The sequence below is a fragment of the Alphaproteobacteria bacterium genome (genome assembly GCA_035625915.1).
In the GTDB taxonomy this organism is placed as follows: Bacteria; Pseudomonadota; Alphaproteobacteria; order JACZXZ01; family JACZXZ01; genus DATDHA01.
The window spans coordinates 1-50,616 of record DASPOR010000203.1; the positions used below are offsets into that span (position 1 = coordinate 1).

At 59.9% G+C, this 50,616-nt stretch carries 49 protein-coding genes and 1 tRNA gene; 32 read left to right on the forward strand and 18 right to left on the reverse strand.

The window, feature by feature from the left end:
• Positions 1-603: 603 nt before the first annotated feature.
• The gene (locus tag VEJ16_15830; protein HYB11132.1) at positions 604-1,779 is read left to right on the forward strand and encodes an SRPBCC family protein; all 1,176 of its coding nucleotides are present in this window, start codon (positions 604-606) and stop codon (positions 1,777-1,779) included.
• A 301-nt stretch (positions 1,780-2,080) separates the two neighbouring features.
• Here the strand turns inward: VEJ16_15830 and VEJ16_15835 are convergent, their stop codons facing one another.
• From VEJ16_15835 to VEJ16_15850, 4 genes are read right to left on the reverse strand one after another with little or no spacing between them, the layout of a single operon-like run.
• Positions 2,081-2,644: an alpha/beta hydrolase gene (locus VEJ16_15835; GenBank protein ID HYB11133.1), complete on the reverse strand. Its 564-nt coding sequence runs from the start codon at positions 2,642-2,644 to the stop codon at positions 2,081-2,083.
• Position 2,645: 1 nt separating this feature from the next.
• Positions 2,646-2,846: a tautomerase family protein gene (locus VEJ16_15840; protein ID HYB11134.1), complete on the reverse strand. Its 201-nt coding sequence runs from the start codon at positions 2,844-2,846 to the stop codon at positions 2,646-2,648.
• Between the two features lie 17 nt (positions 2,847-2,863).
• On the reverse strand, positions 2,864-3,367 hold the full coding sequence (locus VEJ16_15845) for a flavin reductase family protein (protein ID HYB11135.1): 504 nt from the start codon (positions 3,365-3,367) through the stop codon (positions 2,864-2,866).
• The gene (locus tag VEJ16_15850; GenBank protein ID HYB11136.1) at positions 3,364-4,401 is read right to left on the reverse strand and encodes an LLM class flavin-dependent oxidoreductase; all 1,038 of its coding nucleotides are present in this window, start codon (positions 4,399-4,401) and stop codon (positions 3,364-3,366) included. Before VEJ16_15850 ends, VEJ16_15845 begins: the two co-directional genes overlap by 4 nt.
• Positions 4,402-4,962: 561 nt before the next feature.
• Between VEJ16_15850 and VEJ16_15855 the strand changes: the two genes are divergently transcribed.
• The 4 genes from VEJ16_15855 (at position 4,963) to VEJ16_15870 (ending at position 9,850) form a co-directional block, all read left to right on the forward strand.
• On the forward strand, positions 4,963-6,153 hold the full coding sequence (locus tag VEJ16_15855; protein ID HYB11137.1) for a Xaa-Pro peptidase family protein: 1,191 nt from the start codon (positions 4,963-4,965) through the stop codon (positions 6,151-6,153).
• 345 nt (positions 6,154-6,498) lie between these two features.
• Positions 6,499-7,659, forward strand: coding sequence for a mandelate racemase/muconate lactonizing enzyme family protein (locus VEJ16_15860; protein ID HYB11138.1), 1,161 nt, complete (start codon positions 6,499-6,501; stop codon positions 7,657-7,659).
• A gap of 39 nt (positions 7,660-7,698) precedes the next feature.
• Entirely contained in the window at positions 7,699-8,826 is a 1,128-nt protein-coding gene (locus VEJ16_15865; GenBank protein ID HYB11139.1) for a mandelate racemase/muconate lactonizing enzyme family protein, read from the forward strand.
• A gap of 532 nt (positions 8,827-9,358) precedes the next feature.
• Complete coding sequence (locus tag VEJ16_15870; GenBank protein ID HYB11140.1) at positions 9,359-9,850, forward strand: hypothetical protein; 492 nt, start codon at positions 9,359-9,361, stop codon at positions 9,848-9,850.
• On the opposite strand, the gene VEJ16_15875 is transcribed toward VEJ16_15870, so the two are convergent.
• Together VEJ16_15875 and VEJ16_15880 are read right to left on the reverse strand one after the other, a co-directional pair.
• Positions 9,840-10,352 (reverse strand): VOC family protein, encoded by a 513-nt coding sequence (locus VEJ16_15875; GenBank protein ID HYB11141.1) that lies wholly within the window; start codon positions 10,350-10,352, stop codon positions 9,840-9,842. The genes VEJ16_15870 and VEJ16_15875 overlap by 11 nt on opposite strands.
• A 29-nt stretch (positions 10,353-10,381) precedes the next feature.
• Positions 10,382-10,885 (reverse strand): PadR family transcriptional regulator, encoded by a 504-nt coding sequence (locus VEJ16_15880; GenBank protein HYB11142.1) that lies wholly within the window; start codon positions 10,883-10,885, stop codon positions 10,382-10,384.
• A gap of 371 nt (positions 10,886-11,256) precedes the next feature.
• Between VEJ16_15880 and VEJ16_15885 the strand changes: the two genes are divergently transcribed.
• Genes VEJ16_15885 through VEJ16_15905 form a run of 5 tightly spaced genes read left to right on the forward strand, consistent with a single transcriptional unit; the run spans position 11,257 to position 16,602 of the window.
• Positions 11,257-12,810 carry an ABC transporter substrate-binding protein gene (locus tag VEJ16_15885; GenBank protein HYB11143.1) on the forward strand — a complete coding sequence of 518 codons (1,554 nt, stop codon included), beginning with the start codon at positions 11,257-11,259 and terminating at the stop codon, positions 12,808-12,810.
• A gap of 10 nt (positions 12,811-12,820) precedes the next feature.
• A complete protein-coding gene (locus VEJ16_15890; protein ID HYB11144.1) occupies positions 12,821-13,762 on the forward strand; it encodes an ABC transporter permease in 942 nt (313 codons plus the stop codon).
• Positions 13,759-14,637 (forward strand): ABC transporter permease, encoded by an 879-nt coding sequence (locus tag VEJ16_15895; GenBank protein ID HYB11145.1) that lies wholly within the window; start codon positions 13,759-13,761, stop codon positions 14,635-14,637. The genes VEJ16_15890 and VEJ16_15895 overlap by 4 nt, the downstream gene beginning before the upstream one ends.
• A gap of 1 nt (position 14,638) precedes the next feature.
• Complete coding sequence (locus tag VEJ16_15900) at positions 14,639-15,646, forward strand: ABC transporter ATP-binding protein (GenBank protein HYB11146.1); 1,008 nt, start codon at positions 14,639-14,641, stop codon at positions 15,644-15,646.
• Positions 15,643-16,602 (forward strand): ABC transporter ATP-binding protein, encoded by a 960-nt coding sequence (locus tag VEJ16_15905; GenBank protein HYB11147.1) that lies wholly within the window; start codon positions 15,643-15,645, stop codon positions 16,600-16,602. Before VEJ16_15900 ends, VEJ16_15905 begins: the two co-directional genes overlap by 4 nt.
• Positions 16,603-16,636: 34 nt before the next feature.
• Here the strand turns inward: VEJ16_15905 and VEJ16_15910 are convergent, their stop codons facing one another.
• Entirely contained in the window at positions 16,637-16,957 is a 321-nt protein-coding gene (locus tag VEJ16_15910; GenBank protein ID HYB11148.1) for a hypothetical protein, read from the reverse strand.
• Here VEJ16_15910 and VEJ16_15915 point away from each other — a divergent pair.
• The 6 genes from VEJ16_15915 (at position 16,931) to VEJ16_15940 (ending at position 24,545) form a co-directional block, all read left to right on the forward strand.
• A complete protein-coding gene (locus VEJ16_15915) occupies positions 16,931-17,701 on the forward strand; it encodes a prolyl oligopeptidase family serine peptidase (protein HYB11149.1) in 771 nt (256 codons plus the stop codon). The genes VEJ16_15910 and VEJ16_15915 overlap by 27 nt on opposite strands.
• Entirely contained in the window at positions 17,698-19,197 is a 1,500-nt protein-coding gene (locus tag VEJ16_15920; GenBank protein ID HYB11150.1) for an FAD-binding protein, read from the forward strand. Before VEJ16_15915 ends, VEJ16_15920 begins: the two co-directional genes overlap by 4 nt.
• Before the next feature lie 253 nt (positions 19,198-19,450).
• Positions 19,451-19,651 (forward strand): hypothetical protein, encoded by a 201-nt coding sequence (locus VEJ16_15925; GenBank protein ID HYB11151.1) that lies wholly within the window; start codon positions 19,451-19,453, stop codon positions 19,649-19,651.
• A gap of 172 nt (positions 19,652-19,823) precedes the next feature.
• Positions 19,824-21,002 (forward strand): efflux RND transporter periplasmic adaptor subunit, encoded by a 1,179-nt coding sequence (locus VEJ16_15930; GenBank protein ID HYB11152.1) that lies wholly within the window; start codon positions 19,824-19,826, stop codon positions 21,000-21,002.
• Positions 21,003-21,018: 16 nt separating this feature from the next.
• Positions 21,019-24,156, forward strand: a complete 3,138-nt coding sequence (locus VEJ16_15935; protein ID HYB11153.1) for an efflux RND transporter permease subunit — start codon at positions 21,019-21,021, stop codon at positions 24,154-24,156.
• Positions 24,157-24,167: 11 nt separating this feature from the next.
• On the forward strand, positions 24,168-24,545 hold the full coding sequence (locus VEJ16_15940) for a hypothetical protein (GenBank protein ID HYB11154.1): 378 nt from the start codon (positions 24,168-24,170) through the stop codon (positions 24,543-24,545).
• Between the two features lie 314 nt (positions 24,546-24,859).
• On the opposite strand, the gene VEJ16_15945 is transcribed toward VEJ16_15940, so the two are convergent.
• The 4 genes from VEJ16_15945 to VEJ16_15960 form a co-directional block, all read right to left on the reverse strand.
• Positions 24,860-25,477, reverse strand: a complete 618-nt coding sequence (locus VEJ16_15945) for a glycoside hydrolase domain-containing protein (GenBank protein HYB11155.1) — start codon at positions 25,475-25,477, stop codon at positions 24,860-24,862.
• 33 nt (positions 25,478-25,510) lie between these two features.
• Positions 25,511-26,539, reverse strand: a complete 1,029-nt coding sequence (locus tag VEJ16_15950) for an alpha/beta hydrolase (GenBank protein ID HYB11156.1) — start codon at positions 26,537-26,539, stop codon at positions 25,511-25,513.
• 270 nt (positions 26,540-26,809) lie between these two features.
• A complete protein-coding gene (locus VEJ16_15955) occupies positions 26,810-27,529 on the reverse strand; it encodes a hypothetical protein (protein HYB11157.1) in 720 nt (239 codons plus the stop codon).
• A gap of 337 nt (positions 27,530-27,866) precedes the next feature.
• Positions 27,867-28,427, reverse strand: coding sequence for a hypothetical protein (locus tag VEJ16_15960; protein HYB11158.1), 561 nt, complete (start codon positions 28,425-28,427; stop codon positions 27,867-27,869).
• Positions 28,428-28,525: 98 nt separating this feature from the next.
• Between VEJ16_15960 and VEJ16_15965 the strand changes: the two genes are divergently transcribed.
• Entirely contained in the window at positions 28,526-28,729 is a 204-nt protein-coding gene (locus VEJ16_15965; GenBank protein HYB11159.1) for an ABC transporter substrate binding protein, read from the forward strand.
• Positions 28,730-29,167: 438 nt separating this feature from the next.
• Here VEJ16_15965 and VEJ16_15970 read toward each other — a convergent pair.
• Positions 29,168-29,257: transfer RNA gene (locus tag VEJ16_15970), tRNA-Ser, on the reverse strand.
• Positions 29,258-29,564: 307 nt separating this feature from the next.
• On the opposite strand from VEJ16_15970, the gene rplU reads away from it, so the two are divergent.
• The 15 genes from rplU (at position 29,565) to VEJ16_16045 (ending at position 44,949) form a co-directional block, all read left to right on the forward strand.
• Positions 29,565-30,170, forward strand: coding sequence for a 50S ribosomal protein L21 (rplU, locus tag VEJ16_15975; GenBank protein ID HYB11160.1), 606 nt, complete (start codon positions 29,565-29,567; stop codon positions 30,168-30,170).
• A 6-nt stretch (positions 30,171-30,176) separates the two neighbouring features.
• Positions 30,177-30,434: a 50S ribosomal protein L27 gene (gene rpmA, locus VEJ16_15980; protein ID HYB11161.1), complete on the forward strand. Its 258-nt coding sequence runs from the start codon at positions 30,177-30,179 to the stop codon at positions 30,432-30,434.
• A gap of 109 nt (positions 30,435-30,543) precedes the next feature.
• Entirely contained in the window at positions 30,544-31,602 is a 1,059-nt protein-coding gene (obgE, locus tag VEJ16_15985) for a GTPase ObgE (GenBank protein HYB11162.1), read from the forward strand.
• On the forward strand, positions 31,599-32,732 hold the full coding sequence (gene proB / locus VEJ16_15990) for a glutamate 5-kinase (protein HYB11163.1): 1,134 nt from the start codon (positions 31,599-31,601) through the stop codon (positions 32,730-32,732). The genes obgE and proB overlap by 4 nt, the downstream gene beginning before the upstream one ends.
• A 120-nt stretch (positions 32,733-32,852) precedes the next feature.
• Complete coding sequence (locus VEJ16_15995; GenBank protein HYB11164.1) at positions 32,853-34,133, forward strand: glutamate-5-semialdehyde dehydrogenase; 1,281 nt, start codon at positions 32,853-32,855, stop codon at positions 34,131-34,133.
• On the forward strand, positions 34,130-34,834 hold the full coding sequence (locus tag VEJ16_16000) for a nicotinate-nucleotide adenylyltransferase (protein HYB11165.1): 705 nt from the start codon (positions 34,130-34,132) through the stop codon (positions 34,832-34,834). The genes VEJ16_15995 and VEJ16_16000 overlap by 4 nt, the downstream gene beginning before the upstream one ends.
• Positions 34,812-35,183 (forward strand): ribosome silencing factor, encoded by a 372-nt coding sequence (rsfS, locus tag VEJ16_16005; protein ID HYB11166.1) that lies wholly within the window; start codon positions 34,812-34,814, stop codon positions 35,181-35,183. Before VEJ16_16000 ends, rsfS begins: the two co-directional genes overlap by 23 nt.
• Before the next feature lie 65 nt (positions 35,184-35,248).
• A complete protein-coding gene (gene rlmH, locus VEJ16_16010; GenBank protein HYB11167.1) occupies positions 35,249-35,707 on the forward strand; it encodes a 23S rRNA (pseudouridine(1915)-N(3))-methyltransferase RlmH in 459 nt (152 codons plus the stop codon).
• A gap of 70 nt (positions 35,708-35,777) precedes the next feature.
• A complete protein-coding gene (gpmI, locus tag VEJ16_16015) occupies positions 35,778-37,373 on the forward strand; it encodes a 2,3-bisphosphoglycerate-independent phosphoglycerate mutase (protein HYB11168.1) in 1,596 nt (531 codons plus the stop codon).
• The gene (locus VEJ16_16020; GenBank protein ID HYB11169.1) at positions 37,360-38,676 is read left to right on the forward strand and encodes a peptidoglycan DD-metalloendopeptidase family protein; all 1,317 of its coding nucleotides are present in this window, start codon (positions 37,360-37,362) and stop codon (positions 38,674-38,676) included. The genes gpmI and VEJ16_16020 overlap by 14 nt, the downstream gene beginning before the upstream one ends.
• A gap of 26 nt (positions 38,677-38,702) precedes the next feature.
• Positions 38,703-40,061: a S41 family peptidase gene (locus VEJ16_16025; protein HYB11170.1), complete on the forward strand. Its 1,359-nt coding sequence runs from the start codon at positions 38,703-38,705 to the stop codon at positions 40,059-40,061.
• Between the two features lie 38 nt (positions 40,062-40,099).
• Entirely contained in the window at positions 40,100-41,434 is a 1,335-nt protein-coding gene (locus VEJ16_16030; GenBank protein ID HYB11171.1) for a divergent polysaccharide deacetylase family protein, read from the forward strand.
• The gene (locus tag VEJ16_16035) at positions 41,415-41,918 is read left to right on the forward strand and encodes an RNA pyrophosphohydrolase (GenBank protein ID HYB11172.1); all 504 of its coding nucleotides are present in this window, start codon (positions 41,415-41,417) and stop codon (positions 41,916-41,918) included. Before VEJ16_16030 ends, VEJ16_16035 begins: the two co-directional genes overlap by 20 nt.
• A 128-nt stretch (positions 41,919-42,046) precedes the next feature.
• A complete protein-coding gene (locus VEJ16_16040; GenBank protein ID HYB11173.1) occupies positions 42,047-44,101 on the forward strand; it encodes a bifunctional aldolase/short-chain dehydrogenase in 2,055 nt (684 codons plus the stop codon).
• A 5-nt stretch (positions 44,102-44,106) separates the two neighbouring features.
• The gene (locus tag VEJ16_16045) at positions 44,107-44,949 is read left to right on the forward strand and encodes an N-formylglutamate amidohydrolase (protein ID HYB11174.1); all 843 of its coding nucleotides are present in this window, start codon (positions 44,107-44,109) and stop codon (positions 44,947-44,949) included.
• 113 nt (positions 44,950-45,062) lie between these two features.
• Here VEJ16_16045 and VEJ16_16050 read toward each other — a convergent pair whose 3' ends face one another.
• From VEJ16_16050 to VEJ16_16075, 6 genes are all read right to left on the reverse strand, one after another.
• Positions 45,063-45,884 carry a ferritin-like domain-containing protein gene (locus tag VEJ16_16050; GenBank protein ID HYB11175.1) on the reverse strand — a complete coding sequence of 274 codons (822 nt, stop codon included), beginning with the start codon at positions 45,882-45,884 and terminating at the stop codon, positions 45,063-45,065.
• A 127-nt stretch (positions 45,885-46,011) separates the two neighbouring features.
• Entirely contained in the window at positions 46,012-46,416 is a 405-nt protein-coding gene (locus tag VEJ16_16055) for a F0F1 ATP synthase subunit epsilon (GenBank protein ID HYB11176.1), read from the reverse strand.
• Between the two features lie 47 nt (positions 46,417-46,463).
• Entirely contained in the window at positions 46,464-47,888 is a 1,425-nt protein-coding gene (gene atpD / locus VEJ16_16060) for a F0F1 ATP synthase subunit beta (GenBank protein HYB11177.1), read from the reverse strand.
• A 148-nt stretch (positions 47,889-48,036) separates the two neighbouring features.
• Positions 48,037-48,927 (reverse strand): F0F1 ATP synthase subunit gamma, encoded by an 891-nt coding sequence (locus VEJ16_16065; protein ID HYB11178.1) that lies wholly within the window; start codon positions 48,925-48,927, stop codon positions 48,037-48,039.
• A 36-nt stretch (positions 48,928-48,963) separates the two neighbouring features.
• The gene (gene atpA, locus VEJ16_16070; protein HYB11179.1) at positions 48,964-50,493 is read right to left on the reverse strand and encodes a F0F1 ATP synthase subunit alpha; all 1,530 of its coding nucleotides are present in this window, start codon (positions 50,491-50,493) and stop codon (positions 48,964-48,966) included.
• The coding region (locus VEJ16_16075) for a F0F1 ATP synthase subunit delta (GenBank protein ID HYB11180.1) at positions 50,493-50,616 on the reverse strand (124 nt) is incomplete at its 5' end. The genes VEJ16_16075 and atpA, both read right to left, overlap by 1 nt.

Consider the following 50,616-nt stretch of genomic DNA (forward strand, 5'->3'; position numbering starts at 1 on the left):
GCTGCCACTCGATGCCCGTGGCGGAAAGGCGCATCGATCCCTCGACGGGCGCACGGATGCCGGAGATGATGCTGGCTGCTTCCTCGTTCATTCCCATGTTTTCTCTCCTATAGATCCTTCACGAGACGCAGCGCGTCGAAGGTTGCCGCGCGCGTATTGCGTCCGGCTCGCACGCCTTCTCTCGTCCGAATTGCATAATTTGAACGAGCTGGGCCGCCTACTCAGTCTTGGCGTTAGCAATCATCACTATACAAACGTTTGGCACGACCGAGGGCGGAATTAAAATGAGCAGTGCCTTTCTTCCGTATCGTTCAGGGTCGGCGATATGGTCGTGGGCCACGCCGTGAACGAACCCTTCGTCGTCGCTTGCACAAGGGAGCGGGCGCGCACAGGATCGGCGTGGTCAGATTGGCCGTGACCAAAGACCGCCAACAAATTAGCATTCAACGTGATTGCGTATCCGGGGACAGTTCGTGGAGCCAACCTCTCATTCGGATGCCGAGGAAAGAGGCGGATGTGGCAGAGATTGAATTTTCGCCTCTCTAACGATCCCATTATTGGCAACCTGAAACCGTCCTATCTGTATTTGAATGGAGATCATGAATGTCATTCAAGGACTACCTGGATCAACACGTTGTAAGCGGTTTGAATCGGCCGGCCGGCCAAGCCACTGGACTTCCACCCGAACTTTATACAAGCGATGTATTTTTTGCCTACGAGCAAAAATATCTCTTTGCCCGTAGCTGGATCTTTGTGGCGACCATCGATGAATTGTCGGAGCCCGGCACTGCCGTGCCAGTACTGGTGGCTGGTCGTCCGATTTTGATTGTGAGCGATCGTGATGGCAAGATTCGCGCCTTCCACAATACCTGCAGCCATCGAGGAACGCTGCTTGTTGACGAGCCGTGTCATGGGCAATCGTGGCTTCGTTGTCCATACCACTCTTGGGTCTATTGGCTAGACGGAACTGTCAAGGCAACACCGAATATCGGTGGCCATGGCGTTCACTCGCACGCGGACCTCGATGTTTCGAAACATGGCCTCAAGCCGATTCGCTGCGAAACCTGGCATCGACTTATCTTTGTGAACTTGTGCAGCGACGGGCCTAGCCTCGCGGAATACGTAGCACCTCTTGCGGCCCGCTGGCCCATTGACTATGGCTGCTTGCGACTTGGTGGCATCAGATCGTTTGAGTTTAAGGCGAATTGGAAGCTCGTGATCGAAAACTTTTTGGAGAGCTATCATCTGCCCGCAATACATCCGGGCCTAAACAGCTATTCGCCAATGAAGGATCATTACAATATCTTCATCAGTCCGAATGCATTCGGTCAGGCTACAAAAAAGTTCGCGCCGAATACGTCGATCGATGGCAAATCAGTACCGGAGATTCCAAACTATCCGCCTCACTTGCACGGACATGGCGAGTATCCCGTGCTGTTCCCGAGTCTAATGCTCGGTGCGCAAGCGACTGAACTCTTCGCAATAACTTGCGAGCCGATTGGCCCTGAACTGACCCGCGAACGCTATTACCTCTTTTTTACTGAAGCGGCCATGACCGACGAATTGTCGGAAGTTCGAAATGGAATCCTCGATCGATGGTTTGAGGTAAACGTCGAAGACGTTGACGTTGTCGAACGCATGCAACAAGGCAGACATGGCGCCGCATGGAGCGGTGATGTGTTCGCTCCCGAGCTGGAGGCTTGCGTACATCATTTCGAGAAGCGTGTGGTCGCTACGATTCTCGAAGGACGAAGGGCCGCGAATGCTGCGGGACCCTGAGCGAATTTCGGATTCAAAGCACAGTCATGCGTTGCGCCCGACGAATAATTCCGGACTTCTCCAATCGTCCGGCCATGACGTTAATGAGAACGAACGATCAGACTCAGCGCGCTCACATGAGGTTGTCTAGCGTGTGGTATTCTGATTTGAAGTTCCTAAACGCGGATGCCACCAAAATGACAGGAACTTCAAATCCACCATACTAGGCATCTCTGATCATTCGTCTTTCATCCACGGGGTGCTCGATTCACCGCTTCTGGCGCAAAGCGGACATTGAATCGCCCGTGTAAGTGGGGCCTATTTATGAGTGTGCGACCTGGCTACCTGCGAGCAGGTGCACTTGTTTTCGGCTCAAGCCAAATCCACGCGCCGAAATCCGTTTGCGCAGATTTTGGGCCCCGCGAATTGACGGACCATCCGGCTGGCATTGATGTTGTTGAGTAGCCATTCGCCCTGCGAGCCCAGCAATCGCCGCAACGACACCCTTGACCTTGGCGCTGTCGTCGTCCGTACGGAAGGCGGCAGTGGAATAGAGCCCGAGGCTTATCAGATGCTGGGTGTAGTTGCGCGCATAGGCCGGACCGACCATGCCGCCTAGCGAGTGACCCGCGAAATGCGCCTTCTCGATGCCAAGCTCGGCCCGCAGCGCCTCCAGGTCCTCGACCAGGTCTTGGAGCGTGTAGGGTGGCTGAGGTTTGGGCGACAGGCCATGGCCGCGCAGGTCGTAGCTGATGCAGCGGAATTCTTTCTTGAGGTGCGGCACAAGCCCGGCGAAGGATGCCCGAGAGGCGCCGATGCCATGGATGAGGAACAGCGCGGGGCCTTCACCCTCGACCGAGTAAGCGGAATGAACCGCCCTTGCCATCTCACTTGTCCGGATATTTTTCGCGCATCGTCTCGTAGCCGACGACCCAGTCGTCCTTGTCGACCTCGGTGAAGAGGACATGAAAGGCCTCCGGCCTGCCGCCGCCGGCGCCGCGGATGAAGCCGTCGACGAGCTCCTTTGCGATCTTTTTCTTCTGATCAGGCGTACGGCCCTTGAGCATTTCGACTCGAATAGTGGGCACGATGTTCCTCCCGGGTTTCAGTTTAAGAACTGCCTTGTGATCACCTCGGCATAGGCGCCGTTCACATACGCGAGCGGCATGGCCTCACGGCTGCAAACTGCCTCGACGCCGCCGACTACCACTAGATGCGATCCGAAAGCAGCGATGTTGGCAAGACGGCACGAAAAGGCGCAAACGGAGGTCGCGAGGACCGGTCCGTGTGGATGGCCTCCCGCAGCAAGCGGGATTCCTGCGAACCGATCGGCTTCGGCCACCACGGATCGCCCAGCGAAGATCTCTGCCACGGCGTGGTCATCTTGGTCGAGTACGTTGATGCAGAATTGGCCGTTGCCTGTCACGAGGCTCGCGATCCGGCTCGCCGCCCGAAGGCAGACCAGCACGGCCGGCGGGTCGGCGGAGACTGACGAGAAGGCGCTCACCGTGGCACCATGACGTCCGAGGGGGCCATCGGTGGTGACGACGGTGACACTGTTGGCGACGCGCCGCATCGCCGCGATGAACGATATGCGATCTGCGGTCATGCGGCGATGACCTTCGCCGCTGAAGCCTTGCGGAAGTATGGCATCACGTCTTCGGCGAATTGACTCATCATGTCGAGGGTCATGGCCTCGTCCTGCCCGAAGTTGGAAGTTGTAATCACGTCGTCGATGCCGAGTTCCGCGTAAACCGAGAGCCGGTCGATCATTTCGTCGCGCTCGCAGATGAGTAGATTGGACGCAAGCTCTTCGAGCGTCTGGTTGCGGGGTAGCGGACTGACGATGCCCTGGTCGACGATGCCGGGCCCGCCGAACACGTTGTCGAAGCTCTTGTAGTAGGTATAGGCGCACTCAGCGATATGCTGGCGCTCCTTGTCATTGTGCACAAGGAACACACCGCGCTGCAGGCTAAGTCGCGTGTCGAGTAGGCGGTCCGCCGCCGCCTTGCCGCGCTGGAAGGCGTTGACCTGGTCCATAAGCTGCTGGTGGCTACCGCCGAGCGGTGTTGTCTGCACGTGATAGCCGGCCATCGCTGCAGCCTCGATGCCGGCGGGGTTCATCACCGCCACCATCAGCGGGATCGGATCTTCCGGCCGCGGCATGATCGTAAGCGCCTCAAAGGAGTAACGTGGGCTGTTCCAGGTAACGTCCTCCCGAGTGAGCAACACCTCAAGCAACTTGAGGTCTTCTTCGAACTGCGGCTTGGTCTGGCCGAAGGGAACGCCCATTCGTTCTGTCTCGAAGGCGAAGGCGCCTTTGCCCACGCCCAGCATCAGGCGACCTTCGCACAGGACCTGCGCCAGAGCCACCTCGCCTGCGAAGACGCGCATGTCGTGGAGTGGTAGCTGGCACACGGAAGTCACGAGTTTTATGCGGCTCGTGTGCGCCGCAATTTTTACCGCCATTTGCAGGGGTGCGGGAATCAGCAACAGGTTAACGAGATGGTGTTCCGGAATGCCCACACCGCGAAAGCCCAGCTTCTCCGCATGCAGCGCCTGCTGGATGACATTCCTATACAGTCGCTTGCCGCCCGTCCTCGGATCCAACATGTGGCTGGAAAGAAAGTGGATGAAGTCCATGAACTGCGCTCCCGAAATGGGTGCCAGGACATTGCCAGAGGCCCGTACTTTTGGAAAACAAATTATTTTTGTCATAATCTTCGAAATTCTCGAATTTACCTCGTGGACGTCAACGAATTCCGCGCTCATTTGGATGTTGGCGAGACCGGAAGCCTTTGCGGTCCTTCGTTTTGAACTCGTCACGGCGCGTTTGGTCCATACGTCCGAAATGCGCCATAAGCGGAAGTCATGACCATATTTTGCGTCGTCCGCTGTTCCTCCAAAAACAGACGCCCAAAAGCGACTCGAGCATTCCCGAAAGACGCCACGAGACGAAGGTGCCGCAGGGATGACGTAACTGACAGACCGCTGAGTTATCGTGATCGAGGAGGCAACCCGCGGCACTGCATTTAGATACAAAACGAAGAAAACCTTCGTTCGGTGTTTCATCCGCGGTGGCGTTTACTCGACGCCTTGATTGGCCAGATGGACCGGCCTACGATCGTCGCAAGTGCCGTAATCTGAATTTGATTTCCATGCTTCGACGAGTCCTTTCGTCAATTAAATAGGCAAGGTTCACCGATGCAAAACTCAACGACGAGCAAGGAACAGGAGTACCGATCGAGAGTCGAGCGTATCCGCGCCCATTTCAAGGAGCGGAAACTTGACGCCATTTTCGTCACCGATCCTCTCAACGTTGCTTATGTTTCCGCATTCTGGGAGTACGTCCCAATTCGCATGGAAGCGGTGTTGATCCCGCTCGATGGCGAATGCACGTTCATCGTCTCCAAGAATGAATACGAGTATGCCTGTAAGGTAAGTTGGATCGAGGACATACGGTATTACACCGAGTTTCCAGAAAGGGGCCGGCATCAAAATCCGATCGAGCTACTGACAGAGGTGATCCACGAGAAAAGATTGGAAAAGGCGGCAGTTGGTGTGGAGCGCCATTCCCTCCCACTTGGCGAAATGGATCGCATTTCTGCAGCTCTGCCGGCCGTACGATTCGGTGATGCTTCTCCGACGCTGACCAAGTGCCGGATGGTCAAATCACCGTACGAAGTTGACATGCTAAAGAAGGCCGGCAAAGTGGCCGTAGCGGGTTGGCGTGCTGCGCTGGAGGTGGCAAAACCTGGCATGCGTGAGTTTGAGGTCGGGCAGGCCGCCCGACAGGCCGCGACGGAAACGGCGGCGGAGATGATGAACCTGGAGAGCGATCTTCATCACTCGCCGATCGTTGATGGCGTGCAGCTCATCCAGTCTGGACCCCGATCCTCGATCTCCCATGGCCGCGGCTCGTTGAACCGCATGAAGCGCGGCGACATGGTTGCCATGTGCTTCTGCCTGACCAATCAGTTCAAGGGATACCGTGTGGGCTTTGCGCGAAATTTCGCACTCGGCCATGCAACCGAGGAGATGGTCAAAGTTTACGATCTGCTTTTCCAAGCACAGCAAGCCGCATTTGCCGAATTGCGGCCCGGCGTCAAGGCGAGCCACTTGGATCGGCTCGTGCGCGAGAGAATCGAGAAAGCGGGATATGGACAATTCATAGAGCACCGTCTTGGGCGCGGCGTGGGAATGTTGTATGCCGAGGCCCCCGATCTGAAGGAAGGTGATGACACCGTGATCGAAGTGGGAATGTGTCTCAGCATTGAACCGGCGGTATACATAGGTGGCAAGTGGGGAATTGAGATCGAGGATTCGGTCCACGTCACGCACGACGGTTTTGAGTTCCTGACAGTCGCTCCCGAGCCCGAGCTGCCAGTGCTATAGAGAAGTGTGACCTGCTCCCCACAAATTGGTCCACCCTGAGTGTTAGTTTCAATAAGGATTGAGTCTGCCTTTTATGCGACGATTGATCCGGGCGAACGCCCGCAAGTCGGGCATGGTCCTGATCGCCGTACTCGACGCGCAGATCGGTGAATGATCCTTATGCAAGAGTGGCGAACATTTGTCCCGCTCGTTTGAGAAGCGGAGCTTGTTTTTCACGCCTGCCCTTCTCGTTTACTCACAGGACTCGTCCATGGCGTCAACCTCAAGGCTCCTTGTCTTGGCGAATACCCAATGCTACGAACAGAGCTTTAAGGGGGTGTAAAAAAACCAACCCGAATGACGCCCATGAAAATTATCAAACTGGAAACCTTCGTTTGCCGCATCCCCTACAAGCGCGTCGAGGCCAGCTCGGTGATTAATCGGGGCGGCATCACCGACGTGGTCGTAAAGATCACCGGCGACAACGGGATAGTCGGCTGGGGGGAGTGCACGCGGGCGGCCGATGTGGCTGGAATTGAGAGTGCAGTTAAGGCCATGGCGCCGCTCGTGATCGGGCGAGACCCATGGGACAAAGAAGCGATCCACCGAGACTTGGCACTCCACGCACTTTGGGCGCTTCAGCCGATGACTGGTAATTTCGCCTTCGCCGGGATCGATATGGCTCTCTGGGATCTCTGCGGCAAGCAGTGCGGCCAGCCGCTTTACCGGCTCTTCGGTGGCGCGTTGCGCGAGGAGATTGATTACTTCTATTACATGGAATGGGGATCGCCGGAAGAGATTGCGCGCCAAGCGGCTGATGGAGTCGAGCGGGGCTATCGCGTCTACTACATTAAAGTCGGGGTCGACGAGAAGCGCGAGGAGGCCATGTTGGAGGCTCTGCGCCATGTAATCGGTCCTGACGGTCTCATCCGGATTGACGCGAACCAGGCCTGGAGCTTGCCCCGGGCGGTACGGATACTCAAGCGCTGGCATTTGCGCTTTGACCTCGACTTCGCCGAGGCGCCAGTGCGCATTGACCCAGTCGAGAATATGCTGGACTTGCGCCGGCAGATCGACGTGCCGCTCTGCGTCAACGAGGGCTTGTGGCGTGGTGCTGACGCCTACCGCGTAATCAAAAGTCGTTGTGGCGACTATCTCTGCTTCAGCCCCTACTGGGTCGGATCTTTCGGCCATTTTCACACCCTTGCTCATGTTGGCCATCTGGAGGGATGGCAGATTTGCAAGCACACCCATGGTGAGTTCGGACTCGCAGCCGCCGCCTTCCATCATTTGATGATCGCCGCCCCTAATGCGTGCGTCGGACATCAACAGACTGCGCAGTTGATGGAAGACGATATATTGGCGCAGCGGTTGCCCATCTCAGATGGACCGCGTTGGGGTCGCATCGATGAGCCGGGACTCGGTGTCGAAGTCGATGAAGCGAAGCTCCGGAAATACGACGCCGCCTACCGAAAATATGGCGAATTTCCGACCTACATTGACAAGACGAAGGCCGCGAAAGAATAGCCCAATAGCACACTAACCTCGGATAGCTGGGCCAGTGTCATGATGATCACCGAAATCCACACGACACCCCTACTCTGCAAATTCAAGCAGCCCTATTACTGGGCTCAGGGGGTGACCCATGCAGCTCCCGTCATTCTAATCGAGATTAATACCGACGAGGGAATCACCGGAATAGCCGAATCAGTCGCGAGTCCGACGATCGAGCCGGTACACGCCATACTCCGAGATGCTGTCCCCTCGTTCATTGGCAAATCTGTCTACGACGGCAACCGTACAATAGCTGACTACTATCGCTTCGCGTTTAACGCGCGCGGGACCGGCAGCGCGCCACGATATTTCTCCCAGGCCATGGCCGGGATCGAGCTTGCCCTCTGGGATGCTATCGGCAAAGCTGCTGGCCAACCAATCCACAGGATTTTGGGAGGTGCAGTTCGAGATGAGATTCGCTATTTCGGCTTCGTGCAGGGTGACAAGGCACAAGAGATAGCCAGCCATGCCGAAGCCTTAGTGAGGCAAGGATTCCAGGTAATATACGTCAAGGTCGGTCGCGGCGAGGCCCTCGATCTAGAAATTGTCCAGGCGGTTCGAAATGCAATTGGCGGTGCGCGGTTACGCTTGGACGCGAATGAAGTGTGGGATGTCATGGAAGCTCGTCGAATGTTCAGGAAGTTAAAGCCGTACGACCCGGACTTTATTGAGCAACCTGTGCCGGGATCAGGCGGCGCTGAAGTCCTGGCTCGTCTCAGAGCTGTGACCGACATTCCCATCGCGGCAGATCAGAGCGTTTACACGCCGGAGGAGGTCTATGACATCTGCCGGAACCGTTCCGCCGACGTGATCGTGCTCGGATTGCACGAAGCGTGTGGGGTGGTCCGGTTCCGAAAGGCCGCTGCCATCGCTGAGGCCGCAGGTGTCAGAATCTGTGTGCACGGCGTATTTGAAACCGGCATTACGACTTGTGCGTCCAATCAGGTGGCCGCCACACTCAACAATCTTGACGACGGAAATCAGATCATGTGGCAGCTGTTGCAGGAGGACATTGTCGAAAGTCCCGGCTTAACGCCTCTCAAGGGTGCGCTGCCGATATCAACCATGCCCGGGCTTGGATTCGAACTGAATGGGGATGCAGTTAATCGCGCAGCAGAAGCATTCAGAAAGCAGCACTAGCCTTGCTATTATACAAAAGTCATACCTGCGGCAAATGAACAGTAAATGATTCATTTTTGTCGCGGGGGTGCATCATACGTCGAAATCGAATCACTCGGTGCGAGCCAGTCACGGTATCGAATCAGTCAGTGCCCCGCGCGTCGGGGTGCGTAGCGACGTAAGTCCATAGATATCAGAGACCTGCCGCACTGGAGCCGCCATCGACGTGAATAGCCGCCCCGGTTACAAATGTCGCGGGAGGCGACGCGGGAAAAGTCGCAATGCCAATCAGCGCGTCAAGTTCACCAAAGCGGCCGACGAGCGCGCGGCGCGGCGCGCATTTGCGTCCGCTTCGGGCGTATCTTATCGCGATTGAGTATGGTCATGAAGAAACCGGGGGCGATTCCGTTCACCTTCACGCCGCGCGTTGCTTATTTGGCGACGAGCGTAGAGGCGAGTTCGAGCTCACCGTGCTCGCATATCGTGTAAGCGGCTCGGGCATGCTCCAAAAAATCGGTAGTGATTGCACTTTGCTTATTCGTGAGGCATGGGGATGGAGATACTCGAATATTTTGAGCAGGAAGTCGGCACAACGACCGAAATCGGTGATTTGGACCGCACCCGAGATTTAAAGATTCGCACCTTGGCCGGATTGGTGCTGACACCGGTCTTTCGCGAGCTGCAGCCGCGACTTAATTACGCCGCGTTCAGCCAGTATGGCGTAACGCCGATGCAATACTATGACGATTTTGAGAATTGCCGCGCGCCATTTGGATATGGTGACCGCTTCAGCGGACGCTATGAAATCCGGCTTTGCCGCTCAGTTTCTAATGGTAGCCGGCAGTCTAATGGCCAGGAGAAGCACGTCGAGCGCCTCATCCAGGAGGCTCGTGCGACGATCGTCGACGACCAGGTCCAGACCAGCCGTATTGGTAGGCGTGCTTCGAATGCCGAGAGCCGGGCAGCAACTGCGGAAACGCTAAGGAGCCGTAATCGTCGATTGCTCAATTTACGACCTGGGTGCCCGTTTAGATTTATTCGCTGATTGGCTGTTCGACATAGCGGTTCAACCCCGCGTCGATATCGTTTTCCCAAAGCGCGCGCGGCAACTCACAGACGAGTTCGATTTCATTACCGTTGGGATCGGTAAGATGGATACTGTGGGTGACGCCGCGCTCCACCCGTCTATGAAGGGCGACGCCGCGCGCGATAAGGAAATCGATTTGCTTCTCCCACGTCTCTTTGTCCGGATATTCGATGGCGACATGATTGAGCGCCTGCGGTTGCGCTGAGGATCCGGCAGCCGGCACCGAAGCCTCGACCAATGCGATGTCATGGTGGTGCAGTTTGCCGTCGCGCTCACCACTGTAGAAGCGCGCCGGAGGCTTTCCGTCTGAGGCGAGGCGGTGGGACGCACCTGTCTGGCGGAATCCGAGCAACTCCGTCCAGAAGCGATGGGATTCTTCAATGTCGCGGACGTTGAGGACGAGATGATTGAGGCCGCACGGCGTTTGCGCCTCGATTCTGGGCTCTAATTTTGTTGTCATGCTGCGTTCCTTTTGTGGTGTTGCCGTCGTCAAGATCGCTCAACGTCGACTGCGGCGGAGTCGATTGCCTTGGCGACCGCGTTGATTTGCTCCTTGCTCAGTGGGCCGCGTGAAAGGCGCAGCCTCAGCGCGAGCTTGAGATTCGCCATGGCGCGAAGAATCTGCGGTGCAAGACCACCGCCGTGGGTGCGGTTGGCCTCCTCCATGCGTGCGAGAAGCGCGTCGACGACCGGACGGTAAACGTCAAGATAGGCCGTCCCCTCCGCCGTTATTGTGTGCAATCTTTTTACGCCGTCACCTGAGCTAATTGTCACATGGCCAAGCTCTTCAAGCATCGTTAGCGTAGGGTAGATCACGCCAGGGCTTGGGCTGTAAGCGCCGCCAACTTGCTCTTCGATAGCCTTGATGATTTCGTAGCCGTGTCGAGGCTTTTCAGCGATCAGGTGGAGAATGACTAGGCGAAGATCGCCATGAGCGAAGAGTCGGCCAAGGCCAGACCGTCCGCTACGGGCGCCGCGATCGTGGCCGAACATCCGGTCGTGGTGGGAATGCTCTCGGCGAGCGAAACGCCGATCGCGGTCGTGATGAGAGTGTCTGTGAGCCATAGAAATCCGATCAGGTTTCGATATAACGGAAATAAGATATATCGAAATACACTCGATTTCAAGAGCGTTGTCCTAATTTCTTTTGCTTGGGAACCTGGAGACCTGTTGAAGGGGCGGCACTCGCTAGTTCGTGTAATTGACCGGGTCCTAGCTCACTAAATATGCGTCGTCCTGTGAAACATTCAAATTTTGCGTTATCTTTGAATCGCTTACGCTGGTGCGTGTCTCAATGGTCGGCGAGATACGACGATCATAGAGGCGGCGGCCAAGCGTAAATCCTTGATTCAGCGGAAACTGAAATGGCACGGCGATTCTTCTGCAGACTTATTGTACTCACTGTCGTGATTGCGTTGGGCGCGCTGTCGCCAGCGGATGCGAAGACCCTGCGAGTCAACATTAATGCCGATCCGTCGCAAATCGATCCGATCACCTACTCCGAGTTGAATTCGTACCAAATTCTCGAGCAGGTTTATGAAGGCTTCACCGCAATTACGCCGGATGGACGAGCTGTTCCAGCACTGGCCGAGTCCTGGTCACCATTGGCATCCGGCGACGGCTTTCGCTTCAAGCTGCGAAAAGGCGTGAAATTCCACAGCGGGCGACCCTTCACGGCAAAAGACGTCAAATATACTTTTGAGCAGTTGCTGAGGCCCGGCGCGCAGGGCGGGCTCTCTGTGCAGTATCTTGCGAACATCATCGGCGCCGATGAGATGAGGGCCGGCAAGGCGACCGAGCTCACCGGCGTGATAATCGTCGACGACTATACGGTTGATGTCAGCTTCACTCGGCCCGACGTGTTGTTTCCGATTTACGAGTTCTTCTTCATGGACAGCGGCATTGTCGGGGAGCGTGGACCTGACTGGATGACCAAGGTTGATGCGGGCACCGGTCCATTCATCTTCAAGAAGTGGGAGAGAGGCACCGAGGTCGACCTCGTTGCCAATCCCGACTACTGGGGTGGTGCGCCAAAAATAAGCGGCGTTCAATTTCTGATCATTCCGACCGGCGATACGGCTCTCTCGCAATACGATGCGGGCGAGCTCGATCTCGTCAGCCTTCCTGAAAATGCTTATCGGCGCGCCTTGAGCAATCCCGACTACGCGAAGGAGATTATCAAAGTCCCGAAGGCGCAGGTCCGATACATGGGGATGAATCAGAAGCTTTATGCGCCCTTCAAGGATCAGCGCGTCCGCGAGGCAATTTCCTTGTCGATTGATCGGGACGCGATGGTCAAGGGACTCTACAACGGCGCGGCGGTTGTGTTGAACGGGCAAACCGTGCCCGGCATACCCGGTTATAATCCCGGCATGCCCCCCCTCAAATACGACCCCGCGCAAGCCAGGGCCCTGCTCGCCGAGGCCGGATTCCCTGACGGTAAGGGCCTGCCGCCGGTGGAAATTCAATGCACGGAGCCGTTCAAAGACGAGATTACTTATTACGCTAATCAGTTTGGCAAAGTGTTGGGGATGCAAGTCACGCCGAAGGTCGTCGAGCGCGCAACGTTCATAAAAGCGATGAATGCCGGCGAGGTTGCGTTCTTCCCGTGGGGTTGGACGGCCGACTACCCCGACGCCATGACCTTTCTCGGCGAGATGTGGTACAGCAAAAGTCCGTTCAACCGGGCCCGTTGGGGCAACGCCAGCTTCGACAAGGTAATCGAGGAGGCACAGACCGAGACCAACGATCAGAAGCGCTTTGCACTTTATCAGCGGGCGGAAAAGATTCTGATGGAAGATTGGGCAACCGCACCCTTACCGGCCACCGTCACCATCGCGTTGCGCAAACCAAACGTGATGAATGCGACGGTGACGCCTTTTGGCTATTCCGTCTTCCAAGATGCCGAGGTCAAGTAGCGCTCAAACGATGACGAGGTATCTCGCGCGGCGATTGCTCGGCCTGGTACCCGTTGTTGCAGTCGCGGTTCTGCTGACTTTCGCGGCGAATATGGCATTGCCGGGCGATCCCGTCACGGTGATGCTGAGCGACCATTCCGCGGACACTGATCTCGCCGCGCGGCTGCGGGCGGAATACGGCCTAGACCAACCGCTTTGGCGGCAATTCGCGACCTATGTGATTCACATCGCTACAGGCGATTTCGGATTATCCTTTCGGTTTGTTCATACACCAGTCATCGCCGTGCTATCGGACGGACTCAAGGTGAGCCCCATCCTCGCCCTGGCGGCATTGGCTATTGCGTTCCCGATTGGCGTTCTGGCGGGAACTGGGGCCGCCATCAACCGCAACCGGTGGCCCGATACGGCGGTCATCCTTTTCCTGGTTGTCGGCATTTCCATCCCCAATTTCGCGCTCGCCACGTTTCTCGTTTATTTTTTGAGCGTAAAACTCAGCGTGCTGCCCGTGGCCGGTTGGGGGACGCTCGACCGGGCGGTGCTGCCCGTGCTGATTCTCGCCATTCCCAGCGCCGCCTATATCGCGAGGCTCTCCCGTACCTTCATGCTCGAAGTATTGCAGCAGGATTATGTGAGGACCGCGCGCGCCAAGGGTCTGGCCGAGCGCGTGGTGATTTGGCGCCATGCCTTCCGCAACACCTTGGTCCCGGTGTTGACTCAGTCGGGGGTCATTTTCGGCGGCCTGCTGAGCACAACGTTTGTCGTTGAAACGATCTTCAACATTCCGGGACTCGGGCGGTTGGCGATTCAGTCTATCTTCGCTCGCGACTATCCGGTCGCGATGGCAATTGTCCTGCTGTTCACCGTGTTCTATGCGCTGATCAACCTGATTGTTGATCTACTCTGCATGACAATCGACCCGCGCCTTGATCCCGGACAAGTGGGTCGGTCATGACTGACTCTTCCATCTCGCCGGCGATCACTTCGACCACGGTCCACGGCGATTTTTGGGTGCGCTTTCGCCATAACGGGAAAGCTCTTGCTGGCGGTGGTATCGTTTTAGCGCTGGTGTTGATTGCGCTCTTTGCTCCTCTTCTCGCACCCCATTCCTTCGACAATACGGACCTCATAAGCGCTTGGGCGCCACCTTCCGCCGATCATTGGCTCGGTGCCGACAAGCTGGGGCGTGATATTGCGAGTCGACTGTTGTTCGGCGCGCGGACCTCGCTCTTGGTTTCCGCATCGGTGCTGACGATTACACTTGGTATCGGCATCACGCTTGGCATGCTGGCGGGATATCTCGGCGGCTGGGTCGATTCGGCAATCAGCCGGTTCGTTGAGATTGTGCTCGCGTTTCCCGACGTCGTCTTTGCCATTCTCGTCGCCGCAGTCCTGGGCCCAGGCACGCTCACGGTCATCGTTGCGCTCTCCCTGGTGTGGTGGCCCGGCGTTGCCCGGCTCACCCGCTCGCTCGTCAAAGTCCAGCGCAACGAGCTGTACATCGATGCTGCAATCGTCTGCGGCACGTCCTTGCGGCGCATTCTGATGCGCCACATATTACCAAATATCATCCCCCCACTCATCGTCCGGGCCTCTATCGGGATCGGCTTCATCATCATGAGCGAAGCGACGCTTAGCTTGTTGGGCCTTGGCGTGCAGGAACCGCAGCCGAGTTGGGGCAGTATGATCCGCGACGGCCTCGAAGCATTGCGCACGGATCCTTACCTCGCGCTTTCCGGCAGCACCGCCCTGGCCGTCACGATCATCGGCTTTAATCTGTTGGGCGATGGGTTGCGCGACCTCCTCGATCCAAAGCTCCAGGCGCGCTGAGATGGGCGAACCCCTCCTCGAGCTACGGGATCTGTGCGTCGCATACCGCAATGAACACCACCTTATCGAAGTGTTGAACAAGGCCAGCTTCGCAGTGAATCGAGGCGAGATCGTTGGCGTTGTCGGGGAAAGCGGTTCCGGCAAGTCAGTAATGGCCCTCGCGGTCATGCGCCTTCTTGGCGCGGAAGGCGTGATCACGAGTGGTCAGATCCGGTTCGATGGCCGCGATCTCGCGGTGCTCGCCGAGCGGGAGATGCGGGCTGTTCGCGGCCATCATATCGGCATGGTGTTTCAGGAACCGATGACCAGCCTCAACCCGCTACTGCGAGTCGGATATCAAATTGGCGAAGTCCTTGCCGCCCATCTGGGCTTATCACGCACCTCCGCGCACCGACGAGTTATTGAGCTTCTGCGCGCCGTCGGGGTTCCGTCGCCTGTGGAGCGCGCCGAAGCCTATCCACACCAGCTCTCGGGCGGGCTGCGCCAGCGGGTCATGATCGCCATGGCTATGGCGTGTGAACCCAAACTTCTGATCGCCGACGAGCCGACGACGGCACTTGACGTCACGATTCAGGCGCAAATTCTGGAGTTAATGCGCCGAATCCGGCGCGATTCCGGAACAGCCATCCTGCTGATCACCCACGACATGGGCGTAATCGCACGGATGGCGGATCGCGTAATTGTGGTCTACGCCGGCCAAATCGTCGAGGAGGCGCCGGTCCGAGCTCTCTTCAATCGCCGTGCGCACCCGTATACCAGCCTTCTGCTTGACGCAGTGCCGACGATCCGCCGCCGAAGCGCGCACCTCCCCGTCATTCGCGGCTCGTTGCCGCCTCCGACCGATCTGCCTGGCGGTTGCCGTTTCCACCCGCGTTGTCCCATAGCCATCGAGGCTTGCCGTTCAATGTCGCCGGAGGCAAAAGACCTCGGGGCAGATCGTCGTGCGCGTTGTTTTCGCGCTGCCGATATGCTCGCCGGGACCGCAGTCGGCTTGGAGACGATGCGGTGATTGCGCCGATCCTGGAGGTCGAACATCTCACGAAAGATTTTTGGACCAGAGGGCGGCACGGTGCGGCACGTAAACTACGCGCTGTTGATGGTGTCAGCTTCAGCGTCTATCCCGGAGAGACGCTCGGTGTCGTCGGCGAAAGCGGCTGCGGCAAGACGACGCTTGGGCGCTTGATCCTCCGCCTGATCGAACCGAGCAGCGGTAACATTCGATTTTTCGGACAAGACATCACGAATCGTCCGGGCGGCACCCTGTCGTTTCAGCCACGCCACATGCAGGTTGTGTTCCAAGATCCGATGTCATCTCTCAATCCGCGAATGCGCGTCGGCGACATCATTGCCGAGCCGCTGTTCAATATCGGCATGCCGCGCTCAAGGCGCGACGAGCGCGTCACCGAGCTTCTTGACCTGGTCGGATTGCCGGCCAACTCCATAAGTCGCTTCCCGCACGCGTTCAGCGGCGGCCAGCGCCAACGTGTAGCGATTGCGCGGGCGTTGGCCGACCCACCCAAATTGATCGTGTGCGATGAGGCCACTTCGTCGCTCGATGTCTCCACGCAGGCACAGATCTTGAATTTGCTAAGAAATCTCCAGGCACAGTTTAATCTTACGCTCCTATTCATCTCGCACAATCTGGGCGCGGTCCGTTTTGTCAGCAATCGAATCGCGGTCATGTACCTCGGAAGGCTGGTCGAAATCGCTCCCGAAGCCGAGCTTTTCGCCCATCCGCATCATCCTTATACCGCGGCGCTGCTTGCGGCCGTGCCGGAGCCGCTCCTCGACCAGGATATGCCGCCAACGTTACCTGGCGAAGTGCCGAGCCCCTTCGACCCGCCAAGCGGCTGTCATTTTCATCCGCGTTGTGAGCGAGCCGAGGCACGATGCCGCCTCGAAGCACCTGAGTTGCGCGCCCTTGCTCGATTCGACGCAGTGGTTCGGTGTCACTTTCCGGGATGATTCAACCATGTATATCGAACGCACGTATTATTTCTCAAAACCCGGCAAACAGCGTGAAGCGCTGGAGACTCGGCGCGAGGCAAGCCGCGTTCGGGTCGAAATCGGTCTTTCCGCGGGCCGCATCTATTCGCGCGCCGGGGTGAGTGAGCCCAATCATCCCGACGTCACCTGGGAATGCGAATTCGACACTCTGGAGGCACGCGAGGCGGACCTTGCGGCCCGCGCTGCGAGTCCCGCTTTCGAGGCAATACGAGCGCGGATGGGCACTTGCATCGACCGGTTCGAACGCTACGTGTTTCAGCTCGAGGCGAACAATCTCACGAACGGTGTGGATCGGGTCGAGCTGCGCGATCATTCGCTGGCGCCCCGTGAGATGAGTTTCCACAGCGGAGAACACCTATTGAAAGGTTATTTGTTTCTGCCGCCAGGCCGTGGCTCCTTTCCTTGCATGATCTGCAATCATGGTAGCGCCATCGCTCAAGGTACTCTCGATGTTTCGCGGCCAGGGGGTGCAGCACTTCTAATGTCTTGGGGGATTGCATCATTCCTGCCGCATCGCCGCGGTTACGGAGAGTCAACGGGACCTGCTTGGCGCAGTGAGGTCACAGCCGAACGTGGTACGGCGGAATATGACGCGCAACTTGCAGCGCGACTCGACCGCGAAAGCGACGATGTTTTGGCCGCACTTGATGCACTATTGAGCGTCGACGCGATCCGGGCGGATCATATTGGCGTCATGGGCAGCTCATTCGGAGGAGTAAATACGTTACTTGCCGTGGCCAAGTCCCGCCGCTTTCGCTGCGCTATCGAGTTCGCCGGAGCGGCGATGAATTGGGAAATCGCACCGAGGCTACGCGAAGCAATGATGCACGCCGCCTGCGAAGCCGATCCGCCAATCTTTTTCATTCAAGCGGCCAACGACTATAGCACCGCGCCAACCCTGGTGCTTGCAGCGGCACGGAAAGCCGCTGGCAAGATCGTGCAATCCAAGCTCTATCCGCGCTTTGGTATTAATGACGAGGAAGGTCATCTTTTCGAAAGAAATGGCTCCGCAATTTGGTCGAAGGACGTGCACCATTTTTTGGAGCGTTACTTATGAACGGCGCAAGCGAGACCTTCGACGTTATAGTTATCGGCTTCGGCTATGCCGGCGGAATTGCCGCGATCGAGGCGCACGATGCTGGCGCTTCGGTCCTGTTGCTCGAGAAGCAGCCAGACCCTGGCGGAATTTCGATTTGCTCCGCCGGCGGGTTGCGAATTGCCAAAAATGCCCAGGCAGCATTCACATATCTCGTAAAGACGAATGGCGGCACTGCCCCAGAGCAGGTGTTACGCACCCTCGCCGAGGGCATGACTGGTCTCGCCGAATACATTCGAGAGCTGGCTGCGCCGACGGGCGCTACGGTCAGTGTGCGCGATCACGCCGCGAACTATCCGCTGCCGGGCTACGATACGTTTGGCTTTGTCTACATCGAGGATTTTCCAGGCCTCGACCCGGCACACGACTTTCCGTCGGTAAGAGGCTCCGCCGAGGGAGCTCGCCTCTTTAAGGTGGTGTTGGAGGGTGTGCGGCGGCGTAAAGGCATAGAGATTCGCCTCAGATCGCCGGCGGAACGAATTCTGCGTGGCCATGGCGGCATACAAGGAGTCGTCGTGGGCGGCAAGACCGTATTCGCCCGCTGCGGTGTCGTATTGGCTTGCGGCGGATTTGAGGCCGATACGGAAATGCAGCGCCAGTTCTGGCAGATTAAGCCCGTTTTGAGTGCCGCCGTACGCAGCAACACTGGCGATGGCATTCGGATGGCACAGGAGGTCGGGGCCGGACTATGGCATATGTGGCATTTCCATGGTTCCTACGGTTTTCGACATCCCGACCGCCACTACCCCTTTGGCATCCGTCTCAAACGGCTTCCCGATTGGATACCGGGGAAGGGTCTGCGTAACAATGTGACGATGACCTGGATTCTGGTTGACCGGTCCGGCAAGCGCTTCATGAACGAGTATGATCCGTATATGCAGGACACGGGACACAGGCCGATGGAAACGTTCAATCCGACGATTCAGGATTATCCTCGCGTTCCGTCGATTCTGATCGTCGACGCTGAAGGCCGCAAACGATACCCCCTTGCGGCGCCGACCTGGCACGATGTCGAGGTGGCAGAGCGGTACCGCGGTTCCAACGGCATTGACCTCGACGACAAAATCCTCACAAAGGTCGCGAGCATCGACGAGCTGGCTCGGGTGTTCAATCTCGAGCCGTTGGAACTTCGCACCACCATCGCGGAATGGAATTCGAGTTGTGCGGCGGGACGAGACGCTCGATTCGGACGGCCACCAAACAGCATGATTCCTCTTAACACATCGCCATATTTTGCAGCGCTCGTCTGGCCGATCGTATCGAATACACAGGGTGGCCCCGTTCATGACGAAGAGCAACGCGTGCTCGACGCATTTGGCTGCCCTATCCCGCGCCTCTTCGCTGTCGGCGAGTGCGGGAGTGTGTTCGGGCACCTCTATATGTCCGGCGGCAACCTTGCCGAATGCTTCATTGGAGGGCGCATCGCGGGACGAGGTGCCGCGCGTAACGTTGAATGAAGATGGGTTCTGGAATCTAGCGACTATTTGACCCCGGTGATCGCGCCTAATTCGCCCGACCTCGGTAAACTATCGGTAAATCGGGTGGGACTAATGGCATGCAGTGAACTTCTGTTTTCGAGCGAATTGCGGAAATTCTTTGCCTGTCAAGGAATGTCCGAGAAGTGCCAGGACCGGACTTCAATCGACGCACCGGTTACTTCCATAAGCCTGCGCGATCTGACCCACGAGCTTCGCCGAGGGTATGCGAAGGTTGCCCCAAGAAGAGCTGCGCAGCGCCAAAAGCCTGACAACCGAGGCCCCGCAGCTCGACAGTCAGACGGTGATGCGCCTCAAAAAGATGTTGAAAGAGGATTTCCGCGAGCACCTTACAATCGGCGCGCCCACGGATGATGACGATGCAGGCCTGCGTCGCCTTGCGCGCCAGATCAAGGCGAAGAAGGCCGCGATTTAGCTCTTCCTTCGGCAACCACAGAGCGCCTCCCTCCCATTTCCTGACACAAATCCGCAAACGTTACCCTGCTCGGTTCGCAGGTGACCGCTATTAAATTGAGCATCTATGAATGGATAAGTGCGCTCTATAAACTGCATCGCGTTGGGCTGGGCTCGCGACCGGAGGCGTTCGCATGTGGAAGTTCGCGGCCGGGGGCGTTCAAATGTGGAAGCTCGCGCTCGGGGCGGCCGCGGCTGCCATTCTTCTCGGCGGTGCGGTCGTCATGGTGTGGCGGCTGAGCCTTGCGGCCGATGTGCCACCCTCGGCGAGTCCAGCGGAGCTACCGGGCATCCCGATCACTGCCGGGACCGTCGTCGCGGCCGACGTGCCGATCCTACTGCGCGGCGTCGGCACGGTGCAGGCTTACAACACGGTGGCGATCAAGAGCCGCGTCGACGGCCAGATTCTCAGGGTCGATTTCAAGGAGGGCCAGGAAGTCAAGGAAGGCACGGCGCTGTTCCAGATCGACCCGCGCCCCTTCGAGGCGGCACTTCAGAAGGCGCAAGCGACCCTTGAGAGCGACAAGGCCCAAGCGCTGCGCGCCGACCTCGATCTCAAGCGCTTTGCCGAGCTTGCCCAGAAAGATTTCGCACCCCAGCAGCAATATGAACAAGCACGCGCAACCGCCACCGTCGCCCACGCAAGCATCCTGGCCGACGAGGCAGCGATCGACCAAGCCAAGCTCAGCCTCGAATATTGCCAGATCCGCTCGCCGATCGATGGCCGGGTCGGCGCGCGGCTCGTCGACAAGGGCAATCTGGTGCACGGGACCGACAACACGACGCTCGTCAACATCACCGAGATCAAGCCGATCTTCGTCAGCTTTACGTTGCCGCAGAACACCCTCGACGAGGTTCGCCGCCAGCAGGACATATCGCCGCTCGCGGTCGCTGCGGTCGCCGGCGACAGCGAGACCACGCTCGCCGAGGGGAAGCTGACGTTGATCGACAACATGGTCGACCCGGCTACCGGCACGATCCACCTCAAGGCGCGGTTCGACAACCAGGACGAGCGGCTGTGGCCTGGCGAATTCGTCAACGTCCGGGTCGTGCTGTCGGTGCGCCGCCAAGTTCCGACGGTTCCGGAGCGGACCGTTCTCGAAGGGGCGAACGGGCGCTTCGTCTACGTCATCAAGCCGGACAACACCGTCGAGCGGCGCGCCGTCGAGGTCGCCGAGGTGGAGAACGGGAAAGCCGTCATCGCCAAGGGCCTCGAGCCCGGCGAGCGGGTGGTCGTCGAGGGCCAGTACGGGCTCGACAACGGCGGCAGGATCACAATTTTGCCCGCCGGCAAAGCGGGCGCGACCGACTGAACGGCGGTACCTCCTGATGAGCATTTCCGAACCTTTCATCCGCCGCCCGATCGCGACCTCGCTGCTGATGCTGGGGGTGATGGTGTTCGGCGTCGGGGCCTATAATCTGCTGCCGGTGGCGGCGGTGCCCAATGTCGATTTCCCGACGATCCTCGTCACCGCACAGTATCCCGGCGCCAATCCCAGCACGATGGCTTCGGCAGTCGCAACGCCGCTCGAACAGCAATTCATCGGGATTTCGGATCTGAGCGAGATGACATCGTGGAGTGGTGTTGGCGTCACCTCAATCACGCTGCAATTCAACCTGAGCCGTAATATCGATGCCGCGGCAGGGGACGTGCAGCAGGCGATCAATGCGGCCAGCGGCCTGTTGCCCCAGGACATGCCGAGCCCGCCGACTTACTACAAGGAGAATCCGGCCAACTTTTCCATCTTGGTCTACGCCATCCATTCCGACGCGCTGCCGCCCTACAAGATCGACGATTACGCCACCATCGTCGCGCACCAGCTATCGACCCAGTCCGGGGTCGGGCAGGTCTTTGTCTTCGGCTCGAAGCCTTATGCCGCCCGCGTCCAGATCAACCCGGCGTCGCTCGCCGCCAAGGGGCTGGGGCTCGAGGATGTCCGCAACGCCCTTGTCGCGGCAACCGTCAACCGGCCGAAGGGCGCAATCGAGGGCCCGGATCAGTCGATCGCGCTCGATACCAACGACCAGCTCTACAACGCCGCGCAATACGCCAATGTCATCATCGCCTACAAGAACGGTGCGCCGGTGTACATCAAGGATGTCGGCGACGTCATCAACTCGGTGCAGAACAATCGACTTGTCTCGTGGTTCGGCGACCAGCGGGCGGAGGGCATCGCCATCGAGAAGGAGCCGGGCGCCAACACCATCGACGTGGTAGACCGGATCAAGGCAGTGTTGCCCAAGCTCGAGAAGTCGCTGCCGCCGGCCGTGCACGTCGACCTGATGTCAGACCGCTCGCAGACGACCCGTGCCTCCGTCCACGACGTGAAATTCACGATGATGCTGACGATCGGTCTCGTCATCGTCGTGATCTTCCTGTTTTTGCGGACCTTGTGGGCGACGGTGATCCCGAGTCTGGCGGTGCCGCTGTCGCTGTTTGCCACATTCGGCGTCATGTATGTCGGCGGTTACAGCATCGACAATATTTCGTTGATGGGCTTGACGATTTCGGTCGGCTTTATCGTCGACGATGCGATCGTCATGATCGAAAACATCGTTCGCTATATCGAACAGGGGATGCGGCCGTTCGATGCAGCACTCAAAGGTGCCGGGCAGATCGGCTTTACGATTATTTCGATCACCCTTTCGCTGATCGCGGTGTTCATACCGCTGTTTTTCATGGGCGGCATCATCGGCCGGCTGTTCCGTGAATTTGCCGTGACGGTCGCGGTCGCGGTCGTCGCTTCGGCGGCGATATCGCTGACGCTCACGCCGGTGATGTGCTCCATATTTCTAACTCGCAAGGGGCTGCACCCCAAAGGCCGCTTCAATCGCGGCTCCGAGCGCGTTTACCAGGCCGCACTCAGCGCCTACGACCGCGGCCTCAAATTCATCTTCCGCCACCAATTGTCGGCGCTAGTGGCGACGCTCTTGCTGATGGCCGCCACCGGTTACCTTTATGCCAACATGCCGAAGGGCTTTTTCCCGCAGCAGGATACCGGGTTCATTTTCGGCGAGCTCGACATTCGCGAGGACGCTTCGGTTGCGCAGACCGACAAGATCCGGCGGGAGGTCGTCGATATCGTGATGCATGACCCCGGCGTCCAGGGTGTCTTCTCCTACGCCGGCGCCACGCCATACAATCCCGCCGAGAATACGGCACGCATCTTTTGGGGATTGAAGCCCTATGACGAACGCGCCGACACCGCAGAGCAGATCATCCAGCGGTTGGACAATAAGGTGGCCGGCATCGAGGGCGCCAAATTCTTCATGCAAGTGCCGCAGAACATTACCGTTGGCGGCCGGCTCTCCCGCACCCAATACCAATATACGCTGACCGACACCAATGTCGATGAACTCAACCACTGGGCGCCGATCATCGAAGCCGGCATGAAGAAGCTGCCGGAGTTGCAGCTCGTCGCGTCCGATCAGCAGATTGCCGCGGCGCACCTGGCGATCGATGTCGACCGTGACGCCGCCTATCGTCTCGGGTTGTCCGCCAATCTGATCGACCAGACCCTTTACGATGCTTTCGGCCAGCGGCAGGTCGCGACGATCTATACCGCGACCAATCAATACAAAGTCGTGCTCGAAGTGCAACCGCAGTTCCAGAAAGATCCAAACCTGCTGTCGAAAATTTACGTGTCCAGCCCCTCCGGCGCGCAGGTGCCGCTCGGCAGCTTCGCCCATTTCACCCGCAAGACCGAACCGCTGCTGATCAGCCACCAGGGCATCTTCCCGGCGGTGACGCTGTCGTTCAATCTGGCGCCCGGCGTGGCGCTCGGACAGGCGGTAAGCGCCATCCAGGCCACGACCGAACGCCTGCGCGCGCCGCCAACGTTGAATGCCTCGTTCCAGGGGACGGCGCAGGCCTTCCAGGCCTCGCTGTCATCGATGCCGCTGTTGCTGGCCGCGGCGATCCTCGTCGTTTATATCGTCCTTGGCATCCTGTACGAAAGCTACATCCACCCGATTACGATCCTTTCGGCGCTACCTTCGGCGGGCGTCGGTGCTCTGTTGCTTTTGATGCTGCTGCATTACGAGCTATCGGTGATCGCGATCGTCGGCATCATCCTGTTGATCGGCATCGTCAAAAAGAATGCGATCATGATGATCGACTTCGCGTTGCAGGCCGAGCGCATCGAACACAAGAGTCCGCAGGAGGCGATCCACCAAGCGTGTCTCTTGCGCTTCCGGCCGATCATGATGACCACCTTTGCGGCTTTGTTCGGCGCAATGCCCATCGCCTTTGGCAGCGGCGGGGGTGCTGAACTGCGCCAGCCGCTCGGCGTCGCGATCATCGGTGGGCTGTTGGTGTCGCAATGGCTGACGCTGTACACGACGCCGGTCATCTATCTCTACCTCGAACGGCTGTCGCGCCGGCTGGGCAGCGCTTACCGGCCGTCGCGAGTGGCGGACGCATTGGGCGGCGGGGCGCTAGCGAGAGAACGGCATGGGGCGGAATAACACTTCGCACCTTGCGGCAGCCCAATCTCGGCCACGCCTTCGACCTGCTCACATCCCATATCATGGGCAGTGTTATTGAGATCGCCACGCCACCGCTCGACGGGTTCAACACCGGCTTCCTCATGTGTGACGTCCCTATGCTGGTGGGCGGCACCATCGCCATGGCAATCGAGGCAGTCGCGAAAACGGATAGTGAGGGGAACACATACATCGGGCGCAAGGCGCTGCGTGACGCTGTGTTCGCGACTAAGTTCGAAGGAGTAAGCGGGCCGATCGCGTGCGATCAGTATGGTGAGTGCGCACAGTTCAAGCCGGCAGTCTTCGAGTTTACTGATGCGGATCCTAAGACGTTCAAGATCGGCGTGAACCCGAAGAAGATTTGGCCCTGAGCGGCTAAGATCGCCGGGCGATTGTGTTGGGATACGCTCGGTCGTGCGATGCGCCCTTGGTCGAGGCGAGCGGGCGATCTCGAGCAATGCCTTGAGGATCACCCAGATTAGCGAGCCTGGCCAGCCCCTACCGCGTGATCTGGGTTCAATGCTGGTTTAGCAGCGACTGTTCCGCTAGGACAAGGGGTCTCGCTGAGCTGACCTAGCACATCAGGTATGAAGTTGCCTCTTTGGCGTTTAACAGCGGGATAGGTCGCAAATGTCCGGATCGGGTCAAAAGCGGAGGTGGTCCGCTAGGTGCGGGAACGTCCGCTTTACCGCCGAACGGGGGGGATGACCCCAAAGTCGCCGATGGCGTCGTCAGGGTCGACCGAAAGGCCAGCGATTATGGTGGGCATGCCTTGGCGGATGGACCAGCCGCTATATGTGTCGTGGCCGCTCCAGCCTGTCGATTGGGCCAACCAGCCGCACTCAGCAAGTCGGATGGCTGTGATTGCGCTACAAGTTGCACCGGAACCATAGACCCCAACGCGATACACGATGCCGTTCGAGGCCGCATATGATTTCAAAGCGCCAGCGACGCCGTTGAAATATTGCGTAATGGGTTCGCTGATCTCATTTGTGGAAGCGTCGTAGTCAACCGAAAAATAAAGTGCGGTCCCTGCGGGCGCGCCGAGAATTTGGACTTGTTGTGCGGCTCGGATACCGTCGGCCTGCCCCCGGCCGAACGAAAAATAACTAGAGGTCGTTGGCCCATCTTCGTAGACCAGCACAAGCCCCAATCCCGCTTCAGCAATCGCGGCTGCCTCGCCAGTGCCAATGACTTTCCAGTGCGACTGGCTGAGGTAGCGTGCGACGAAGTCATAGTTTTGCGCCTTGATATCAGCAGCTAGCTGCGTGATGTCGTGCGTCGTATCAAAGCCTCTTGGCATTCCAGCCTCCTTTAATCGTGGTCGCTGCATACCCTATGGAAAGAGAGAATAGACATTCGCGATTGGGTCGTATTTTGGCCGTACGGGCATGAGGCCGGCTAAGCCTGCCGCGATATCCGCCCTTACCTTCGGCGATTGGCGATAATACTGGTGCGAGCGGTCGGGTGCGTCGCTCAAGGGGCTAATAAAGTCATTGACGCCGGTACAATCGACAAATTCGTAGACGTTCGGCGAGAAGAAGTGTTTGTCGGCCTTGTTTGGCGGGCCATCATAGCCAAGCCGGAAATTCTGATTTGCGATGTGGCTAACGTGCATCAATACATCGTCGTTGTTATAGTAAACGGTGATCTCCCGTCCGAGTCGCCATAGATTTGAAAGACGGCCGCCATTTGGCGTACTGAAGCTGCTAGCTATTTCATCTGCGGCCGCCAGTACGATCTCGTCAAATAGCGGCGGTGGAGGCGTGGCCTTGTTTGAAAACCACTGCTCAACGGCACCACCGAGCATATAGTTTCCCATACTGTGGCAGAGAAGATTTAGTCGACGGTTTCCGATGCGCTGACCTAGCGCATGCAACTGATCCAGAAAAATTCCGAAGTGATACGCCGATTTTTGCGCCTCGTCTTGATCGTGTCGGTAATCTACAAAGTCGCCGACGATATTCCAAAATGCATAAGACCGCGCTGGCCAAGTGAAGCAGATCAAGTCAAAATTGCTGCTCGCACTCGGCAGGCCGGCAGCCGCAAGCCAAGCCTGATTATAGGCAGCGCGCGTTATCGCATCACTAAAGCTGTTGGCGGCGCCATGAACAAAAACCAGAATGTCGTTTTTTGACGTTATGAGCGGGTCGATGTCTCCGGCTGCGAAGGCGCCTTGGGAAATCGGTGTCATCGCGGCGATATTGCCACTTGATGGCTTCGTGATATCGATCCCTTGGACCGTCGCCGTCGCACAAAGAAGGTTATTCGGGTTGGGTGGCAGCGCGTCGTCGCCAAACGCAGGTAGCCCTGCACCTGTAGCGGGAAGCTGTTGCCGATTGGTCGCAAAAAGAATGCCCGCCACGTTTCACCCTCCCGTGCTTGATTGTGCCTAACCGGAAAAAACCCACCAACGCCATACCGCTCACTCATCCTCCAAACAATTGCGACATTTCGTACCGCCGATTAGGCTCCGACCAATATTTCAGACGAGAAGTGGTAGTATCTTCGCCACCGTTGCCGCAGCCTCTGCCGCGATCTCGGCGCACTTGGCGACATCGTTAGACTTCTCGTCGAGTTCCTTAATTGATTCGCAATCCTGCAAAGAAACTGCTTGGCGTAGTTAAGGACCCGGCTAAGCGTCGGTTTTGCTCTGCGGCATTGCTTTATAAGCAATGTAGGCGGTCTGACTGACCGCCATTATTCCGATGAACCCGGCGTCGAGCGGTGGAAAGATTAATACCGGTCCGGGTCCATTTCCCGGAATCGAAGTCGCCCGCAATAGGACGGCACCGACGCTCACTGCATAGACAATAACTAACACAATCGTGAAGAAGAACTGCTGTACTTTGCTGAAATCGACTCGATCGGAGTTGCCCTTGTCGTCGCCGTAGAAAATGTCGCGCCACGGGTGTTCATTCTCCGGATTTACATCTAAGGCATCGTCCTTAGTACCGAGGACCAGAGGCGCTGCAACGAAAGAGCCTGTCGATATGCCGAGAAGAATCCAGAGTTCTTTTGGAATACTCAGATCGAGGGCGTGGGGCTGACCCCACATCGCGTTAAGCGTGCCGTAAGTGATCGCTGCCGAGATGACGAGGATCGACCACACGACCAACTGCAGGCGTGAGAGGCTGATTTTGTTGCGTTGATCGATCAGGACTCCGCGCCAGTCGTTGAGTGGGGGCAAGCGGCCGATGACGGCAAAACACTGTATCAATAGGACGATCGTAAGCAGTAAAGGTACCAGTGCCCATCCGCTCGGCGAACTCTCGTCGCTCGTGAGATATCCCGCTGCGACATTGACAAGTGCGATTAGAAGCAACAATAGGCCGAATTGCCATTTCGGGCTCATACTTGCGACCCATGCTTCAGAGACACAGTATCAATTGAGTGCCTTCGCAAAACCAGGCAGTGGTCCGCCTCTGTTTCGAAGGAGGTGAGGGGCGGCCTCATAGGTCGCAAAAAATGCTGAATGGGTCCCATCGAGCGTCTCCCCGCAGTTAGTTGCTATATCGAAAAATATCACAATCTGTCGCGCCTCGAGGTTTTCTTAAATCGCCTGCTCTACATCGGCCAGTGTTACCATCTCATCCTCTCCTGGCAAAGTTGTCCGTTCATTCAATACGGTTGCTGCCAGTCTGGCTTATACCGTCAGCACGAATCCATTGAATTGGCCCTATCGGCCGGTGTCACGCGGCAACCGACTCGCCCGCTGGTACGCCAGGTGCGCAGCTTTTGCGAAAGTGCGCCTCCGATGATTTTGGCTCGCCAGAATAGACCTTGGCATAGTGGTGCACGACCTCTTTGGCAAGGCCCTTTGCTTTTTCCCATCGCCGCCCTGAACCCGCCTCGACTTTACGCCAGAGAATGGGGATCGTGCGGCGATGTTCCACCTCGCGGGCATTCAGACGCCGCTGTCGCAAGTCGTCGGAAAACTTCCCGCGCAAGAACCGATAGGCGACCAGCTCGCTTAAGAGGATTGCGCAGGTTTCCTCGGCTTGCGTGGATTCGAATTCGACAAGATCGCGGATTGCCTTGCGGCCGCTCTCCAACCCGAGGAACTGCATGTAGATCACATTGCGCAAGACACAACGCCGCGCATTGTTATCGCCAGCCGTGCCCGCCGATGGCTGTGGCATATCCTTCAATTTGCGCAGCCCATCTCGGACGACCTTCATATAAGTGTAGAAAGCAGTCACATTTGTGACGACGTCTGCCTTCAGTTGCTGCGTGGTTGCACGAATCAGCAAGTGCTGACATGCAGTGACCGTGCAAGCCTGAGAGTAAAAATTAGGGATACGGACTGGGCTTCCCCCTATTGCGGCGAGTGCAAGTCGACGGCGGCTTGATGTCCTACGGACCGGATCTCGATGAGAGTTTTGACCGCGTGGCAGCCCTTGTCGACCGCATTCTCAAAGGAGCCAAGCCCGCGGAGTTGCCATGCGAAGAACCAACGCTCTTCCGTTTTGCCCTCAACCTGAAGACAGCCAAGTCAATCGACATCGATGTCTCGCCGTCACTGGTCGCGCGTGCCGACGAGGTTATTGAATAAGGCATCTCACGTCGGCTTATGGCACAACGCGGAACTACCTACATGCTTGCCATTACTTCCGCGCACAAGGGTAGAGCGGACATTGAATCGCCAGTGCGAGCGGGGTCCAATTTCTGAGTGCGCGACCTGGCTGACTGCGAGCGGGCGCACTTCCTTTCGGCTTGCGCCAGATCCGCGCGCTGGAATCCAATTATGCAGATTTAGGACCCCGCGAATTGGCGGCCCATCTGGCCAGCGTTGATGTCGCTGAGTAGCCTTTGGCCACGCGAGCCCAGCTACAGTTGCATTGGAAGAGGCATCGCAGTTACCTCGCCCTATTTCAAACAACTGCATGGCGCTGTTTGCAATCCGTTTGCACTTTGCTAGGGCACATCGGGCGTTCGATAAGCGTTCTTGCGTCCGAGGTGCTCGCTAAGTTGCTGAAATTGCGAATCGCCCTGGCGGAGGGGGTGGGATTCGAACCCACGGTACCCTCGCGGGTACAACGGTTTTCGAGACCGCCCCGATCGACCACTCTGGCACCCCTCCGCGGGAGGCGATATCGGTCCTGGATTTGGCCGGGGGCAAGGCGCTGCAACAGCGCCCGGCATTCGCGCGCCAAGGCACGCGAGGGGCGGGAGACTAGCCCAAGCGGCATGCCGTCAGCAACACCGATCGGCGTATCGCGCACCCTTACTCATTGCCCGACCTCGTGGTGCAAGCGTTGATTGGCTCATTGTCATTCCGCCCGGCCAAGCCTTGACACCCCGGCGAAGCCGAGTATAGTGCCGCGTTCCTGCGCACGGGGCGGCTTGCCTCCCGTGCCTGTTTTTGTCTCCTACTTCTGGTTTTGGCCATGTACGCAGTCGTAAAGACCGGCGGTAAGCAGTATCGGGTTACCGCAGGCGATGTCATTCGCGTCGAGAAATTGGCCGTTGAGGCTGGCTCGTTCATCGAGCTCAAGGACGTGCTGATGCTCGCGGCCGAGGGTGCTACGACACAGATCGGCACCCCGCGCATCGAGGGTGCGGTCGTCACGGCCTCGGTACTCGAGCAACTTCGCGACGACACGGTGATCGTCTTCAAGAAGAAGCGCCGCCACAATTATCGGCGCAAGAACGGCCATCGCCAGCATCTCACAGTCTTGCGCATCGCCGAGATCGTGGCCCCCGGGGCCGAACGCAAGGTGGCGGCATCCGACGTGAAGCCAGCTCGCCCCAAGAAAGTCGCCCCACCGGCACCTCCACCGGTCGTGGCACCCGATGCAGAGCCCGCACCGGAGCAGACGAGCGCTAAAAAGCAGCCTGTGAAGGCGAAGGCAAAATCCGAATCGCCCGCGAAGGCTGAGGCAGCGCCGAAGCCTCGCGCTAAGGCAGCGTCCAAGGCAGGGGCGGCCAAGGCGGATGCCGGCAAGCCGGCCGCGAAGAAGGCCGCCAAGGGCAAGAAGAAGTCCGAGGAGTAACGCGTCATGGCACACAAGAAAGCAGGCGGCAGCTCCCGCAACGGCCGCGATACCGCGGGCCGGCGGCTTGGCGTGAAGAAGTTCGGCGGCGAGATCGTGGTCCCCGGCAACATCCTCGTGCGCCAGCGCGGCACCAAGTTCCACCCTGGCAAGAACGTCGGCATGGGCCGCGACCACACACTTTTCTCGCTGACTGAAGGTCATGTCGAGTTCCGTGAGAGTGCTGGCGGTCGCACCTATATCTCCGTGAAGCCGGCAAGCTGAACGCTTCCCTCCAAGTTGGAGGCGGCGACCCAGGGGGGAATGGCTGGCCATCCCCCCTTTTTAATTTCACACGGCTTAGTAGGCCGGCCGGATTTTCGAGGCTCGAGCCATGAAGTTCCTCGATGAAGCAAAGGTCTTTGTGAAAAGCGGGGACGGCGGACCCGGCTGCGTCGCGTTCCGGCGCGAAAAATTCATCGAGTTCGGTGGACCGGATGGCGGCGATGGTGGTCGCGGGGGCGACGTCGCCGCCGTCGCGGTCGACGGACTCAACACGCTCATCGACTACCGCTACCGCCAGCACTTCAAGGCCCCGCGCGGCATGCCTGGATCGGGGCAGAACCGCACGGGTGCGTCGGGAAGCGAGGTCGTCCTGCGCGTCCCGGTCGGAACTCAAATATTCGAGGACGGCAGGGAAACCCTCCTTGCCGACTTCACCGCAATCGGCCAGCGCGTCATCCTCTGCAAAGGCGGGGAAGGTGGTTTCGGCAATGCCCACTATAAAAGTTCAACGAACCGGGCGCCGCGCCGGGCCGATCCAGGCTGGCCGGGTGAGGAACGCTGGATCTGGCTGCGCCTGAAGCTCATTGCGGACGCAGGGCTCGTCGGCTTGCCGAACGCGGGCAAGTCCACCTTCCTCGCCGCAGTGTCGCGTGCAAAGCCTAAGATTGCGGACTATCCCTTCACCACCTTGACGCCACAATTAGGTGTGGTGCGCTTCGGAGAGGCGGAATTCGTACTCGCCGATATACCGGGCCTTATTGAGGGTGCGTCCGAAGGGCGGGGCCGCGGCACGCGATTTCTCGGCCATGTCGAGCGCTGCGGTGTCCTGCTTCATCTCGTGGACGGCACACTCAAGGACGTGAAGGCCGCCTATCGCACCGTGCGTCAGGAACTCAAACATTATGGCGGCGGCCTTGATCGGAAACCCGAGATCGTCGCTCTCAACAAGTGCGATGCACTCACACCAGAGGAGATCAAGACCAAGAAGGCGGCCCTCGGGCGCGTTTCAAAGCGCAAGGCCGTGGCTATTTCGGCGGTCGGCGGCACGGGTGTGAAGGAGGTGCTTGGCCTGCTATTGAACGAGGTCGAAGAGCATCGCACTTCGCTCTCTGCGAAAGAAAAAACGGCCAACGAAGCAGTCCCCGCGATTGAAGACGTCGAGCCGTGACGGAGGCGAAGAGTCCTCGCCTCGAGGACGCCAAGCGCCTCGTGGTCAAGATCGGTTCGGCACTGCTCGTGGACGAGGACACCGGGAAGCTGCGGCGCGCCTGGCTCGACTCACTTGCCGACGACGTTGCGCGCATGCGGGCCCGCGGTCAGGAGGTCCTCATCGTTTCATCCGGCGCGATAGCCCTTGGCCGACACCAGCTTGCCATCACGGGCCGCAAGCGCAAATTGACCCTTGAAGAAAAACAGGCTGCTGCCTCGGTTGGGCAGATCGGCCTCGCTCATGCCTATCAGGAAAGCTTCGCGCGGCACGGCAGGGCGATCTCGCAAATCCTGGTGACCTTGCGCGACACGGAGGAATGGCGCCGGCATTTGAACGCGCGCAACACGCTCGGAACATTGTTGCGCCTCGGCGCCATTCCGGTGATCAACGAAAACGACACCGTCGCCACCGAGGAAATCCGCTTCGGCGACAACGACAGGCTGGCGGCACGGGTGGCACAGATGATCAGCGCCGACACGCTTATTCTCCTCTCCGACATCGACGGGCTCTACGAGGCGGACCCACGCCGTAAACCCGATGCAGCGCATATCGCCCTCGTGGAGAAGATCACCGACGCGGTCGAAGCCATGGCGGGCTCAGCGCGCCTTGGCTACAGCTCGGGCGGCATGGTGACCAAGCTTGCAGCCGCCAGGATCGCGACGGGTGCGGGTGCCCGCATGGCGATTGCGTTGGGGCGACAGGCGCACCCGCTCGCAGCCCTCGAAGACGGTGCTCGCTGCACGTGGTTCCTGCCCTCGACGAGCCCGCTCACCGCCCGGCGCCAGCTCATTGCGACCGCACTCAAGCCCACGGGCTCGGTCACAGTCGACGCCGGTGCCGTCAGGGCGCTCGAAGCCAACAAGAGCCTTCTCCCGGCGGGCATCGTCGGGGTCGAGGGTGCGTTCGAGCGCGGTGACGCCATTCTTGTGCGCGACGGTGCCGGTCGAGAAGTGGCGCGCGGCCTTTCGGCCTATTCAGCGGCCGATGCACGCCGCATCATGGGTCATAGGAGTGCTGAGATCGAGGCGCTTCTTGGCTATCGGGGCCGAGAGGAGCTTATCCATCGGGACGATCTCGTACTGCGTTGAATACGCCGGCCGCGGGCTTGCACGGTCGCATGCTGGAACCTTGCGTGAATCTGCGTTAGTTTTGCGCAATCAGGATCGCAGGGCCGAAAGGAGCCGCACGAGTTGAGCGCCGTCAAGTCGATCGAGCGAAGTGATCTTGAGTCGCAAGACGTCGCTGCGATAGTGCGGGCGGTCGGTGCGCGCGCGCGTCTGGCTGCGCGTGAACTTGCGCAGGCGCCGTCGTCCCACAAGGAGGCCGCCTTGCGTGCCATGGCCGCGGCGATCCGATCGGGCAAAGCAAGGATCCTTCAGGCGAACGCCCGCGATCTTGACGAGGCCGGGAGCGCGGATAAGACACCCGCCTTTGTCGATCGGCTGAGGCTCGATCCTGCGCGCGTCGAAGGGATGTCCGCGGGCCTAGAAGCGGTCGCGATCCTGCCGGACCCGGTGGGCCAAGTGATCGCCGAATGGGACCGGCCGAACGGTCTTCATATCGAGCGCGTGCGGGTCCCCCTCGGCGTTATCGGCATCGTGTACGAGGCACGACCGAATGTTACGTCCGATGCTGGGGGGCTTTGCCTCAAGGCGGGCAACGCGGCGATCCTGCGCGGCGGCTCCGAGAGTTTTCATTCCTCGTGCGCGATCGTCGAATGCATGCATGAAGGACTCGCGGCAGCTGGGCTGCCGACCGCGGCGATCCAGCTCGTGCCGACGCGCGATCGCACGGCGGTCGGCGAAATGCTCGCCATGACGGACTCAATCGACGTCATCGTGCCGCGCGGCGGCAAATCCCTCATCGAGCGCGTGCAGCGGGAAAGCCGAATTCCCGTGCTCGCCCATCTCGAGGGCAATTGCCATGTCTATGTCCATAGCAAAGCAACCGTTGCAATGGCGCGTGAGGTAATCGTGAATGCGAAGATGCGCCGCACCGGAGTGTGTGGCGCTGCGGAAAGCGTCCTTGTCGACCGTGCAGTCGCCAAGAGCCACTTGCCTCCGGTGATCGAGGCGCTTGCCGCGGCGGGATGCGAGATTCGTGGAGACGCCGAGGTAGGCACCCTCGATCCCCGCGTGACGGCGGCGAGCGAAGCGGACTGGTCGACCGAATATCTCGACGCGATCCTTTCGGTCAAGATCGTGGGATCGCTTGACGAAGCGATTGGGCACATCAATCGTTACGGCTCCCACCACACGGATGCGATTCTGACCGAGGATCCAGTAGCGGCCGAGCGATTCCTGGCCGAAGTCGACAGCGCCATCGTGCTCCACAACGCTTCGACCCAATTCGCGGACGGCGGGGAATTCGGCATGGGGGCGGAGATCGGTATCGCCACGGGCCGCCTCCATGCACGCGGCCCTGTCGGCGCCGAGCAGCTGACGACGTTCAAATATCGCATCCGCGGCACAGGTCAGACGCGGCCTTGAGTCGATACCCGGCCTCCGCTTCCACGCGCATTGCGGCATTCCGGGCCGTCCAAGGAGGGCGGCGGCGCGTTGGACTCCTAGGCGGCTCATTCAACCCCGCCCATAGCGGCCATCGCCATATCAGCCTTCTCGCCCTCAAATACCTGCGCTTGAACGAGATTTGGTGGCTGGTTTCGCCGCAAAACCCGCTCAAGCCGAGATCGGGCATGGCGCCCTTCGCGGAGCGCCTCGCGGCGGCCCGGCGAATTGTCGCGCGTGATCCCCGCATCAAGGTGTCGGATCTCGAGGCCCGCCTCGGCACGCGCTATACCGCTGACACGGTCGCAGCCCTCAAGCGCCGTTACCCTCGTCATAACTTCGTTTGGCTCATGGGTGCGGACAACCTTTCGCAGATCGTCCACTGGCAGGCTTGGGCGAAAATATTCACGGAACTGTCCATTGCAGTTTTCGATCGTCCCACCTACTCTTTTAGAGCGTTGGCTGGAAAAGCCGCGCGCCGTTACTGGCGCTTTCGCGTGCGGCAGACCCTGGCCAAACGGATTGCCGAGCTTGGGCCGCCGGCGTGGGTGTTTCTTCACATCCCTCTGAACAAGGTCTCGGCGACCGCAATCCGGGCAAGGGGCACGGTTAATACGACGCGATTGAGGAAAGGAGACAGAAACCATAGCACGACGCAAAGTGAAGTCGCTCACCCCGACTGAGGCGCTTTGCCGCCTGATCGAGCGCTCGCTCGACGACGACAAGGCCATCGATCCGGTGCTGATCAGCCTCGAAGAAAAATCGGCCTTTGCCGATTTTCTGGTCATCGCATCGGGATCGTCGCAGCGGCAGGTGGGTGCGATGGCCGAGCATCTCGTCGAGAAGCTCAAGGCCGCTGGGATCCGGACGATCCACGTCGAGGGGACCAAACACGCAGACTGGGTCCTGATCGACGCAGGCGATGTGGTCGTCCACCTCTTCCGCCCCGAAATCAGGGCATTTTACAATCTCGAGAAGCTCTGGGGCCGGGAAGCGCCGGCCGCCGGGCACGGCGCGGAGCTCATCGCTTGAGCTAGTTGCGCCAAACGCCATTGACCGGCAAGCCGTCCCCGCGCTACTCCCGCGGGGTGAGGGGATTGCGTGTCCATGTGATCGCAGTCGGCCGGGCCCGGGGCGGACCCGAGCGCGATCTATATGCTCACTACATGCGCCGTCTCGCTTGGACCGTGAGCCTCAAGGAGATCGAAGTGCGCGGCAGGGTGGCCCCCGCCGATCTCAAGGCGAGGGAGGGCGAGCTTATCCTTGCCGCCCTTCCCGCCGATGCCAAGGTTGTCGCCCTTGATGCGCAGGGCTTGACGCTTTCGAGCGAAGCTTTCGCCAAAAAGCTCCAGAGCTGGGGCCTCGCGGGTACCGGGCAAGTCGCGTTCGTGATCGGTGGTGCCGAGGGGCTCGACGAAGCGGTCATCCAACGGGCCGACCTCCACTTCTCACTTGGCCGAGTCACCTGGCCCCATCTTCTCGTCCGAGCCCTTTTGGCCGAGCAGCTTTACCGGGCGCAACAAATCCTCGCCGGACATCCCTACCACAGAGGTTAACGGCTGGAACGCGTATCGCCTTGAGTGCAAAACACTTTTTTGAGAAGCTCGATTGCCCTATATAAGCAACATGACTGAATTTCGCCGCCCGCGTCCTATCGTCCTCTGCATCCTTGACGGTTGGGGCCATCGCACCGAATGCCAGGACAATGCGATCTGTCAGGCGCACATGCCCGTGTGGGATCGGCTGCTTCGCGAATGTCCATTTGCGCTTCTCGATGCCTCCGCCCACGAGGTCGGTCTTCCCGAAGGCCAAATGGGCAATTCCGAGGTTGGGCACATGAATCTGGGTGCCGGCCGCGTCGTAACACAGGACTTGCCCAGGATCGATCAAGCGATTGCCGAGGGCTCACTCGCAAAGAACCAGCAGTTGGGTCACTTCATTACCAAGCTCAGAGGCAGCAAGGGTCGCGCTCATCTCCTTGGCGTGCTCTCGACCGGCGGCGTGCACGCGCACCAAGACCATATCGCCGCCCTGGCAAGGATCATCGCCGACGCCAGCGTGCCCGTGGTCGTGCACGGCTTCCTCGACGGCCGCGACACGCCGCCGCGCAGCGCACTTGGCTTTCTCGAGAAATTCGAACGCGATATCGCCGGCCGTGGCGACATCACGATCGGCACGGTCGGCGGCCGCTACTACGCCATGGACCGCGACAAGCGCTGGGACCGTGTCGAGCTTGCTTACGATTCGATCGTCCTGGGTGCTGGGAAGCGCGCGCCGGATGCGATAAGTGCGGTCAAAACGGCCTATGCGCGCGGCGAGAACGATGAATTCGTCCAACCGACGGCGATCGGTGGCTATCGCGGAATAGCCGACGGCGACGGCCTCATCATGGGTAATTTCCGGGCCGACCGCGCGCGTCAGCTTCTGACCGCGCTGGTCGATCCCGACTTCGATGGTTTCAAGCGCACGCGGTTCGTTAAATTCGCAGCGGCCGCTGGCCTCGTCGAGTACTCCGAACCGCTCAACCGCTTCCTCACGGCACTCTTCGCACCCCAAGACTTGTCGGAGACGCTCGGCGAGACGATCGCGAGGGCGGGTCTCAAGCAACTGCGCATCGCGGAAACCGAAAAATACGCTCATGTCACATTCTTCTTCAACGGAGGTGCCGAGGACCTGTTTCCCGGTGAGGAACGTGTTCTAATCCCCTCGCCCAAGGTTGCGACGTACGATCTAAAGCCGGAAATGTCAGCGAACGAGGTGACCGACAGGCTCGTCGACGCGATTGCAGGCGCCAAGTTCGACTTCGTGGTCGTTAATTATGCCAACGGCGACATGGTGGGCCATACCGGCATTCTCGACGCCGCGATCAAGGCCGCGGAGACCATCGACCGCTGCCTCGAGCGGCTCGAAGCGGCAGTCAAGAAGGCGGGCGGTTGTCTGCTTATTACCGCCGACCACGGAAATCTCGAGGAAATGCGTGATCCCGCGACGGGGCAACCCCAAACCGCGCACACCATGAATCCCGTGCCGATCGTGCTCGTCAATGCGCCCGCCTCAGTGGTGTCGCTGGCGCATGGCCGCCTCGCCGACGTTGCTCCGACGATTCTGGCGCTCATGGGACTTCACAAGCCAAGTGCCATGACCGGGCATACGCTGCTTCGCCCGGAACATGCGGTGACGGCCATCGAACCGTTGACAGCAGGTCGACGTGCCTCGGCGTGAGCTGGGCATTGGATCGATTTTCCTCGCGGCCCTCGCGGTGACCGCACTATCCGGCCTTGGCGCGACCTCTGTCGCCGGTCAACCGGCAACCAATCCGGATACGGACACCGTCGGCATGACCCTTAAGGAAGTGGAAAGCGCCCTCCAGCGCGAAAGGACGCGGGCGGGCGAACTCGACGAACAGGCCGGCAACATCTCAAAAGATCTCGAGCAAGTGCGTGCGCAGATGATCGAGGCGGCGAAAGCATCACAGGAGCAGGAGGCGCAGATAACCGAGCTCGAGGCGACACTGGACGAACTGCGCGCATCGGAGGACGAGAAAACAGCGGCATTTCACGAGCGTCGCACGCAACTCTCAAAGACGCTCGGTGCTCTCGAGCGTCTCTCCCTCTACCCGCCCGAGGCCCTCGCGGCATTTCCCGAGAGTCCCGTCGACACCGTGCGCTCGGCCCTTCTCTTGCGTGCAGCAGTTCCCGCCGTCGAGGCGCAGGCAAGCAAACTTCGCTTCGATATCTCCGCTCTGCAGAAGGTACGAGCGCAGATCGTCGCCGAGCGCAGTGCGCTCGAATCGGCAAAGCAGCGGCTCGCAAGCGATAATCTCCGCCTTGCCAGTCTCTTCGGGCGCAAGGACCAACTCTATCGAGAAACCGAGGTCGCGCGGCGCGCGGCCGAGGATCATATGAACAAGCTTTCATCTCAAGCCCGGGATTTGCGCGACCTTATGGACCGAGTTGAGGCCGAGCGGGCCCGGCGTGAGGCGGCGGAACGGGCGCGTGCCGGGGAATTGGCGCAAGTCAGTCCGGTACTGCCTCCCGCCGAATCATCGCCCAATATGGGGAGCGGGAATACGAAGCTCGCCTCCATCCCGGCCGATCAGGCGCCCGCGATCCGGCAAATAAGCACGGCACAAGGCCGGCTGACGCTACCGGCCCGAGGCCAAATCGTTAAGGAATTTGGTGTAAACGAGGAATTTGGGAATATTAGCAAGGGGATAACGCTCCGGACCCGGCCGGGAGCCCAGGTGGTAGCGTCGTTCGACGGTCAAGTCGCGTTTGCGGGACCTTTTCGAGGCTACGGGCAAATCTTGATCATCGAACACAGCGAAGGCTATCATACGCTGCTCTCGGGCTTGTCGCGGATCGATGTGGCCGCAGGTCAATGGGTTCTGGCAGGCGAACCGGTAGGGATCATGGGGTCGGGCGAGAGCGGTGGCCCCGAATTATATGTAGAGTTACGTCGCAATGGCCGGCCTATCGATCCTTTGCCTTGGCTGGCGCTTCACAATGGTAAGGTAAGCGGATGATGCGTCATTTCATGATGGCGACCGCAATGGCTGTCGCCCTGGTATTTGCTCCCCTCTTCGTCTCGGCCCAGACGGCCGGCACAGCCGGAAATTCCGGCGCTGGCAACAATGCCGAAACGTATCGAGCGCTCAGCTTGTTCGGCGATGTGTTCTCCAAGGTCAAGGAGGACTATGTCGAACCGGTCGACGACGACAAGCTGATCGAATCGGCGATCAACGGCATGTTGACGTCGCTCGATCCGCACTCGAGCTACCTGAACGCCAAGAGCTTCCGCGACATGCAAATTCAGACCCGCGGTGAGTTCGGCGGCCTCGGCATCGAGGTCACCATGGAGAACGGGTTCGTCAAGGTCGTCTCGCCGATCGACGACACGCCTGCGGCACAGGCGGGTCTCAAGCCAGGTGATTTCATCGTCGGCCTCGACGGCGAACCCGTGTTGGGGATGACGCTCGAAGATGCAGTCGAGAAGATGCGCGGTCCGGTTAATTCGACGATCAAACTGACGATCCGCCGCGAAAAGCAGGAACCGTTCGACGTCACGCTCAAGCGTGCGACGATCAAGATACAATCCGTCCGCTCGCAGATCATGGACAATGTCGGCTATATCCGCATTTCGTCCTTTAGCGAGCAGACTGACGAGGGCGTCAAGGCCGCGATGAAGAAGTTCAAGGACACGCTCGGCAAAAAGCTCTCTGGGATCGTGCTCGATTTGCGTAACAATCCGGGCGGACTTCTCGATCAGGCCGTCGCCGTGTCGGATGATTTCCTGGACCGTGGCGAGATCGTGTCGACCCGGGGACGCCGCCCCGAGGACGTGCAGCGCTTCAATTCCCATGGACACGATCTCGTGGCGGGAATTCCCATGGTCGTCCTGATCAATGGGGGCTCGGCATCGGCATCGGAAATCGTTGCGGGCGCTTTGCAGGATCACCATCGCGCGGTACTGCTCGGCACACGATCCTTCGGCAAGGGTTCGGTGCAGACCATCGTACCGCTCGGCAGCCACGGCGCCATGCGGCTTACGACGGCGCGTTACTACACGCCCTCCGGCCGGTCAATCCAGGCGCGTGGCATCGAACCGGATATCCTGGTCGATCAAGCGAAGATCGAACGTGTGGCGGAGCCTGATATCCGTAGTGAGCGCGACCTCAAGGGAGCACTTACCAATGACACGCCCGGCGGAGGGCCGAATTCCGGCGAGACTCCGAAGGGCGAAACCGCGCCGAGTGGCGACCAAAGCAAGGCCAAACCCGAGGGGACTGGCGATGACGCCAACAAGGACGCCAATGGCGATAAGGCGCTCGACGCCCAAGACTATCAACTCGCTCGCGCGGTCGATCTTCTGCGTGGTATGGCCCTCTTTCAGGCGAAAGTGACGAATTGAGGGCACGGGGTTGAGCGGCCGGCTGCAAGGGCGGAAGCGTGGATGAGGGAAGCGAGAAAGAGGGCAAGTTCCCGAAGCTGAGTGCCCTTGGTGCGACGGCCACGGTGCTCGCTCTCCTCTTCGTCGGCTTAATTGCGTGGGCATGGTTCGCCGGCACGCCGGAGGTGGAACCACCTGCGGTAATGGGGATGGTTGGGACCAATTCCGGGGTGGTCGTAGCGCTTCCGGCGGCCGTTCCACCACCCACCTCTGCCGAATCCCATGTAACACCCACCACGGAGGCGGCCCAACCGGTCGCCCCGTCCGCCGCAGAGAATGGCGGAACCACGGCTCCACCCACGCCAGAGCAAGCGAACGCACCAGCACCCGCACCCCCAACCGCACCGGTTACTGAACAGACGGCGGTGGCACCCGTCGCAGCGACACCCCCTGCGCCGACGCCACCTGCCCCCGACGCATCACCCCCTGCTGACGCCGCCCCGCCTGCAGCATCTTCGCCCGCAACGTCCCTAAGTGCCGCCGTCCAATCGAATGCGAAGCCGCCGGAACCTTTTGAGGAGATTGCACTCGTCCCGGCGCCGGTTCCCGATCTCACCGAGCAAACTCGCGCCGGCCTCCTGCCCCGCGTCGCTTCGGATGGACGTGAACCGTGGCAAGTCTACGCCCGGCCATTCGATCGCCGCGACGCGCATCCCCGCGTCGCCATCGTGATCGGGAATCTCGGAATTTCGAGTGCTGCAACCGAAGCGGCGATCGGTCAGTTGCCGGGGGGCGTCACTCTTGCCTTTTCGCCCTATGCGACGCGGCTCGACCAATACGTTCCTCTGGCGCGCGGTGCGGGGCACGAAGTATTGCTCGGCGCTCCGATGGAGCCGGTAAGCTATCCCGCAAACGACCCAGGCCCCCAAGCGCTCCTCACCACACTTTCACCGGCTGAAAACCTCCAGCGGCTGACTTGGCAACTCTCCCGCTTCACGGGTTATGTCGGGGTTACGAACTACATGGGATCGAGATTCACCGCATCGGAGCGCGATATACGCCCGATACTCGAGGAGCTTCACAAACGGGGTCTTCTATTCTTCGACAGCCACTCCGCCGGAAGCAGCGTGGCCGGGCGAATCGCGGCCCAGATCGGAATGCCGACCGCATCGAACGAGCGTTTCATCGATACCGAACCCTCGCGCGCCGCGATCTCCCAGGCGTTGGCCGCAGTCGAGGAGGAGGCGAAGCAAAAGGGCAGCGCCATCGCAATGGGATTCCCCTACAACGTGACAATCGAGCGCGTGGCCGCATGGACAAAAACACTTGCCGACGCAGGCATCGCGCTTGCACCCGTATCGGCAATGGTGAGCGATGACAAGAAAGCCAACTGACACCGACACGGCCGTTGCGGAGGGCCAGCCCTATCGCAAAGGTGTGGGGATCATGCTCGTGAACGATCGGAACCTCGTCTTCGTGGGACGCCGCGCCGACACGCCGGGCGAAGCGTGGCAGATGCCCCAGGGTGGCATCGATCGCGGAGAGACGCCGCGGGAAGCGGCGTTGCGCGAGCTCGAAGAAGAGGTCGGGACCGACAAGGCGGAGATTCTCGCCGAAAGCCAGGATTGGCTTGCATACGATCTGCCGCCCGCAGTGCGCCCGGAGGCATGGGGCGGGCGGTATCGGGGGCAGAAGCAAAAATGGTTCCTGTGCCGCTTCCTCGGCACCGATGCCGACATCGATCTCGAACGACACCACGATCGCGAATTCACCGCTTGGCGCTGGGTCGAGCCTGCCTCGCTGCCGCGCTTCATCGTCGCCTTCAAGCGAGAGCTTTATGAGGCGGTACTTCGCGAGTTCAGCACCTATTTGCACTGAGCCGGCCGCAGCGTTCCTGCTGGTCCCGCCGGGGCGATTGTGCTAACCCGACGAAGTGGCCTGGACATATATGGTAACGCTCAGATCGGCGGCTGCGAAAATGCGCTCGACGGATCGCGGGGAGTGAGATGAAAAGTCTTTGGTCCGACGACGATAGCAAGACAGCAGTCGCGCGATACGGCGACAAGGGAATCGGCGAGGATTTGGCGCTTCGCGTCTACACGACCCGCCTCCTTGGTGGCGAACCGCGGCTCGTCCTCCACGGTGGGGGCAATACCTCCGTCAAGACCGCGGTCAAGGACCTTTTGGGCGAGATCGTCGATGTTCTCTGCGTGAAGGGCAGCGGATGGGATATGGGCGGGATCGAGCCCGCGGGCCTGCCCGCCGTCCGGCTCGCACCCCTTTTGCGCCTCCGTAGCCTGGTGTCGCTAACGGACGAAGAAATGGTCAACGTCCAGCGCAGCAACCTCCTCGACAGCACGGCCCCCAATCCCTCGGTCGAGACGCTCCTCCACGCGTTCCTGCCGCACAAATTCATCGACCACACCCATGCGAATGCCGTTCTCGCGATCAGCGACCAGCCGGACGGCGATGCCATCTGCCGCGAGGTCTACGGATCGCGCGTGGCCATCGTCCCCTACATCATGCCGGGCTTTGCGCTGGCGAAAGCCGCAGCCGAAGTTCATGAAGCACACCCGGACGTCGAGGGGTTGGTGCTCCAGAAGCACGGCATTTTCTCGTTCGGTGCGAGTGCGCAAGAAGCCTACGAACGCATGATCGCCCTCGTGACTCTGGCCGAGGTGCGGCTTGAGCGCGGCAATAATCGCAAGTTCAAGGTCGCGGCCCTGCCGAAATCCGTCGCGACCGCGGCCGAGATCGCGCCGATCCTGCGGGGCCTCTCGGCCCTTCCTGTCAAACCAGAAAGCGGGGTGTACAGGCGATTCGTCATAGCGTACCGCAACGGTTCGGACGTACTCAACTATGTGAATGGAGCCGAACTGTCGCGCTATAGCCAGCAAGGGGTCGTCACACCCGACCATGCAATTCGCACCAAGCCGAAGCCGATCGTCCTGCCAGCGCCGGTCGCGGGCGGCCTCGATCGCTTCGCCGACGCGGCGCGCGTCGCATTCGACACCTACAAGGCCGACTATCACGCCTATTTTGTGCGCAACAATGCGATCTCCGACGTGAAACGCAAAGAGCTTGACGGCGCGCCGCGCGTGGCACTCGTGCCCGGTGTCGGCGTCTTCGGGTTCGGAGCCTCCGCCAAAGATGCGCGAATTGCAGCCGATTTAGCCGAGACGACGATCGAGGTCATCACAAACGCCGAACGCATCGGTCGGTTCGAGAGTATTCGCGAGTTCGACGTCTTCGATATGGAACATTGGTCGCTCGAGCAGGCGAAGCTCGGCAAGAGTGCCGAAAAGCCCCTACAGCGCCAAGTCGTGGCGGTCACGGGTGGGGGAAGCGGCATCGGTGCCGCCACCGCGGCGGCGTTTGCCGCGAAAGGTGCGGAGGTCGCGGTCATCGATCGAGACCCGGCGCTCGCCGAGGAAGTTGCCCGAAAAATCGGCGGATTCGCGATAGTGTGCGACGTGACCGATCGCGCACAGGTCGCGTCCGCATTTGAACGTGTTGCGGAGACCTATGGCGGGGTGGATGTCGTCGTCTCGAATGCGGGCGCTGCTTGGCAAGGCCGCATCGGTGAAGTGACCGAGGCGATATTGCGTGAGAGTTTCGAGCTTAATTTCTGGGCGCATCAGTTCGTCGCACAGCAGGCAGTGCGCATCATGAAAGTCCAGGGAACCGGGGGCTGCCTTCTTTTCAACACGTCGAAGCAGGCTGTCAATCCAGGTCCCGATTTCGGCCCCTATGGGCTTCCGAAGGCGGCTACGCTCTTTCTCATGCGGCAATACGCCATCGACTACGGCAAGAGCGGCATTCGCTCGAACGCGGTCAATGCCGACCGGATTCGCTCGGGCCTGCTCAATGACGAGATGATCGCGGCACGGGCCAAGGCGCGCGGCGTCAGCGAGCGGACATACATGGCGGGCAATTTGCTCGAGCGGGAGGTGACAGCGGAAGACGTGGCGCAATGCTTCGTGGCACTGGCACTCGCCGAGAAAACCACGGGCGCGGTGTTGACCTGCGACGGCGGGAACGTCGCCGCGGCGCTGCGATGATCGCGATGAACCCCTTCGAGCTTCGTGTCCCCGCATCCGAAGGGCTGCCGCTCGTCTATGACTCTCCCCACAGCGGGCGTTACTACCCTGAGGATTTCCGCTTCAAGCCGCCGTTGCGGCTGATGCGCCGAGGCGAGGACGCCTATGTCGACGAACTCATCGCCGATGCGTCGGCACGGGGGGTTACGGTGCTCCTCGCGAACTACCCGCGCGTCTATGTCGATGCCAACCGCGAGCACGACGACATCGATGAATCACTGCTTGCCGAGCCGTGGCCCGGAACCCTTCGTCCGACCGGGAAATCGCGCCGAGGACTCGGCCTCATTCGCCGCGACATTGTGCCAGGCGTCGAGGTTCACGCGGAGAAACTTACGGTCGCCGAGGTCAAACGTCGACTCGACAATGTCTATTGGCCTTATCACCGGGCACTCCGCGCCGAACTCGACCGCGCCAAGACGCGCTACGGATTCGTCTGGCACATCGACTGGCACTCGATGAAATCTGTCGGCAACCGAATGACTCCGGACGGCGCGCGCAGGCGCGCCGATTTCGTGATCGGCGATCTCGATGGCGCCAGCGCAGAGCGAGAGCTTGTCGAGTTCATCGTCGGATCGTTGCGCGATTTCGGATACCGCGTCGTTCTCAACGACCCCTATAGAGGTGCCGCGATCGTGCGGCGGAGTGCAGCACCGGAGCGCGGATTTCACTCGGTGCAGATCGAGATCAACCGCGCCCTCTACCTTGATGAAGCGGCGGTCGAGCTGAATGCGGGCTTCGAGAAATTGCGCGCAGATATCGAGGCATTCACGATGCGCCTCGTCGAGGCAGCGAGAGCGCGCGTCTGCTGAGGGTCTTCTTTAGCGACAAGGGCGATCGAGATCTTGCCCGCCGCCCAATTCGTGCGATTTTGACAGTTGACGAGACGGTCGTCGTGGGCCTTCGATCCGCGGTCGGTCAAGGATCACGAGACGTCGACGCGAGCGAGTCGTTCCGCGCGGCTTTGCATGAACCGCGTGGCGAGCTTGGAGAGGCCGTGGCTGAGCCGGCCTTGGGGATTGAGTCCGACCGCCTTGAGGAGCATGGCGATGCCGCGCTCCACATGGTTTGGCCGGTAGTAGCTGTAAGTCCGGCGCACATAGGCGGCCTTGTAACGCCTGCGATCGTAGGGGCCGTCGCCCGCGTGATTCGCCGCGTAATAGGCGAAGGCAAGTTCGTCGTCCTCGGTCTCGAAAAGGCGGAACATCGCCACCCAGAATCGCCGTAACGGTCCGATTCTCTCGCTTTCGATATAGCGGGTGAGGTGCGAGTAGAAGAGCTTGTAGTGCCGATGTTCGTCCGCGGCGATGTGCTTGCAAATCTCTTGGAGCACCGGTTCCTTAGCCGCAGCCGCTAGGGCGGTATAATACGAGCTTGTGCCAACTTCGACCACGCAGCGCGCGATAAGCTCGCCCGTTCGCGTCCCGCGCACGGAGCGGGTTGCCTCGGTCGGGAGCCTGATTTTGCTCGCAAAAAGTTCGAACACGCGGTCGAAATCGTAGCTGGGGTCGGCGAGTTTCGCCCAGCGGGCGAGCGCCTTGCCGTGCTGGACTTCTTCGTTCGCCCAAACCCAGGCCGCTTCCTGAAAGCTCGGGTCGCCCTGAAAGACGCTTTCGAGATAGCGGGCGTATTCGTAGCCGTTATGCTCGACGAGGCTCGCGGCCTTGACGATTTTCAGGATATCGGGATCGACCTTGGCGCGATCGAAGCGATCCCAGGCTATGTCGTCTAGCGACCAGTGTGCCATGCACAGCTCACAGCGCTCGCGTTAGCTTGGTTTCCCGCAACCTGACCACCCACCCAATTATACCGCAGGGCGCTCCCGCCCTGGCAAGGGGAGTTGAGAGGTCGGTGGATAATTCTCGGGTAGGGGGTCAGGCGCTTGCAGCCTTGAGTTTGGCTTCGGCGATGGCGATTTTCGCGGAAACACCGTGTTTTTCGGCCTCGTCCTTGGCGTCCTCCAAGTCCTCGCGCAAACTCTTGAGCTCGGATTCGACCTTCGGGCGGTCGATTTCTCCGACCGGCATGGCGGAATCGGCCAGAACGGTGCAGCGCTCAGGTGTGACTTCCGCGTAGCCGCCCGCGATGAAAATCCGCTCGGTTACCTGCTTTTCGTCGTAAATATCGATCACACCAGGGCGAATCATGGAAAGGAACGGCGCGTGCCGACGGAGCACGCCGAAATTTCCTTCGCTGCCGGGTATCACGACCATCCGGACCTCCTCCGAAAGGAGAAGCCGCTCAGGGCTCACGAGCTCGAATCGTAGTTTTTCTGCCATGGCGCTCGAGTCTCCTCGCGATCGTCCTTCAACCACCGCCCGACGGGTCAGGCCGCCTCAGCGGCCATCTTCTTGGCCTTTTCGATCGCCTCGTCGATCGTGCCCACCATGTAGAACGCAGATTCGGGCATGTCGTCATACTTGCCCTCGACGATGCCCTGGAAGCCTTTGATGGTGTCTTCGAGATTGACGAAGACGCCAGGCGAGCCCGTGAAAACCTCGGCGACGTGGAAGGGCTGAGATAGGAAGCGTTGGATTTTCCGCGCCCGCGCGACGGTGAGCTTGTCTTGCTCCGACAGCTCTTCCATGCCGAGGATCGCGATGATGTCCTGAAGCGATTTGTAAGTCTGGAGAATGCGCTGCACCTCGCGCGCGACCTTGTAGTGCTCTTCGCCGACGATGCGTGGATCGAGCACGCGTGAGGTCGAGTCAAGCGGGTCGACTGCGGGATAGATTCCGAGCTCCGCGATCTGGCGCGAGAGCACCGTGGTCGCGTCCAGATGGGCGAAGGAGGTCGCGGGGGCGGGGTCCGTCAAGTCGTCGGCGGGCACATAAATCGCCTGCACCGACGTGATCGAACCCTTCTTGGTCGTCGTGATCCGCTCCTGCAGGGTACCCATGTCGGTCGCGAGGGTGGGCTGATAGCCGACGGCGGAAGGAATTCGGCCGAGAAGAGCAGACACTTCCGAGCCCGCCTGCGTGAAGCGGAAGATGTTGTCCACGAAAAAGAGCACGTCCTGGCCCTCGTCATCGCGGAAATATTCTGCAACCGTAAGGCCCGAGAGGCCGACGCGCGCCCGCGCACCGGGCGGCTCATTCATCTGGCCGTAAACGAGCGCCACTTTCGAGCCCGGCCCATCGAGCTTGATGACACCCGACTCGATCATCTCATGGTAGAGGTCGTTGCCCTCGCGCGTGCGCTCGCCCACGCCGGCGAACACGGAGTAGCCGCCATGGGCCTTGGCGACGTTGTTGATGAGCTCCATGATCAGCACGGTCTTGCCCACGCCGGCGCCGCCGAACAGGCCGATCTTGCCTCCCTTCGCGTAGGGCTCGAGCAAGTCCACGACCTTGATTCCCGTCACCAGGATCTCAACGTCGGTCGATTGATCCACATAGGCGGGTGCGGGCCGATGGATCGGCAATGTCCGCGTCGCACCCACGGGGCCGCGTTCGTCGACCGGCTCGCCGATTACATTGAGGATGCGGCCGAGCGTTTCGGGCCCGACGGGCATGGTGATGGGGTTCCCCGTGTCGCGCACGGTCTGGCCACGCACGAGTCCGTCGGTCGTATCCATGGCGACAGTGCGCACCGTGCCCTCGCCGAGATGCTGGGCGACCTCGAGCACGAGACGGCGATCGGGGATATCGACCTCGAGTGCGTTCAGAATCATGGGCAGGTCGCCCTCGAAACTCACGTCGACGACCGCACCCATGATCTGTGTGATCGTGCCGACAAGGTTTTTGGCCATTCTGTTCTCCACTCTCTAGCCAGTGTGCACGCTTCGCCGAAACGTGATCGTATCCGATGACCTGTTCTCGGTGATGCTATTGCGTCACCGATCCCTCCCTCAAGGGGAGCGGACTTGCTGGGGGATCAATCGCCGGACCGATCATGATCTAAATCGCCTCCGCGCCCGAGATGATCTCAATGAGTTCCTTGGTGATCGCGGCCTGACGCGTACGGTTGTAGTTGAGCGTAAGTTTGTTGATCATATCGCCCGCGTTGCGGGTTGCGTTGTCCATCGCCGACATACGTGCCCCCTGCTCGCTCGCGTTGCTCTCGACGAGGGCGCGATAAATTTGCATCGCGACATTGCGCGGAAGGAGATGGACAAGGATCTCCTCCTCCTCGGGCTCGTACTCGTAGACGGCCGTCGGCCCTATCGGTGCAGCCTCGGAGGCGGGCGCCTCCGGCGCCAGAAAGGGCACGATCTGCTGACGCGTGACGATCTGCACGATGGCCGATTTGAACTTGTTATAGACTATGGTGCAGGCATCGAACTCGCCCGCCGCGAACATCGCGCTGATGCGCTGGCCGATCTGGTCGGCGGTTTCGAAAGTCGGGCGAGGGCGCGAGGCATCCTGAATAGTATCGACGATCATCGCCGCGTAATCGCGGCGGAGCTGGTCCCGACCCTTACGGCCGACACAGAGAATCTTGACAGTGTTTCCCTGCCCCACGAGCGCGCGAATGAGCCTCCGCGACTCACGCACGATCGAGGAATTGAAACTGCCGCAGAGGCCTCGATCCGCGGTCATCACAACGATGAGGTGCACGTCGCTCTTGCCCGTGCCGACCAGCATTTTGGGCGCACCGGGGCGATTGCGCATGCTGGCGGCGAGCGAGCGCAGCATCGCTTCCATGCGCTCGGCATAGGGGCGAGCGGCCTCCGCCTGTTCCTGCGCGCGCCTCAGCTTCGCCGCCGAGACCATCTTCATGGCCGACGTGATCTTGCGCGTCTGTTTGACGCTGCTGATGCGCTGTCTCAGGCTCTTAAGGCTCGGCATCCCTCGCGTTCCCTGGGGTGATCGGGTTTGTCAGGCTCAGGCGAGACCCTTGACGACGTTCTCGATGATGCCCTTGAGACTCTCCTCGGTCGCGGGCTTGATCTCGCGATCGTTGCGGATGGCCTCGGATACCGCCTTGCCACCCCCCCTGAGCTCGGAGAGCAGCGAGCTCTCGAAGCGGCGGATATCGTCGATCTTGATGTTGTCGAGAAAGCCGCGCACGCCGGCGAAGATCACGGCCACCTGCTCCTCGACGGGCATCGGCTGATACTGGTCTTGCTTTAGAAGCTCGGTCAAGCGCGAGCCGCGCGCGAGGAGTCTCTGCGTCGAGGCGTCGAGATCCGAGGCGAATTGCGAGAACGCGGCCATCTCGCGGTACTGCGCAAGCTCGAGCTTGATGCGACCGGCGACCTGCTTCATCGCCTTGATCTGGGCGGCCGAGCCGACGCGGCTCACCGAAAGGCCGACATTCACGGCCGGCCTGATTCCGGCATAGAAAAGATCGGTTTCGAGAAAAATCTGTCCATCCGTGATCGAGATCACATTGGTCGGAATATAGGCCGACACGTCGTTCGCCTGGGTCTCGATCACCGGCAGTGCGGTGAGCGAGCCGGAGCCGTGCTTGTCGCTCATCTTCGCTGCCCGCTCAAGCAATCGACTGTGGAGATAGAAGACGTCGCCTGGATAGGCTTCGCGGCCCGGCGGGCGGCGGAGCAGGAGAGACATCTGGCGGTACGCGACCGCCTGCTTCGAGAGATCGTCGTAGAAGATCACGGCGTGCATGCCGTTGTCACGGAAGTATTCGCCCATCGTGCAGCCGGTATAGGGGGCGAGATATTGAAGTGGCGCTGGTTCGGATGCGGTCGCGGCGACCACGATCGAATATTCGAGCGCACCGAAATCCTCGAGCGTCTTGACGAGCTTCGCCACACTCGAGCGCTTCTGGCCGACCGCCACATAAACGCAATAGAGTTTGCGCTTCTCATCGCCCGAGCTGTTTATGCCGCGCTGGTTGATGATGGTATCGATGGCGATTGCGGTCTTGCCGGTCTGACGGTCGCCGATGACAAGCTCGCGCTGGCCGCGCCCGATTGGAATCAGGCTGTCGATCGCCTTGAGCCCGGTTTGCATCGGTTCGCTCACGGACTTGCGGGGAATGATTCCGGGCGCTTTGACCTCGACGCGCTTGTTCGTCACGTCCTTGAGGGGACCTTTGCCGTCGATGGGGTTACCGAGGGCGTCGACGACCCTGCCAAGCAGCCCGCGGCCGGTCGGCACCTCGACGATGGCGCCGGTGCGCTTGACGACTTCGCCTTCCTCGATGGTGCGGTCGTAGCCGAAGATCACGACGCCGACATTGTCGGTTTCGAGGTTCAGGGCCATGCCCTTGATGCCGCCCGGAAACTCGACCATTTCGCCGGCCTGGACCTTGTCGAGGCCGTGGACGCGCGCGATGCCGTCGCCGACCGAAATGACCTGACCCACCTCGGCCACGTCCGCCTGGGCGTCGAAATTGGCGATCTGCTGTTTCAGAATTGCGGAGATTTCCGCGGCCCGGATTTCCATCAGCCAACACCTTTCATCGCAAGCTGTAGCCTTTGCAGTTTGCTCCTTAGCGAGCTATCGACCATCCTCGACCCGACTTTTACAACGAGACCACCGACGAGAGCCGGATCGACTTTGAGATTG

Coding starts and splice junctions, on each gene's coding strand:
- VEJ16_15830 (HYB11132.1), top strand. CDS start 604: ATGTCATTCAAGGACTACCTGGATCAACACGTTGTAAGCGGTTTGAAT.
- VEJ16_15835 (HYB11133.1), bottom strand. CDS start 2,644: ATGGCAAGGGCGGTTCATTCCGCTTACTCGGTCGAGGGTGAAGGCCCC.
- VEJ16_15845 (HYB11135.1), bottom strand. CDS start 3,367: ATGACCGCAGATCGCATATCGTTCATCGCGGCGATGCGGCGCGTCGCC.
- VEJ16_15850 (HYB11136.1), bottom strand. CDS start 4,401: ATGGACTTCATCCACTTTCTTTCCAGCCACATGTTGGATCCGAGGACG.
- VEJ16_15855 (HYB11137.1), top strand. CDS start 4,963: ATGCAAAACTCAACGACGAGCAAGGAACAGGAGTACCGATCGAGAGTC.
- VEJ16_15860 (HYB11138.1), top strand. CDS start 6,499: ATGAAAATTATCAAACTGGAAACCTTCGTTTGCCGCATCCCCTACAAG.
- VEJ16_15865 (HYB11139.1), top strand. CDS start 7,699: ATGATGATCACCGAAATCCACACGACACCCCTACTCTGCAAATTCAAG.
- VEJ16_15870 (HYB11140.1), top strand. CDS start 9,359: ATGGAGATACTCGAATATTTTGAGCAGGAAGTCGGCACAACGACCGAA.
- VEJ16_15875 (HYB11141.1), bottom strand. CDS start 10,352: ATGACAACAAAATTAGAGCCCAGAATCGAGGCGCAAACGCCGTGCGGC.
- VEJ16_15880 (HYB11142.1), bottom strand. CDS start 10,885: ATGTTCGGCCACGATCGCGGCGCCCGTAGCGGACGGTCTGGCCTTGGC.
- VEJ16_15885 (HYB11143.1), top strand. CDS start 11,257: ATGGCACGGCGATTCTTCTGCAGACTTATTGTACTCACTGTCGTGATT.
- VEJ16_15890 (HYB11144.1), top strand. CDS start 12,821: ATGACGAGGTATCTCGCGCGGCGATTGCTCGGCCTGGTACCCGTTGTT.
- VEJ16_15895 (HYB11145.1), top strand. CDS start 13,759: ATGACTGACTCTTCCATCTCGCCGGCGATCACTTCGACCACGGTCCAC.
- VEJ16_15900 (HYB11146.1), top strand. CDS start 14,639: ATGGGCGAACCCCTCCTCGAGCTACGGGATCTGTGCGTCGCATACCGC.
- VEJ16_15910 (HYB11148.1), bottom strand. CDS start 16,957: ATGATCGCGCAGCTCGACCCGATCCACACCGTTCGTGAGATTGTTCGC.
- VEJ16_15920 (HYB11150.1), top strand. CDS start 17,698: ATGAACGGCGCAAGCGAGACCTTCGACGTTATAGTTATCGGCTTCGGC.
- VEJ16_15930 (HYB11152.1), top strand. CDS start 19,824: ATGTGGAAGTTCGCGGCCGGGGGCGTTCAAATGTGGAAGCTCGCGCTC.
- VEJ16_15935 (HYB11153.1), top strand. CDS start 21,019: ATGAGCATTTCCGAACCTTTCATCCGCCGCCCGATCGCGACCTCGCTG.
- VEJ16_15945 (HYB11155.1), bottom strand. CDS start 25,477: ATGCCAAGAGGCTTTGATACGACGCACGACATCACGCAGCTAGCTGCT.
- VEJ16_15955 (HYB11157.1), bottom strand. CDS start 27,529: ATGAGCCCGAAATGGCAATTCGGCCTATTGTTGCTTCTAATCGCACTT.
- VEJ16_15965 (HYB11159.1), top strand. CDS start 28,526: ATGTCCTACGGACCGGATCTCGATGAGAGTTTTGACCGCGTGGCAGCC.
- rplU (HYB11160.1), top strand. CDS start 29,565: ATGTACGCAGTCGTAAAGACCGGCGGTAAGCAGTATCGGGTTACCGCA.
- rpmA (HYB11161.1), top strand. CDS start 30,177: ATGGCACACAAGAAAGCAGGCGGCAGCTCCCGCAACGGCCGCGATACC.
- obgE (HYB11162.1), top strand. CDS start 30,544: ATGAAGTTCCTCGATGAAGCAAAGGTCTTTGTGAAAAGCGGGGACGGC.
- gpmI (HYB11168.1), top strand. CDS start 35,778: ATGACTGAATTTCGCCGCCCGCGTCCTATCGTCCTCTGCATCCTTGAC.
- VEJ16_16025 (HYB11170.1), top strand. CDS start 38,703: ATGGCTGTCGCCCTGGTATTTGCTCCCCTCTTCGTCTCGGCCCAGACG.
- VEJ16_16035 (HYB11172.1), top strand. CDS start 41,415: ATGACAAGAAAGCCAACTGACACCGACACGGCCGTTGCGGAGGGCCAG.
- VEJ16_16040 (HYB11173.1), top strand. CDS start 42,047: ATGAAAAGTCTTTGGTCCGACGACGATAGCAAGACAGCAGTCGCGCGA.
- VEJ16_16045 (HYB11174.1), top strand. CDS start 44,107: ATGAACCCCTTCGAGCTTCGTGTCCCCGCATCCGAAGGGCTGCCGCTC.
- VEJ16_16050 (HYB11175.1), bottom strand. CDS start 45,884: ATGGCACACTGGTCGCTAGACGACATAGCCTGGGATCGCTTCGATCGC.
- VEJ16_16055 (HYB11176.1), bottom strand. CDS start 46,416: ATGGCAGAAAAACTACGATTCGAGCTCGTGAGCCCTGAGCGGCTTCTC.
- atpD (HYB11177.1), bottom strand. CDS start 47,888: ATGGCCAAAAACCTTGTCGGCACGATCACACAGATCATGGGTGCGGTC.
- VEJ16_16065 (HYB11178.1), bottom strand. CDS start 48,927: ATGCCGAGCCTTAAGAGCCTGAGACAGCGCATCAGCAGCGTCAAACAG.
- atpA (HYB11179.1), bottom strand. CDS start 50,493: ATGGAAATCCGGGCCGCGGAAATCTCCGCAATTCTGAAACAGCAGATC.